The organism is Pseudoalteromonas sp. SR41-4 (assembly GCF_014163985.1).
Classification (GTDB): Bacteria; Pseudomonadota; Gammaproteobacteria; order Enterobacterales; family Alteromonadaceae; genus Pseudoalteromonas; species Pseudoalteromonas rhizosphaerae.
In genome coordinates this window covers 1-54,082 of record NZ_JACJEI010000031.1, presented here as the reverse complement: position 1 = coordinate 54,082, position 54,082 = coordinate 1, and the positions used below count along the sequence as shown (strand labels likewise).

General features: G+C 40.8%; 47 protein-coding genes and 8 tRNA genes. 37 read left to right on the top strand and 18 right to left on the bottom strand.

Features of this window, described 5'->3' with window-relative positions; genetic code table 11:
• Positions 1-145: 145 nt before the first annotated feature.
• Positions 146-2,092 (bottom strand): S9 family peptidase, encoded by a 1,947-nt coding sequence (locus H5180_RS19480; protein WP_182758887.1) that lies wholly within the window; start codon positions 2,090-2,092, stop codon positions 146-148.
• A 191-nt stretch (positions 2,093-2,283) separates the two neighbouring features.
• On the opposite strand from H5180_RS19480, the gene H5180_RS19475 reads away from it, so the two are divergent.
• On the top strand, positions 2,284-2,874 hold the full coding sequence (locus H5180_RS19475) for an ATP-binding cassette domain-containing protein (RefSeq protein WP_182758886.1): 591 nt from the start codon (positions 2,284-2,286) through the stop codon (positions 2,872-2,874).
• A complete protein-coding gene (locus H5180_RS19470; protein ID WP_182758885.1) occupies positions 2,871-3,986 on the top strand; it encodes a DUF6136 family protein in 1,116 nt (371 codons plus the stop codon). The genes H5180_RS19475 and H5180_RS19470 overlap by 4 nt, the downstream gene beginning before the upstream one ends.
• Positions 3,987-3,990: 4 nt before the next feature.
• On the opposite strand, the gene fadE is transcribed toward H5180_RS19470, so the two are convergent.
• Complete coding sequence (gene fadE / locus H5180_RS19465; RefSeq protein ID WP_149982939.1) at positions 3,991-6,447, bottom strand: acyl-CoA dehydrogenase FadE; 2,457 nt, start codon at positions 6,445-6,447, stop codon at positions 3,991-3,993.
• Between the two features lie 299 nt (positions 6,448-6,746).
• On the opposite strand from fadE, the gene H5180_RS19460 reads away from it, so the two are divergent.
• Positions 6,747-7,511 (top strand): class II glutamine amidotransferase, encoded by a 765-nt coding sequence (locus tag H5180_RS19460; protein WP_149982940.1) that lies wholly within the window; start codon positions 6,747-6,749, stop codon positions 7,509-7,511.
• 103 nt (positions 7,512-7,614) lie between these two features.
• Here H5180_RS19460 and H5180_RS19455 read toward each other — a convergent pair whose 3' ends face one another.
• The 5 genes from H5180_RS19455 to cmoA form a co-directional block, all read right to left on the bottom strand.
• Positions 7,615-8,412: a DUF3108 domain-containing protein gene (locus H5180_RS19455; protein WP_404936108.1), complete on the bottom strand. Its 798-nt coding sequence runs from the start codon at positions 8,410-8,412 to the stop codon at positions 7,615-7,617.
• Complete coding sequence (purN, locus tag H5180_RS19450; RefSeq protein WP_145242362.1) at positions 8,366-9,013, bottom strand: phosphoribosylglycinamide formyltransferase; 648 nt, start codon at positions 9,011-9,013, stop codon at positions 8,366-8,368. Before purN ends, H5180_RS19455 begins: the two co-directional genes overlap by 47 nt.
• The gene (purM, locus tag H5180_RS19445) at positions 9,013-10,065 is read right to left on the bottom strand and encodes a phosphoribosylformylglycinamidine cyclo-ligase (RefSeq protein ID WP_145242360.1); all 1,053 of its coding nucleotides are present in this window, start codon (positions 10,063-10,065) and stop codon (positions 9,013-9,015) included. The genes purN and purM overlap by 1 nt, the downstream gene beginning before the upstream one ends.
• Positions 10,066-10,265: 200 nt before the next feature.
• On the bottom strand, positions 10,266-11,234 hold the full coding sequence (cmoB, locus tag H5180_RS19440) for a tRNA 5-methoxyuridine(34)/uridine 5-oxyacetic acid(34) synthase CmoB (RefSeq protein WP_182717957.1): 969 nt from the start codon (positions 11,232-11,234) through the stop codon (positions 10,266-10,268).
• 20 nt (positions 11,235-11,254) lie between these two features.
• Positions 11,255-11,980, bottom strand: coding sequence for a carboxy-S-adenosyl-L-methionine synthase CmoA (cmoA, locus tag H5180_RS19435; RefSeq protein ID WP_145242356.1), 726 nt, complete (start codon positions 11,978-11,980; stop codon positions 11,255-11,257).
• Positions 11,981-12,095: 115 nt separating this feature from the next.
• Here cmoA and H5180_RS19430 point away from each other — a divergent pair, with 115 nt between their 5' ends.
• Positions 12,096-12,785, top strand: a complete 690-nt coding sequence (locus H5180_RS19430) for a DUF3334 family protein (protein ID WP_145242354.1) — start codon at positions 12,096-12,098, stop codon at positions 12,783-12,785.
• Positions 12,786-12,918: 133 nt separating this feature from the next.
• Here H5180_RS19430 and H5180_RS19425 read toward each other — a convergent pair whose 3' ends face one another.
• On the bottom strand, positions 12,919-14,175 hold the full coding sequence (locus tag H5180_RS19425; RefSeq protein WP_182758884.1) for an adenylosuccinate synthase: 1,257 nt from the start codon (positions 14,173-14,175) through the stop codon (positions 12,919-12,921).
• 122 nt (positions 14,176-14,297) lie between these two features.
• Between H5180_RS19425 and H5180_RS19420 the strand changes: the two genes are divergently transcribed.
• Positions 14,298-15,191 carry a LysR family transcriptional regulator gene (locus tag H5180_RS19420; protein WP_145242350.1) on the top strand — a complete coding sequence of 298 codons (894 nt, stop codon included), beginning with the start codon at positions 14,298-14,300 and terminating at the stop codon, positions 15,189-15,191.
• A 48-nt stretch (positions 15,192-15,239) separates the two neighbouring features.
• On the opposite strand, the gene H5180_RS19415 is transcribed toward H5180_RS19420, so the two are convergent.
• Both H5180_RS19415 and H5180_RS19410 read right to left on the bottom strand, forming a co-directional pair.
• Positions 15,240-15,737, bottom strand: a complete 498-nt coding sequence (locus H5180_RS19415) for a M48 family metallopeptidase (RefSeq protein ID WP_182758883.1) — start codon at positions 15,735-15,737, stop codon at positions 15,240-15,242.
• A 38-nt stretch (positions 15,738-15,775) separates the two neighbouring features.
• Positions 15,776-16,624, bottom strand: coding sequence for a DUF72 domain-containing protein (locus tag H5180_RS19410; RefSeq protein ID WP_149982947.1), 849 nt, complete (start codon positions 16,622-16,624; stop codon positions 15,776-15,778).
• A gap of 202 nt (positions 16,625-16,826) precedes the next feature.
• Here H5180_RS19410 and aspS point away from each other — a divergent pair, with 202 nt between their 5' ends.
• Together aspS and H5180_RS19400 are read left to right on the top strand one after the other, a co-directional pair.
• Positions 16,827-18,605 (top strand): aspartate--tRNA ligase, encoded by a 1,779-nt coding sequence (gene aspS, locus H5180_RS19405; RefSeq protein WP_145242380.1) that lies wholly within the window; start codon positions 16,827-16,829, stop codon positions 18,603-18,605.
• A gap of 91 nt (positions 18,606-18,696) precedes the next feature.
• The gene (locus H5180_RS19400; protein WP_145242344.1) at positions 18,697-19,302 is read left to right on the top strand and encodes a pentapeptide repeat-containing protein; all 606 of its coding nucleotides are present in this window, start codon (positions 18,697-18,699) and stop codon (positions 19,300-19,302) included.
• Positions 19,303-19,332: 30 nt separating this feature from the next.
• Here H5180_RS19400 and H5180_RS19395 read toward each other — a convergent pair whose 3' ends face one another.
• Positions 19,333-19,656 carry a hypothetical protein gene (locus H5180_RS19395; RefSeq protein WP_182732238.1) on the bottom strand — a complete coding sequence of 108 codons (324 nt, stop codon included), beginning with the start codon at positions 19,654-19,656 and terminating at the stop codon, positions 19,333-19,335.
• A gap of 176 nt (positions 19,657-19,832) precedes the next feature.
• On the opposite strand from H5180_RS19395, the gene H5180_RS19390 reads away from it, so the two are divergent.
• Both H5180_RS19390 and H5180_RS19385 read left to right on the top strand, forming a co-directional pair.
• Positions 19,833-20,567, top strand: coding sequence for an alpha/beta hydrolase (locus H5180_RS19390; protein WP_182758882.1), 735 nt, complete (start codon positions 19,833-19,835; stop codon positions 20,565-20,567).
• Positions 20,568-20,674: 107 nt separating this feature from the next.
• Complete coding sequence (locus H5180_RS19385; RefSeq protein ID WP_182758881.1) at positions 20,675-22,504, top strand: ATP-dependent endonuclease; 1,830 nt, start codon at positions 20,675-20,677, stop codon at positions 22,502-22,504.
• 32 nt (positions 22,505-22,536) lie between these two features.
• Here the strand turns inward: H5180_RS19385 and H5180_RS19380 are convergent, their stop codons facing one another.
• Positions 22,537-23,739 (bottom strand): bifunctional alpha/beta hydrolase/OsmC family protein, encoded by a 1,203-nt coding sequence (locus H5180_RS19380; protein WP_182758880.1) that lies wholly within the window; start codon positions 23,737-23,739, stop codon positions 22,537-22,539.
• A gap of 254 nt (positions 23,740-23,993) precedes the next feature.
• On the opposite strand from H5180_RS19380, the gene H5180_RS19375 reads away from it, so the two are divergent.
• Positions 23,994-24,833: an isopenicillin N synthase family oxygenase gene (locus H5180_RS19375; protein WP_145242335.1), complete on the top strand. Its 840-nt coding sequence runs from the start codon at positions 23,994-23,996 to the stop codon at positions 24,831-24,833.
• A gap of 209 nt (positions 24,834-25,042) precedes the next feature.
• On the top strand, positions 25,043-26,446 hold the full coding sequence (locus H5180_RS19370) for a DEAD/DEAH box helicase (protein WP_182732235.1): 1,404 nt from the start codon (positions 25,043-25,045) through the stop codon (positions 26,444-26,446).
• A gap of 56 nt (positions 26,447-26,502) precedes the next feature.
• Here H5180_RS19370 and H5180_RS19365 read toward each other — a convergent pair whose 3' ends face one another.
• Both H5180_RS19365 and H5180_RS19360 read right to left on the bottom strand, forming a co-directional pair.
• Positions 26,503-27,249 (bottom strand): DUF3307 domain-containing protein, encoded by a 747-nt coding sequence (locus tag H5180_RS19365; protein ID WP_149982955.1) that lies wholly within the window; start codon positions 27,247-27,249, stop codon positions 26,503-26,505.
• On the bottom strand, positions 27,246-27,875 hold the full coding sequence (locus H5180_RS19360) for a hypothetical protein (protein ID WP_145242329.1): 630 nt from the start codon (positions 27,873-27,875) through the stop codon (positions 27,246-27,248). Before H5180_RS19360 ends, H5180_RS19365 begins: the two co-directional genes overlap by 4 nt.
• A 154-nt stretch (positions 27,876-28,029) precedes the next feature.
• Here H5180_RS19360 and H5180_RS19355 point away from each other — a divergent pair, with 154 nt between their 5' ends.
• The 13 genes from H5180_RS19355 (at position 28,030) to H5180_RS19295 (ending at position 39,444) form a co-directional block, all read left to right on the top strand.
• Positions 28,030-28,536 (top strand): NYN domain-containing protein, encoded by a 507-nt coding sequence (locus tag H5180_RS19355; protein WP_179959226.1) that lies wholly within the window; start codon positions 28,030-28,032, stop codon positions 28,534-28,536.
• Positions 28,537-28,655: 119 nt separating this feature from the next.
• The gene (locus H5180_RS19350) at positions 28,656-29,084 is read left to right on the top strand and encodes a hypothetical protein (RefSeq protein ID WP_182732233.1); all 429 of its coding nucleotides are present in this window, start codon (positions 28,656-28,658) and stop codon (positions 29,082-29,084) included.
• Position 29,085: 1 nt separating this feature from the next.
• A complete protein-coding gene (locus tag H5180_RS19345) occupies positions 29,086-29,298 on the top strand; it encodes a helix-turn-helix transcriptional regulator (protein WP_149982957.1) in 213 nt (70 codons plus the stop codon).
• Between the two features lie 377 nt (positions 29,299-29,675).
• Entirely contained in the window at positions 29,676-30,590 is a 915-nt protein-coding gene (nagK, locus tag H5180_RS19340) for an N-acetylglucosamine kinase (RefSeq protein ID WP_149982958.1), read from the top strand.
• Entirely contained in the window at positions 30,590-31,708 is a 1,119-nt protein-coding gene (nagA, locus tag H5180_RS19335) for an N-acetylglucosamine-6-phosphate deacetylase (protein WP_145242321.1), read from the top strand. The genes nagK and nagA overlap by 1 nt, the downstream gene beginning before the upstream one ends.
• A 60-nt stretch (positions 31,709-31,768) precedes the next feature.
• Complete coding sequence (nagX, locus tag H5180_RS19330) at positions 31,769-32,911, top strand: transmembrane glucosamine N-acetyltransferase NagX (protein WP_145242319.1); 1,143 nt, start codon at positions 31,769-31,771, stop codon at positions 32,909-32,911.
• A 216-nt stretch (positions 32,912-33,127) separates the two neighbouring features.
• Positions 33,128-33,922, top strand: a complete 795-nt coding sequence (nagB, locus tag H5180_RS19325) for a glucosamine-6-phosphate deaminase (protein WP_145242317.1) — start codon at positions 33,128-33,130, stop codon at positions 33,920-33,922.
• 133 nt (positions 33,923-34,055) lie between these two features.
• A complete protein-coding gene (gene nudC, locus H5180_RS19320) occupies positions 34,056-34,979 on the top strand; it encodes an NAD(+) diphosphatase (RefSeq protein ID WP_145242315.1) in 924 nt (307 codons plus the stop codon).
• 45 nt (positions 34,980-35,024) lie between these two features.
• The gene (locus H5180_RS19315; RefSeq protein WP_145242376.1) at positions 35,025-36,206 is read left to right on the top strand and encodes a cystathionine beta-lyase; all 1,182 of its coding nucleotides are present in this window, start codon (positions 35,025-35,027) and stop codon (positions 36,204-36,206) included.
• A 123-nt stretch (positions 36,207-36,329) separates the two neighbouring features.
• Positions 36,330-37,148, top strand: a complete 819-nt coding sequence (locus tag H5180_RS19310; RefSeq protein WP_145242314.1) for an ABC transporter permease subunit — start codon at positions 36,330-36,332, stop codon at positions 37,146-37,148.
• Positions 37,145-38,059, top strand: coding sequence for an ABC transporter ATP-binding protein (locus tag H5180_RS19305; protein ID WP_145242312.1), 915 nt, complete (start codon positions 37,145-37,147; stop codon positions 38,057-38,059). Before H5180_RS19310 ends, H5180_RS19305 begins: the two co-directional genes overlap by 4 nt.
• On the top strand, positions 38,059-38,433 hold the full coding sequence (locus H5180_RS19300) for a PH domain-containing protein (protein ID WP_145242310.1): 375 nt from the start codon (positions 38,059-38,061) through the stop codon (positions 38,431-38,433). The genes H5180_RS19305 and H5180_RS19300 overlap by 1 nt, the downstream gene beginning before the upstream one ends.
• Before the next feature lie 216 nt (positions 38,434-38,649).
• Positions 38,650-39,444 (top strand): putative porin, encoded by a 795-nt coding sequence (locus H5180_RS19295; RefSeq protein ID WP_145242308.1) that lies wholly within the window; start codon positions 38,650-38,652, stop codon positions 39,442-39,444.
• Positions 39,445-39,530: 86 nt separating this feature from the next.
• Here H5180_RS19295 and H5180_RS19290 read toward each other — a convergent pair whose 3' ends face one another.
• A complete protein-coding gene (locus H5180_RS19290; protein ID WP_182758879.1) occupies positions 39,531-41,375 on the bottom strand; it encodes a M2 family metallopeptidase in 1,845 nt (614 codons plus the stop codon).
• Positions 41,376-41,555: 180 nt separating this feature from the next.
• Between H5180_RS19290 and H5180_RS19285 the strand changes: the two genes are divergently transcribed.
• Complete coding sequence (locus H5180_RS19285; RefSeq protein ID WP_182758878.1) at positions 41,556-43,832, top strand: acyl-CoA dehydrogenase; 2,277 nt, start codon at positions 41,556-41,558, stop codon at positions 43,830-43,832.
• A gap of 68 nt (positions 43,833-43,900) precedes the next feature.
• Here H5180_RS19285 and H5180_RS19280 read toward each other — a convergent pair whose 3' ends face one another.
• Positions 43,901-44,296, bottom strand: a complete 396-nt coding sequence (locus tag H5180_RS19280; RefSeq protein WP_392352533.1) for a hypothetical protein — start codon at positions 44,294-44,296, stop codon at positions 43,901-43,903.
• A gap of 187 nt (positions 44,297-44,483) precedes the next feature.
• Complete coding sequence (gene cysK, locus H5180_RS19275) at positions 44,484-45,452, bottom strand: cysteine synthase A (RefSeq protein WP_145242300.1); 969 nt, start codon at positions 45,450-45,452, stop codon at positions 44,484-44,486.
• Between the two features lie 423 nt (positions 45,453-45,875).
• Here cysK and H5180_RS19270 point away from each other — a divergent pair, with 423 nt between their 5' ends.
• From H5180_RS19270 to H5180_RS19215, 12 genes are all read left to right on the top strand, one after another.
• Complete coding sequence (locus tag H5180_RS19270; RefSeq protein ID WP_182758877.1) at positions 45,876-47,027, top strand: dicarboxylate/amino acid:cation symporter; 1,152 nt, start codon at positions 45,876-45,878, stop codon at positions 47,025-47,027.
• A gap of 108 nt (positions 47,028-47,135) precedes the next feature.
• Positions 47,136-47,786, top strand: coding sequence for a UvrY/SirA/GacA family response regulator transcription factor (gene uvrY, locus H5180_RS19265; RefSeq protein ID WP_016707677.1), 651 nt, complete (start codon positions 47,136-47,138; stop codon positions 47,784-47,786).
• Positions 47,787-47,795: 9 nt separating this feature from the next.
• Complete coding sequence (gene uvrC, locus H5180_RS19260; RefSeq protein WP_182735608.1) at positions 47,796-49,619, top strand: excinuclease ABC subunit UvrC; 1,824 nt, start codon at positions 47,796-47,798, stop codon at positions 49,617-49,619.
• A gap of 42 nt (positions 49,620-49,661) precedes the next feature.
• Complete coding sequence (gene pgsA / locus H5180_RS19255; protein WP_145242294.1) at positions 49,662-50,207, top strand: CDP-diacylglycerol--glycerol-3-phosphate 3-phosphatidyltransferase; 546 nt, start codon at positions 49,662-49,664, stop codon at positions 50,205-50,207.
• A gap of 216 nt (positions 50,208-50,423) precedes the next feature.
• Positions 50,424-50,499 (top strand) — tRNA-Gly (locus H5180_RS19250).
• A 26-nt stretch (positions 50,500-50,525) separates the two neighbouring features.
• A tRNA-Cys gene (locus H5180_RS19245) sits at positions 50,526-50,599 on the top strand.
• Between the two features lie 36 nt (positions 50,600-50,635).
• Positions 50,636-50,722: transfer RNA gene (locus tag H5180_RS19240), tRNA-Leu, on the top strand.
• A 66-nt stretch (positions 50,723-50,788) separates the two neighbouring features.
• Positions 50,789-50,864 (top strand) — tRNA-Gly (locus H5180_RS19235).
• Positions 50,865-50,903: 39 nt separating this feature from the next.
• Positions 50,904-50,990 (top strand) — tRNA-Leu (locus H5180_RS19230).
• A gap of 150 nt (positions 50,991-51,140) precedes the next feature.
• A tRNA-Gly gene (locus tag H5180_RS19225) sits at positions 51,141-51,216 on the top strand.
• Positions 51,217-51,234: 18 nt separating this feature from the next.
• Positions 51,235-51,308: transfer RNA gene (locus H5180_RS19220), tRNA-Cys, on the top strand.
• Positions 51,309-51,345: 37 nt separating this feature from the next.
• Positions 51,346-51,432: transfer RNA gene (locus H5180_RS19215), tRNA-Leu, on the top strand.
• Positions 51,433-52,365: 933 nt separating this feature from the next.
• Here the strand turns inward: H5180_RS19215 and H5180_RS19210 are convergent.
• Positions 52,366-53,787 carry a sodium:alanine symporter family protein gene (locus H5180_RS19210; RefSeq protein WP_182758876.1) on the bottom strand — a complete coding sequence of 474 codons (1,422 nt, stop codon included), beginning with the start codon at positions 53,785-53,787 and terminating at the stop codon, positions 52,366-52,368.
• Positions 53,788-54,082 lie beyond the last annotated feature (295 nt).

Genomic DNA, 54,082 nt, shown 5'->3' with positions numbered 1-54,082 from the left:
GCTATCAGCTATCAGCTATCAGCTATCAGCTATCAGCTATCAGCTATCAGTTATCTTATCTGAACTTGACAAAGAACATAATAAAACCTGCAATCTTGATCAGAATTACAGGCTTATAATTAAACTTCTAGTCAGCTTTAATATATTAGCCTTGTGGGCCAAAGCGTTCTTTTAAGTAGGTATCTAAAAAGTTTAGATACGCGTTGGAGGCACTGATACGATTTTCTTTTTTGCTAAAACCATGACCTTCATCGTCAAATAATACATATTCGACCGGTACGCCATTGGCTTTCACTGCGGCAACTAACTCATCACTTTCTATCTGTAATACGCGCGGATCGTTGGCGCCTTGAATAACCATTAATGGTTTGGTGATATTCTTAGCATGGAATAGCGGTGAGATTGCACGATGACGCTCGCCATCAGTCGCAGGGTCGCCCATTTCATCATACAAGGCTTTTTTAAAGCTTTCCCACCAAGGCGGGATGGAGTTAAGTGTTCTTACCCAGTTGGTGACGCCAAAAATATTAATGCCAACTTTGAACTCTTCTGGCTCAAACGCCAGCGCTGCTGCAGTCATAAAGCCACCGTAACTGCCACCTATAATGCCGATTTTATCCGCATCAACCCAGTCTAAAGTTTGTAAGTGCTTTTTGCCGTAAACGATATCTTGTAAATCATCGGTGCCATGTTTTTTGTCATCCAGATGGAAGAACGTTTTACCATAGCCTGAGCTACCTCGGTTATTTACTGCAAAAATGGCGTAACCATGATTAACTAAATGCTGTTGCATCGCGCTATAACCTGTGCGACTTTGCCCACCTGGCCCACCATGCACCCATATTAATGCCGGCACTTTATTTGTGCTACTAGCTTGCTTTGGTATGTATAAAACACCTGGGATCTCTAAACCGTCAAAACTTTTAAAGCGTACGATAGTACTTTCAACTAAATCATTTTGGTCAATTTCTTTACTTAATGTATTCGTTAATCGCTGTGCTTTATTACTTCCTACTTGCCATACAAATAAGTTACTTGGTGACGTGTCTGAGTTTAGGTAAAACGCCATACTTTTTTCATCTGCAGAGAAGTTAACACCACGCAAGTTACCCGCTGGTAATTGCGGCATCGCAATTTCTTTGCCTGTTTGTGTGTCTATCACTGTTACTTTGGTGCTGGCATCGGCATTGACGCCACTGACTTGATAGCGCCCCGATTTAGAAAAATAAATAAAACTAACATCCCAGTCATCTTTGAGTGCTGGACTATGTTCCCCTGAGGCTAAGTCATAGCGCCAAACTTGTGAAAACTCACCTTTTGCGTCTGTAGAGTAATATAGCGATTTGCTATCGGCTGAGAAGGTTTCAGGGCCATATTGAGCGGGTGTGTCGTGTTTGGAAATTAATTGTGGTTTGAGGGTCTTTTTATAAGTATCAAGAATAAACGTGTCGCTGTCTTTATTAGTGTTACTTTTAGATAGTGCAATATAGCGACCATCAGGGCTGATTGCACCGACATCTAAACCTAGGGTGTTTTGATAAACAGGGGTCATTTTATAGGTTTTACTATCAACGCGATATAAGTCCATAAATTTAGCATCGCGCTGGTTACTGGTAATAAAAAACTGACTGCCGTCTTTAGTAAACCCTGCAAAGCTTGCACGGGTTTCTTCCCCTGGAGTTAAATCTTTTACAGATCCGTCAAGTTCACGCACGTAGACATGAAAACGTTCATTACCCCCTGAATCTTTGGTAAATAGTACCCGTTCATCATTTGGAAAATAACGTACAGGGTAGGTACTATCCTGAAAATTTGTTAAGCGGGTTTTATCCCCTGTTTTTGCATCTACTTCATACAAGCTGTAAATGCCACTTTCATCGGAACTTACCAGTACTTTCTCGCCACTGGGTGAAAAGCTACTGCCCATAATTGAAGTAGTATCAAAAAAGGTTTTTGCGTTATATGTTTTAACTTGCTGAGTTTGTTGTGACTGTGCGGTAGTGGTGGTAGTCGTTGAGGTTGATTGACTACAACCGCTCAAGGCAAGACTAATTGCACAGGCAAGTGCAGCAAATTTTAATTTGTTATTCATCGGACATTCCTTGGTTTATTGTTATCTAATCATATTTTTACCGATTTTAGTGTTGCCCGAACATTATTTAAACGCAAGTTTTTAGCTTATTTTATCTGCAACAAAGTGTTACAAAGCGTGTATCGCTAAAAGTACAGCCCACGTTATAATGCCCACTTATATACGAAGGGATTTTCATTTAAAGGAAAGTGATGATTGAAGTTAGTGGTTTACATAAACAATTTGCACAGAATATTCTCTATAAAGATTACCGCATCAGCTTTACAACACCGAGAGTGTGTATTGAAGCGCCGAACGGGCAAGGTAAAACCACGCTATTGATGATGCTTGCTGGACTTGAAAAACCACAAAGCGGGCAGTTTCTGTTTGCAGGTAAAGTGCTGTCTGAGCCTTATAAACAGGTGGCTATTGCTAGTGATCGCATCGCGCTGCCAGATTTCTTAACTGCGAAACAAATTATTAATTTAACGGTTAGCAGTTTAGGCTGCAATTGGCCAGCTGAGCTCATTAGCGGTTTTAACTTTACCGAATTTTTAAATACTCGTTTTGATGCATTGTCATCCGGTAATCAAAAAAAGTGCCAGTTAATTTTAGCTTTAATGCGCGGTGCGCCGTATTTATTACTCGATGAACCCAGTGCTGCGCTTGATCAAGCCAGCATTAAATATTTACTTGGTTTGCTTGATGATTACTTAGCCGATAAAGCACATGGGCAAATCATTATCACTTGCCATGAGCCGGCGCCGTTTATCGAGCATGGCTTTGAGTGTGTCCCCTTATGAGCAAGCTAGGTATTAAGCTTGAGATTGCACAATATCGCTCATTTATGCAGTATCGTTATCAGGCCTATAAAATTGAGCTGGCACAACTACTACAGCAACTTAAAAACTTCGGCTTATTATTTTTAGTGGTACTTGGCTCAGCCATGCTTGGAATGATTTTGCTGTTATTTTTAGGACTAGGTAAAATTATCGACAGCAGTGCTGCGCCGCAATATGGAGCCCAAATGGCATGGCTGTATCTATTACTGCAAAGTGTGATGCTCAGTGCGATGAAATCAGCGATTAAAAATAGTCAGCAGCGGCTCTTCCAACGCACGATTGTAAGGTCAAACTGGCTTAAGTTTGTGGATATCAAACTCTTATTTTTAAGTAATGGTTGGTTGTTAGCTAGTGCCGTTATTGCACTGGATTTAACTTTATCACAATGGCTAAGAGCACCGCATTTTGTGCTGTTTATGTTACTGCAGTTTGGCCTCGGTGTACTGTGTTTGTACAAGCCAAGAGCATTAATATATGGCTTAGTATTCACTGCCATTTTAGTCTTGCTACCGATTAATATAGCGCCGTTAGCTTATCACTGTGGCTTTATTATATTATTTGCGCTGAGCATGTTGTTGCCAGCATTTTCGCTGAGCGGCCGATTATCAGTCAATTCATTGTTTACTTTTTGGCTAAGCTTTTTTATTCAACATAGCTGGGTATTGATATGGCGAGTGGCTTTATTGCTGTGTGTGTTTATGGCAATCACTACTTTACTGCATGAGCGTGCTGATTTAGCGGCTATATTTAGTGTGATAGCCACCGCTTTTATGGTGTTGTTTACCAGCTCACTGCAATTTGATTGTGGTAAGTTACATGATAAGTATCAGTTGTTTTTTCAAGCAAATTATCAACAACGGGTGTTTTTTATCAGCCAATTTATGCCAAGTTGCTTGTTCTTTTTGATAACACTGAGCAGCTATCTGCTGTTTGTTGAACAAATAGAATGGTTATTACTGAGCCTGAGTGTTGGCTGGTGTATATTACAATTATATATAGCACAAAAAAAACCAGCGCATTTTGCGCTGGTTTGGATGATTACAACAGGCGGGCTGTTGGCTGTGTTAACTTAATATGTTAAGCAGCATTCGCCTTTTTTGCCGTGTTATTACGTGCGGCTTTGCCTGCTAATAAATCTGCAGGGTCAAAGTCGTCAACGTTAATAACATCTAAACGTGCTTTTTCAACGCTTGCCAGCTGATCAGCCTCTGCTTGCGTTAAAATACCCGCTTCAAGTCCCATCTGAGCAACTTTATCAAGCTGGAAGAAAGGCAGTTTAACGCCTTTTTCACGACATACCTTATCAAATAAAGGTTCAACAGCTAGCACGTCTTTAAGCGTTTGCTCTTGACGACCAACTAAGTTAAGTGGTTCATTTGTTAAGTATACGTAGCTTGCTAAACGGTTACGTGTTTCGCTAGGTACTTGTAAAATTTGTGCTAATTTATGCTCAAGTTTATCAGTCGGTTTACGAACTGGACGACCGAACGGGAACAACATCAACTTAAGTGCTGCACGAAGCGGAGCTGATGGCATATTGTTAATTAAATCAGCAAGTGCACGTTGACAGTGGTAAAGGTGATCTTGACAGCTCCATTGTACAAGCGGTAAATCTTCTTTTTTACGGCCTTCATCGTTATAACGTTTCAGCGTTGCAGACACTAAATAAAGGTAACTAAGCAAATCACCTAAACGAGCGGAAATACGCTCTTTACGTTTTAGTGAGCCACCAAATACAGCCATGCTAATGTCAGACATCAATGCAAGTGACGCGCTAAAGCGTGACGCAGTACGGTAAAACTCAGCTGTTTCGTCTTTAAATGGTGTAGTTGCAAAACGGGCTCCGGTAAAGCTCATCCACTTAGTACGTACAAGGTTAGACATAGTAAAGCCGATGTGGCCCATTAACGCTTTATCAAATACCGCTAGCGCTTCTTCACGATCTTCGATTGCGCAGGCACCCAATTCAGTCAGTACAAATGGATGGCAGCGAATGGCACCTTGACCGTAAATAATCATATTACGGGTCAAGATATTTGCACCTTCAACAGTGATGGCAATTGGTGCACCTTGATAGCCACGACCTAAATAGTTATTTGGCCCAAGCATAATACCTTTACCGCCGTGAACATCCATTGCATGGTTGGTTGAATCACGCATTTGCTCGGTTAAATGGTATTTAATGATTGCCGAAACAACCGATGGCTTTTCGCCTAAATCAACCGCACCAGTTGACATGCTAACAGCCGCATCTGAGCTGTACGCATAACCTGCTAGTTTTGCTAGCGACTCTTCAACACCTTCCATTTGGCCAATAGGTAAACGGAATTGACGACGAATACGGCTGTATGCACCACTTGCAAGTGCAATTGTTTTAATACCACCCGTTGAGTTTGACGGCAATGTAATAGCACGACCAACCGATAAACATTCAACCAGCATGCGCCAGCCTTGGCCGGCCATTTCTGGTCCACCAATAATGTAATCAAGCGGTACGAAAATGTCTTTACCACGAGTAGGACCATTCTGAAATGGTACATTTAGCGGGAAATGACGACGACCAATTTCAACACCTGGCATGTCTGTAGGAATAAGTGCACAAGTAATACCTGGCTCTTTAACATCGCTTAGTAGACCATCTGGGTCTTGTAGTTTAAACGCCAGACCTAATACTGTCGCAACAGGCGCTAGCGTAATATAACGTTTGTTCCATGTTAGGCTAAGACCAATGACTTCTTCGCCTTCCCACATACCTTTACATACCACACCATAATCTGGAATGGCGCTGGCATCAGAGCCTGCTTCTGGTGAAGTTAAGGCAAAGCATGGGATCTCTTGACCACTAGCAAGGCGAGGTAAGTAATGATCTTTTTGTTCTTTAGTACCATAGTGCTGTAACAATTCGCCCGGACCTAATGAATTAGGAACGCCTACAATTGATGAAAGCAGGGTAGATTTACTGGTTAACTTTTGCAGTACACACGATTGTGCAAAGGCAGAAAATTGCAGGCCGCCATATTCTTTTTTAATGATCATGGCAAAGAATTTATTATCTTTTAGGTATTGCCAAACATCTTGTGGTAAATCGGTTAACTCATGAGTTGCTTCCCAGTCGTCCAACATACTACATACCACCTCAACTGGACCATCGATAAAGGCTTGCTCTTCGATTGTCAATTTAGGCATTGGGTATTGGTGTAATTTGTTCCAATCAGGACGGCCGCAAAAAAGATCGGCTTCCCACCATGTTGTACCCGCATCAATGGCTGATTTTTCAGTTTCAGACATAGTTGGAGTAACTTTTTTAAACATGGCAAAAATAGGTTTAATAATATATTGCTGACGAATGCCAGTAACAGACAATGGCACTGCAATGATCAAGAAGATCAACCAGCTAATTGCGCCAAATGCACCTGCAAAGGTACCAATGACAAGTGTTGCGATGGAAACGCCAAGGGCAGTATTCCAGCTCGCTCTGTGGTAACTCGCGATGCTGAGCAGCACGATTAAACCAAGTGTAAATATGAGTGTCATGTATTCAATCCTTAATAGAGGTCAGACCACCTTTAGTTAGAGTAGCGCTAGAGTGAATAATTATCAAGTAGCTTAGTGAAAATATCAGTGACTGTTATTTTGTAATCTGTGCACATCAGCATACGGATAAATGTGTGATTCGTCAGTATGATTTATTTGAGAAAAAATTAAGCTGTTTTCTTGCTTGCCTTGCCCTTGCTTATGTTTAACAATGCCGCTAAGGCCTAAGTTACGGGTTTACGCTTTTTAAAAAGCAGTATTTTAAAAGTATAAAAATTTTTGAAAGGTTAATTTATTTTATGTGTGAGTTGCTTGGCATGTCGGCGAATGTGCCTACAGATATTTGTTTTAGTTTTTCAGGGCTGTTAGAGCGCGGTGGTAACACAGGTCCGCATAAAGATGGCTGGGGCATTACTTTTTATGAAGGGAAGGGGTGTCGTACTTTTAAAGATCCTGAGCCTAGCTGTCAGTCTGAAATTGCCAAGTTAGTAAAGGCCTATCCCATTAAAAGTGTCTCGGTGATTAGCCATATTCGCCAAGGTAATCGTGGCCGTGTCTGTCTTGAAAATACGCATCCTTTTACCCGTGAGTTGTGGGGCAGGGAGCTGACCTACGCGCATAATGGTCAGCTTTCGAATTATCATGATTTAAAACCTGAATATTATCGGCCAGTGGGTAATACCGACAGTGAACTGGCGTTTTGTTGGTTACTCGATCAAATTCGTGAAAAATACCCTAAACGTCCAGCTAATATGGCGTCAGTGTTTCGTTATGCGGCAAAGCTTGCACACACTTTACGTGAAAAAGGTGTGTTTAATATGTTGCTGACTGATGGTGTGTATGTGTTAGCGTATTGTACTAATAATTTGCATTGGATCACCCGCCGTGCGCCGTTCGGTAAGGCTACGTTAATTGATGCAGATATGGTGGTAGATTTTCAACAAGAAACTACGCCAAATGATGTCGTAACGGTGATCGCTACTCGGCCACTGACCAACGATGAGCGTTGGCAAAAAATGGAACCAGGTGAATTTGCGTTGTTTAAAATGGGTGAGTTAATTTAGCCGTCAGTTTTAACGTTTGAACTTAATTAATGTGGTTATAAGCTGAAAAGCCCAAGTTATGATCGTCACACTTGAGCCTTTCGTCTTGCATCTTGAAAGCAATTTATTCTGGTGTTATTTCGTTTTTAACTTCTTCAGGTAATGCAACTGGGCTGGTTACCGTGAACGAGTTAAGTTGCACTTCAAATTGTTCTACGCCTTTTTCGCCTTTCCACATCCTGACTAGCATGTAATCCATTTCAGGGGCGAACCATGCAAGCGCTTGGCGTTTATCATTATCATATAAGCGTTTTACTTTGATCGCTTCGATATTACCGATTGGTAGGGAAATAGTCTCTTTACCAACGACCTCAAAGTTATACTCACGGCAGTTGCCTTTTTTATCAACTAACGGATACGAAAAGCTGGTTTTACCCATTTTTAATTCTTCGCGCACTTGTACTTGGTATGAAATTGAGTCTTGAAATTGCTCAGACCACTCACACTCAATAGGGTATTTACTTTCACTGCTGTTTACGAGTTTTTTAGTGTGGTCAAATTGCAGTGTATATTCTTTATCCGGGCCTGTGCCTGTGCGGATCATGCTATAACTTTCAGGCGTGATTTTTTTGTCGCTGAAAGTAAAATTTGATGTTTCTTTGCGTGAATCTGAGAATATCATCCACTCGATGTCACTGTGGTAGCTAACTTGGTAACTGTTATCTGCTAGTTTTTTTAATGTGCGGACGCCTTGACCATGGTTTTCGCCTTTGCGCAAAATATCATAGTTAGCTTCAAATTGAGTAAGTTCACCAGCAATTAAACTAGTAGGAAGTAATAAAGTGCCCGCACACAATAGCAAGGCACTTAGTTTTTTATTCTGGGTAGTGCGCGCCGTGTGCAGGAAGTTGTTTTTTGTCAAGAACTGCATAATCTGCTTCCATAGTAAGTCGTTGTTCACTGAACCACTTGACCACCAAAGGGTAAATTATATGCTCTTGTGCATGCACGCGTTTTGCTAATGTGTCAGCAGTATCATCTGCCAGCACGGGTACTTTGGCTTGAAGAATGACAGGACCACCGTCTAACTCTTCAGTAACAAAGTGCACACTTACGCCATGAATGTCATCTTTTGCATCAATTGCTCTTTGGTGGGTATTCAGCCCCTGGTACTTAGGCAACAAAGAAGGATGAATGTTCAACATTTTTCCTTTAAATTTTTGCACTAAGTTAGGAGTAAGAATACGCATAAACCCAGCTAATACAACTAGATTTGGTGCAAAAGAATCAATAACGTTCATTAATTGCGCATCGTAGGCTTCGCGCGAGTCAAAATCTTTATGGCTGAGCACTGCTGTTGCAATGCCCGCTTGCTTTGCTCGCTCAAGGCCATAAGCGTCTGCTTTATTACTAATAACAGCCGCTATGTTTGCATTTATCTCGCCGTTATTACAGGCGTCAATGATGGCTTGTAAATTAGAGCCACTACCTGAAATTAAGACTACTAGACGAGCAGGGGCCATTAATCACGGCCGCCTAGGATTTCTACTTGCTCTTCGCCAGCTTTAGCATCATGGATCTCACCAAGGTGCCAAGCATTTTCGCCAAGCTCTTTTAAGATGCTTAAGCTTTGCTCAAGTTTGTCAGCAGGCACAACCAATACCATACCTACACCACAGTTAAATGTGCGGTACATTTCGTGGGTGGTGATGTTACCGTTTTCTTGTAACCAATTGAAAATACCAGGCCACTGCCAGCTATCACCTTTAACAACTGCTTTTGCAGACTCTGGTAATACGCGTGGGATATTTTCCCAAAAGCCGCCGCCAGTAATATGCGAAAGAGCATGAACATCTACCTGCTTGAACAGCTCAAGTAATGGTTTAACGTAAATACGTGTTGGTTCAAGCAGAGTTTCGCCTAATGTTTTACCTTCAAATTCAGCACTTGTATCAGCATTTGATACTTCAAGTACTTTACGAATTAATGAGAAGCCATTTGAATGCGGGCCGCTTGATGCAAGCGCGATCAGTTGATCACCAGCAGCTACTTTTGTGCCATCGATGATATTTGCTTTTTCAACTACGCCAGTACAAAAACCAGCCATGTCGTAATCTTCGCCTTCGTACATACCTGGCATTTCAGCAGTTTCGCCACCAATTAATGCACAGCCAGAGATCTCACAGCCTTTACCAATGCCTGTTACTACGTCTGCGGCAGTATCAACATCAAGTTTGCCTGTTGCATAATAATCTAGGAAAAATAATGGCTCAGCACCTTGAACGATAAGGTCATTTACACACATAGCAACTAAATCGATACCTACAGTATCGTGTTTTTTAAGGTCGATAGCTAAGCGTAACTTAGTACCAACACCATCAGTGCCTGCAACAAGTACTGGTTGCTTATAACCAGCTGGGATTTCGCAAAGTGCGCCAAAGCCACCAATTCCGCCCATAACTTCAGGACGACGGGTTTTTTTAACTACGCCTTTAATACGCTCAACAAGTGCGTTACCGGCATCGATATCTACGCCCGCGTCTTTATAACTTAGAGACTGTTTTTGTTCGCTCACAGGATTTCCTCAAAAAAGTTGCATGGTTTTGCATGTGTATGCTTAGAAACGCGCGTATTTTACAACAATTGCAAGGGCGCGGCTAGTTCAAATATGAGTTTACTATTATTGACAAGGACACTTGTCCGTATAATGACACAATAGATTTAGGTAGCAGGTGCTAGGTAGTTCCTAGCACCTAAAACCGAGTTCCTTTAGTATTAAGCCTTTGCAGTCAAAATTGCACGCAACGGCGCTGGGTAACCTTCAATGGTTTTACTAGTATCGTTTGGATCTAAAAAGTCGATCAGGGACTCGTTTTCCATCCAATCTGATTTACGTTGTTCTTCAAGCGTTGTAATAGCGCAGTCTTTCACTTGCACATCTTTAAAACCAACACGTTCCATCCAGAGTTTTAGCGCTGCCGTGCTCGGAATAAACCACACGTTACGCATCTTCGCATAGCGGTCAGTGGGCACGAGTACTGTGTTTTCATCGCCTTCAATGACTAAGGTTTCAAGCACTAATTCACCACCTGGGCGAAGCTGCGCTTTTAATTGTGCTAAAAAGTCGATAGGGGAACGACGATGATAAAGCACACCCATCGAAAACACCGTATCAAAGGCTTTTAACTCAGGCAGGGCTTCAACACCTAGCGGTAATAAATGCACGTTTTCATCTGGGTTAAAGTGTTTGATGGCTTGAAACTGACATAAAAATAAATCAGACGGATCAATGCCAACCACAAACTCAGCGCCTTCACCGCGCATCCGCCATAAGTGATAGCCAGAGCCACAGCCGATGTCTAAAACCGTGCGGCCTTTTAGCGGCTCAATGTGCGGTAATAAACGGTCCCACTTCCAATCGCTGCGCCATTCAGTATCAATTTCAATACCGTGTAGGCTGAAAGGGCCTTTACGCCATGGCATCATTCGTTTTAATAAGTGTGTAACTTGTTTTTGTTCGCCGTCGGTCATTTCGCCTGGGGCACCAATTTCAACTTTGTCGATAATATTGACGTGTTTGGTCGCCACTTCAGGCAAGTTTTTTAACACTTTCTGCCATTTTGGTAAATCACCGTGACTTGCCTCTAATTGCCAGTGTTTTAATTGGCTAGGTAGCGTTTCCAGCCAGTGACTTAGCGGGCTTTGTGCGATTGCGGCGTAAAATTGGTTAAACCATTGAGACATTGAATTACTCTTTATATTTGTTACTTGATTGCTACCAGTGAGCAAAAATTAAAACATTGATACCACACTTGGGTTTGGCTAAAGCCAATATCGGTAAGTCGAGAAAGGTGAGCATTTAAAGTATCTGGGCGCATTACATTCTCAATGGCGGTACGTTTTTGGCTAATTTCTAATTCAGAATAACCATTGTGGCGTTTAAAATCGTGGTGCAAGTCAATCAGCAAGTTATCGCATTGCTCGTTCTCGCCTTTGATTTTTTCGCTTAACAGCAATACACCACCGGGTTTTAAATTCGCGTATATTTTTTCAAGCACGGCTTGGCGCTGTGCGGGTGGAATAAACTGTAAAGTAAAGTTCATGGCGACCACTGACGCGTTTTCAATATTTAGCTCATTAATATCACCAAGCGTCACTGTAACAGGCACTTCTGAGCGAAAGCCGTGCAAATGTAATTTACAGCGCTCAACCATGGCTTGTGAATTATCAACGGCAATAATATGGCAATTATCAGTGCGGATATTACGGCGCATGCTTAATGTTACTGCCCCAAGGGAACAGCCCAAATCATAAAGGTTTGAATTGCTTTGCGCATATTCACCGGCCAATTTACCCATCGTACTAACAATGGTTGCATAACCCGGAACTGAGCGCTGGATCATATCTGGGAAAACTTCTACTACATGTTGGTCAAAGCTAAAGTCTTTAACCGCTTGCTCAGTGGCATAAATGCTGTCTTTTATGTTCACACAAACAGTCTCTTGAAAAATAATAGGGCTATTTTAGCATTTTATGCTGGATAGTCAGTGATAATTTCAGTAGCTTGGCTAGAATAATGAATAACAAGTAGAAAAAGAGAAGTTTATGAGCAAAAGTAAAGTGATCAGCACAGATGATATATTGGCAACCCTTTGCCATTCTGTAACGAGTGTATTGTCGTCGGCAAGTGGTAATAGCATTAGCTACTCAGCAATGGTACAAAAAATAACCCGCACCTGTATGCGTCCTGATATCGGTTGTTTTGTATTATTTGATGGCGGATTTACAGGACTGGTAATTACTAATTTCACCTCGCAAGCGGCGATGGAGATTTATCATGATTACATGCGTAATATGGGGATGCCTGAAGAAGAACTAGCTCATAGCCACTTATCGGACGACGTATCAAATGTACTCGGTGAATTGATGAACCAAATCGTTGGTGATTTTACTTCAAAGGTACGCGAGCAGTTACATACTTCAATTACCCAAAATCAACCGAAGATGATGGCCATCAATAAGCAAGTACAGATTTCGGTCGATACTACGATGGATAGACCGCAAGCACGGCGCGTGACATTTACCACCAGTAAACAAAATATCTTTTATTTAGAATTAGCAATGGATAAAACTGAGTTTATCAAATTACACGATTTTGATATTGCTGAAGCTATTGACCCAGATGACATCATTGAAAACGAAGCAAAGCATAAAGCAGAAAAACAAAAAGCTGCTGATGATGCTGCTAAAGCAAGTGATTTAGATGACGACTTTATGGCAGAACTTGGACTTTAAATAACACCTTGCAAGGACATTAAATCGCAGGTCAAAGCATTTAGTTATTAATACAGTGCATAATATTGGGTTTCGTAATGAAACCCAATATTATTGTGCTCAATTGAATGATAAAAAACGCTATGCTATAAATCTAGCGGATAATCATTTGCTCACGTTCAGGGCCCACAGACACCATACTTACAGGTACTCCCATCAGTACTTCGATGCGTTCTACGTAATGCTGCGCTGCAGCAGGCAGACTGTCGAAGGTACGACAATCGGTAATATCTTCATCCCACGCTGGCATGCTTTCATAGATTGGCGTTAAAGCCGCTGTTTGTGGCCAAATAGGGTTTTCGCTGTGATCGCCTGCATAACCAACGCAGATTTTTAAATCTTTCATGCCAGATAGGCAATCAATTTTGGTTAAAGCGATTTCAGTAGCTGCTTGTAATTCAACACCGTTACGGGTGGCAACTGCATCAAAATAACCCATATCACGTGGGCGGCCAGTCACTGCGCCATATTCGTTCGCGCTTTCACGAAAATTGTCTTGCTCTGCCATGGCGGTAACGAGTGTACCTGTACCAACAGATGAGCTAAATGATTTAGCCACAGCGATAACACGCTCAGGGCGCAAAGCTGGCAGTCCGCTGCCAATTCCTGCATAGGCAGCAGTAACGTTTGATGATGTAGTATACGGGTATTCGCCGTAAACTAAATCGCGGCCTGCGCCTAGCTGCGCTTCAAACAACAAGTTAGCATCTTGCTTTTGCAGTGCTTTTAAAGGCTCTGTTACATTACAAATAAATTCGCGCCAAGGAGCGCTGACAGCTAATAACCACTCAGTCATTTGTTCAGCTGTTTGTGAAAAATCACAGCTTGGGTAAAGGGCTTTTAGCTGTGGCATTTTCCAATCCAGCATAAATTGAATACGCTCTAATAAAACGTCTGGCTGATTTAACCAGCCAACTAAAATGCCTTTTTTCATTACTCGGTCGCCGTATGCAGGTGCAATTCCTTGACGAGTAGAGCCGTAAGCGGCATCGCCTAAGCGCACTTCTTCGAGGGTATCTTCAAGGGCGTGTAATGGTAAGCATAACGTTGCACGATCAGAAATACATAATTTTACATCAACACCGGCGGCGTTAACTTCGGCTATTTCTTCGCTTAATGCCGCAGGGCTTATCACCATGCCTGGGCCTAGTACTGCAATACAATCAGGATTAAAAATACCGCTTGGTAATTGGTGTAGTTTAAACGTACCAAAGTCATTCACAACGGTATGTCCGGCGTTGTTACCACCTTGAAAGCGAATGCTCGCAGATGCGTTCTCAGCTAGAAAATCGACGATACGGCCTTTGCCTTCATCACCCCAGTTTGCACCTACAACAACAATTGACGGCATAATTTAATCTCCAAATTGATTGAACGAATATGGTATGCGCTCTATTAAAATAAGAGAAATTAATTATAATTATTATCTTGATAAGAATTTCATATCGATTTCACACCATTAAGGTCATAAAGATGCTAGATATTCACTGGTTAAAAACTTTTGTCACATTGGCTGAGTTAAAGCACTTTGGTAAAACAGCCAATGCGCTGCATATGACACAGCCAAATGTTAGCTTGCATATTAAGCAGTTAGAAAAAACGACACGGGTTAAACTGATAGAACGTAATCCCTTTAGTTTGACCCAAGCAGGTTTACGGCTATTAGAGTCTGGACAAAAAACCTTATGGGAATTACAGGTTTGCCAATCTGACTTAAATGCGATTAATGATCTCAGCCAAGGCACACTGACAATTGCCGCCAGTGATATAATTTCTCGTTTATTGTTGATTGAGCCTTTTCAGCTTTTTAAGCGCCAGTTTCCTGGCATTGACTTTACTTTGCTCAATACAACGTCTTCTCAAGCGTCAGCATTGGTTAAAAGTGCTGAAGCTGATTTAGGGTTTGTGATTGCCCAAAAAGAAAGTGAGCCGCTGCATTTTACGCAATTACAGCAGATAAAATGGTGCGCATTAGGTAATCATTTAAAGTTATGGCAGCAAGCCAAAAACGATAACAATGTTACACTGACTGAGCCGCCAACATTAATCTTACTCGGCCATGATACGCGAACCCGAGACTTGCTCGATAGTGCCTTGCCATCTTTAAACTTACCAAATTACCGGGTGATGGAAGTGGGCAGTGTCGATGCGCAAATTGATTGGGCTGAAGCGGGGTTCGGCGTTGCCATCGTGCCAGAGTTTTCCCTGCGCAGTAAAGCAAATCTAACCACCACAGTGACCGCATTACCGCAATTTCCAACTACCAGTTTAGGTTATATAGTGAGGCAAAATCAGGTACTTTCAAAAGCGATAAAGCAATTACTACATTGGGTCAATGAAGAAATCTCCCGTACTCATCTTGCATAGTATTTATATGTTAACTGTACGGCTATGTACTTTGTGATTCAGTTATTTTTATGTGTATGGGTTTTTACCTTCAGCTACTAGCACACAAAAAACCCGTAAATCTAATTCGAGTTGATGGTAGTTTGGCTCCATGTGGCAGCACAGGGCGTAAAAGCTTTTGTTGTGGTCTTTTTCCTTAAAGTGGGCGAGCTCGTGTACTACTAAAGCTTTGAGTAATTCCTCTGGTGCACGCAGTAAATCACTGTTGATGGCTAAATCGTGCTTGCGGGTTTTACCTTGCATACGATACGTATGAGTACCTAGCGCATTAGTGACCATATCGCCTTGTTTTTTAAACGCGGCGCGGCCAAACGGTGGCGCATTTTTTAAATAGCGCTTTTTAAGCTCAGTGGCGTATGCGTATAACGACTTGTCACTGGTAATATTATGGGAGCTGGGGTATTTTTTAGTTAAATACGCGCCGTGTTTATCATTTTCAATAAGCTGCATTACTTGCGTTACAATTTGCTCTGGATAGCCGCTAAAATAGCGTTTAAAATCACTCATTCAATACTTCTTTGTAGTTAATTAATTTTCAAAGCGAGTCAAAAAAGGCTGGCTTGACTGGCTTCTTTTTCACCAGTGAAAGGGTTTAGCACGGGGTGCTGGTAACCTAAATCTTGGCAAAACTCGCGTGCTAATAATGGTGCTTGGCGGTTATCTGCAGTATGAAAAAATACATACGGGTGCTTACCCTCATCAAGCCATTGTTTTACTTTTTTAAGCCACGGTTGGTAATAGCTTTTATAGTCATGATCTAAATCGGCAATCACAAAGCGGGCCATAGGTTGATTGCCTGTTGCAATGGCATGCACGGGTAAATGGGGCTTTTTTTGTTGGGCATCGATGAGTGCTTCAGTGTTCGGCTTAACTGCAAATAATGCACGGGTGTCCATTGAGATACGGTTGACATTGTTTGCTATTAATAGCTGATTAAAGGCAATTTCGGCTGCGCCTTTCTTAAAAAATTCGGGGTGGCGAACTTCAACGCCGTAGTTTAAACCTGTCGGGAGCTTGGCAATAAACTGTGCTAATAACGGCAGTTGTTTGGGGCTAAAACTACTTGGTAGCTGCAACATGATCTGCCCAACATGAGACAATATTGGCTCGAATAAATTAAACCATGCAGTGAGTTCGTCATCGATATGAGTAAGCTGTAATTCATGACTAAAGCGTCGATGGAATTTAAAAGTAAATTTAAAGTCATTGCCGACAGCATCACGCCAGCGATTTAATGATTCAACACTAGGATCGGCATAAAAGCTGGTATTGCCTTCGACTGAATTAAACACCTGTGCGTATTCGTGCAACATATCGGCATTTTTGCAGTGACTTGATAATAAATTGCCTTTCCATGCGGTACTTGACCACTGCGGACACCCTAAATACAACATAAAACGGTTAACTGATTGTGTGTTTTGGTTAGTATATCAAATCTATAAATTGAAAGCATAGTAGCTGCTGCCGAGCTCGCATTTTCAAGTAACTTGGGTATAATGCTCCCCCTAAAATGATTTATAAATAGTGGCTATTCTCCCTCAAAAACAGCAATTCTTAGGGGAAGCGGCTATTCGTCTTTACACTGACAGGAAAACTATGCGCTCTATATACTGCGGACAGCTAAATAAAACTCACGTAGATCAAGAAGTTGAACTATGTGGTTGGATCAACAAACGACGTGACCTTGGTGGACTTATCTTTGTCGATTTACGCGATAGAGAAGGTTTAGTACAAGTTGTATTCGATCCTGAAGTTGAAGGCTTAATGGATACCGCGAATACATTACGTCAAGAATTTTGCGTACAATTAAAAGGTGTAGTTCGCGCACGTCCTGACAGCCAAATCAACAAAGATATGGCAACTGGTGAAGTTGAAATTTTAGGCACAGGCCTTACTATCATCAACCGTTCAGAGCCATTACCACTTGATTTTAATCAGGTAAACTCTGAAGAGCGTCGCTTAAAATACCGTTACTTAGACCTTCGTCGTTTAGAAATGAGTGACCGTATTAAACTACGCGCTAAAGCTAGCAGCTTTGTGCGTCGTTTCTTAGATGAAAATAATTTCTTAGATATCGAAACGCCAGTACTTACAAAAGCTACCCCAGAAGGAGCGCGCGATTATTTAGTACCGAGCCGTGTTCACAAAGGCAGTTTTTACGCATTACCGCAGTCTCCGCAGTTGTTCAAGCAATTGTTGATGATGTCGGGTTTTGACCGTTACTACCAAATTGTTAAATGTTTCCGTGATGAAGATTTACGTGCTGACCGTCAGCCTGAGTTTACTCAAATCGATATAGAGACCTCGTTCATGAGCTCTGCTCAGGTACGTGGTATCACAGAAAAAATGATCCGCGAAATGTGGCAGCAATTGCTAGACGTGGATTTAGGCGAGTTCCCAATCATGCCTTACGCTGAGGCAATGAGCTTGTATGGTTCTGATAAGCCTGATTTACGTAACCCAATGACATTAATTGACGTTGCCGATTTAGTAAAAGACGTCGAGTTTAAAGTTTTTTCTGGTCCTGCCAATGATGAAAAAGGCCGTGTTGCGGTATTAACAGTACCAGGCGGTGCATCACTTTCGCGTAAGCAACTAGATGACTACACTAAATTCATCGGCATTTACGGCGCGAAAGGGCTTGCGTGGATGAAAGTAAACGACCGCGGTGCAGGCGCTGAAGGCGTGCAATCGCCAATCGCTAAGTTCTTAAATGAAGAGGTGATCAACGAACTTCTTGCACGCACTAACGCACAAACTGGCGACATCATTTTATTCGGTGCTGATAAACGCAACACAGTAAACGAAGCTATGGGCGCGCTACGTATTAAGATTGGCCTTGATTTAGAGATCACTAATCTAAATAGCTGGGCTCCGCTTTGGGTTGTTGACTTCCCAATGTTTGAAGAAGACGACGAAGGTACATTGCATGCTGTTCATCACCCATTTACAGCACCAAAAGATGTAAATGCAAGCGAACTTGAAGCAAACCCAGCAGCGGCTATTTCAGATGCATACGATATGGTACTAAATGGCTACGAAGTAGGTGGTGGTTCGGTACGTATTCATAATACAGATATGCAAGAAGCAGCGTTTAGAATCCTAGGTATTGATGCACAAGAGCAGCAAGACAAGTTTGGTTTCTTACTTGAAGCGTTAAAATACGGTACGCCACCACATGCTGGTTTAGCGTTCGGTTTAGACCGTTTAGCAATGCTACTGTGTGGTACTGATAACATTCGTGACGTGATTGCTTTCCCTAAAACAACCCAAGCGTCGTGTTTGTTAACTAACGCACCAAGTAAAGCAAATGCAGATTCGCTTACAGAGCTTGCTATTAGTGTTGTTGAAAAAGCTGAAAAATCAGCAGAATAAGCAATCCGATAAGTGATTTGTTGAAAACCCTTAGGCTCATACCTAGGGGTTTTTTCATTTAGATGTGTAGATAATTTTATTAGAGGATTTTATGGCTGTGAGTTATCAATTTTCACAAACAGACTACTACGACCAGCATTTTTCAAACTGCATGGCTAATACGCAGCGCTTTAGTGACATTGAGTTTGAACAGTGCCAGTTTATTGAATGTGATTTTAGTCATAGTCAATTTAGTAATTGTCGTTTTATTGAGTGCGAATTTATTAACTGTAATTTAAGCGATTTAAATTGGGGCTATAGTTCGTTAGAAGAAGTCTGCTTTGTTGATTGTAAGCTCAACAGTATTCAATGGGCGCAGGTAAATTGGCCACAATTGGCACTTACGTCATCGGTGAGTTTTAAAAATTGCCAACTTAGTCATAGCTCGTTTTATGAGTTACAGTTAAAAGGCTTGATCATGATTGACTGTTTTGCCAAAGATGTTGATTTTAGACAGGCTAATTTAGCTACCAGTGATTTTAGTAACACTGACTTTAGAGATAGTCTATTTCTGCAAACAAACTTGAGTAAAGTAAACTTTGTCGGGGCGATGCATTTTAATATTGATATTAAAAATAATAATGTTAGCCGGGCTAAGTTTGAGCGCTTTGCAGCGTTAAACTTACTCAGCGGACTAGATATCGAGCTGGTGGATTAGCCGTTATGACACGGCTAATCTAATGCTTAATTAGCAGGCAGGACCATTTTTATTTCGTGCGCTGGCAAGTGCGCGGGCAATTTCAAGTAATGCAGGGGAAATATCACTGGCGCCATCTTTGATGAGTTTTGATACATCACCTGATGAATACAAACTATCGCGTGGTGATTTAATGCCTAATTCACGCACAAAATCTTTAGTCTTGCCAGTGCTGCCTGTTTCGATGAATTTAAAAATAATACGCTCGTTATTATTTTTTGGCTCTGTTTCTAGCGTTTCGATTTCATCTTGATACGCTTCAATTCTGCTTTGTAAAATATCGATACGTTCTTCGATGCTGTTGTATGATTTCATGGATAGGTTCTTTTCTAAATAGACGTTAGGACAATACGACTATTATCGCATAAATTTATAATAATTATTTTTTTCTTTAAAACTCTTCTGCTGTTTTAGGTACCTCGTTTTATTGCAATTAATATTCAAAAGCTTAAAGTACTTTATAATTTAAATAAAATAAGTCGAGCAAATTAATGCCACTACCTTTTAAGTACCTTGTGAGCTTCTTTTTTCTCATAGTCAGTGCCGTCTCCAGTTCCGCAACAAACAGCGAAATGATTGTTGATAAAGCGCGTGACCGCGCGATCCCGATCAGTATTTCATTACCAGCATATAACGAGCATTGTAGCCAACAAACAAAATGCCCTGTGGTATTTATTAATGCCGGATATGGTATTGCGCATACTGACTATCAGTTTGCGGCTGATATATTTACAGCTAAGGGCTATTTAACCATTGCTGTAGCCCATGAATTAGACAGCGATCCTGCGCTCAACCGCACGCCACCTTATATGGCCACTCGTATGGAAAACTGGCATCGTGGTGTGGTCACTCTAAAATTTTTAGTGACCGAGTTGAGCTCTCGCTACCCAGAGTATGATTTTACGCGGTTAACGTTATTTGGTCATTCTAATGGCGGTGACATAGCTGCGCTTTACGCGGCGATTTATCCCAAGCAAGTGAGTCAAATTATTACGCTTGATCATCGGCGTATGTTGTTACCTCGCAATAAAAACATTCGAGTTTTAACGCTTCGTGGCAGTGATTACCCTGCGGATAATCAGGTATTACTCAATGAAGATGAATTAGCACAGTATCCGGTTACGCAGATTTCGATAGAGAACTCACGCCATAATGATATGTATGACGGCGGGCCTAATTGGTTAGTAAAGTGGATGAGAAAAGAAATTGAATTATTCTTAGATTAGATAAAGTAACACCTGTTTTACAAATAAAAGTACCAATTTACATGAGGTTAAGGTACATTGAAAATATAGTCCGAGCATTATAAACCTAATGAAATAGTAAGACAGATATGATTCGTCAAATAACAATAACTAATTTTAGATCAGTAAATAAACAAAGTTTTTATGCAGAAGAAATTACTACCTTTGTTGGTAAAAATGATGCAGGAAAATCAAATATATTAAGAGCATTGAATCTTTTTTTTAACAACCACACTGATTCACAAGAACCTTTTTCATTCAGCTCTGATTTTAATATTAACGCTAGAGTATATAAGCAAAGGGCAAAGGAAATAATGGTCGAGTTAGTTTTGAAGTTACCTCAAAGCTACAGAAAGGAAGGTTATCCAGATACTGTATATTGGAAGAAAGTTTGGAGAGAGAATGGCCTTCATCGACTTTCAGAAGTTCAGCAGTATTGTGTATTAAATAAAGGCAGAGTCACAAAAAAGCAAGAGTTCCCTCCTAGAAGTAAAATTCCAAATCTTCTCAGTAATATAAACTTTATGTATGTTCCAGCAATTAAAGATAAAGATTTTTTTAAAGAACTTCAAGGGCAGTTATATGATGTAATTGCGGCTACTACGGAACAAGGGTTGAGAGGTTCAGCCACAAGCTTTGAAGCCGAGATAAAAAGCCATGTTACAGAGCTTTTAACTGAGATTGATAAAACGTTTAGTGGTGATAATGAAATCCGAATGCCTCAAAACTTGAGAAATATCTTTGAAGCACTAGAGTTTAACTCTAATAATATTCCTTTGGGCCGAAGAGGTGATGGAATAAAAATAAGACATATTCCTATGATGTTATCTTTTATTGGCGCGAAACATCAAAATAGTGGAAAAAGACTAGCAATAAAACCATTAATCTGGGGTTTTGAAGAGCCGGAAAATAATGTCGAGTTTGCAACATGTTTCGAATTAAATAAACAGTTTATCGATGCTGTTAGAAAGCATACTCAAGTATTTATAACTACCCACTCACCTGCTATTTACTCACTAAATAACTCAGATACGTTACCAGAAAATATTAAAACGAGAACTTATTATGTTAGTAAGATAATAAATGAAAATAACACATCGGAGACCAAAATAGATGCTACTGATGAAGAAGAGCTGCACGGCAATATAGGCTTTCTTCAACTTTTGAGTCCTATAATTGAGAAGAAAAGGGATGAATGGTTGAAGAGAAATGAAGAGTACGAGTCTGTAGCTAATGAATTGCTTAAGCAGTTAGAAAATGATATTAAGCCAAGACTTTTTTTGGAAGGTCAAAGTGACAAAGTAGTAATTAATAGATTATTAGAATTTTTCAATTTATCAGAAAACGTTTTTATCGATGTCCCTAGTGAAGGTAATAATTGTGCAAACGCGGCTGTTGATAGAGGTGTTGCTTTTAACCTCATTCAAAAGCATAAAAATGAGAAAGTTAAAGGCTTAGTTTTATTAGATGCTGACTGCGCCGGTAGTAAAGCAAGGAAAATATTCAATGAAAGGGTTTCAGGCTCAAAGGCTGTTTATTGTGAATTAATAAAGCCTACAAAAGTAATAATTTACTTAAAGAGTAAAGGTTACAATGTCAGTGCTGATTTAGAAACATTATTTCCATCTGAGATATGGGAGCTTGCACTTAAAGAAGGTTGGTTAGAGAAAATAGAAAATGAATCAGAGAAATTAACCGATTATAAATTAAAAGATTTAATTAATAATAACCAGCTAGCGAATGAATACAAAAGTGGTTTGACAGATACAGAATGTATGTATGTTGATTATAAGTTTGATCACAAAGGTAAACAAAAAGTCAGTAACTATATAATGCGTATGCAAGACCAAGAAATTATAGACAGTGGACTCGATAGAACATTTTCAGCAGTTATTAAAACTATCGAAAAGATAATATAGCGATACGAATGACGCTATATTATTTCGCCTAGTTACTCCATTAACTCACTTACAATCAGTGGGTTGTTATGCAGGGTTTTATGCACAGGGCATTTGTCGGCAATTTCTAATAGGCGCTGGCGCTGAGCGTCACTCAAATCGCCTAATAAGGTGATTTTACGGGTGATGGCTTCGAGTTTGTCGGTTTGCTCGCAGTTATCACAATCGGCGTGATAATCACGGCTGTGGTCCAGTTCTACCTTTATGTGTTCAAGCGGTAAATTCTTACGACTAGCGTACATGCGCAGCGTCATCGCGGTGCATGCACCAAGTCCTGCCAGTAAATGGTGATAAGGGTCTGGGCCTAGATTATTACCGCCAATACTTAGTGGTTCATCGGCAAGCCAAGTATGATCTTTGGTACTTACATGCTGAGTAAAGACATGATCTTTTTCTTCAACTAATACATTGCCGCTGCTAAGTTTGGCACTGTACTGGTTTTTATCAAAATCCACATAACGTTTTGCCCATGATGCTATAACGTCTGCTGCGTAGTCTGCATCGTCTTTGTTAGTGAGTAAGTGGTCGGCGTTATCCAGGCTAATAAAGCTTTTTGGATGTTTAGCAGCGGCGTAAATTTTTTCAGCTTCGTTAATGCTTACCGTGGCATCAATAGGGGAGTGCATTACTAACAATGCTCGCTTTAATTTACTGATATGGCTGCGGTCGTAATTGGCAATGTCGTCCACAAACTGTTTTTTAATGGTAAATTCTCGCCCTGCTAAATTTACCTTGGCTTCGCCCTTGCTATTAATTTCATCAAGATGAGCGGCAAAGTTATGCGCTACATGTTGCGCATCTGATGGTGCGCCTATGGTGGTAATGGCTTGTACTTCAGCAATGTGTTCAGCAGCTGCAAGTACCGCTGCGCCCCCTAAACTATGACCAATTAATAATTGTGGCGCTTTAAAGTGTTCACGTAAGTGATCTGCCGCGGCAATTAAATCTTGGATATTTGATGAGAAATTACTGTTGGCAAAATCACCGTCGCTATTACCAAGGCCAGTAAAATCAAAGCGTAATACCGCAATGCCTTGTTGAGTGAGTGTTCGGCTAATTCGACTTGCTGCGGCTATATCTTTACCACAGGTAAAACAATGGGCAAACAAGGCATAAAATTTAATATCACTGGCGGGTGTTTCAAGCTGACCGGCGAGTGTTAAATCACCACTTTTGAACGAAATTTTTTGGCGCATAGGTTACCTTTGCTTAATGAAAGAGGTTAGTGAAGAATAGACCATTAAAGTGCGTTTATAATTACAGTTGTTTTGGCGTTTTATCCACAATAGCAACATTTTGATTTGCATCAAGTAATAAACGCTTACCCAGCTAAAGAGGACATAAGTCCTTATGTTTTTTTGCCCGTTTTATTATGCTCGCGAAGCGCTACAATGGAGCAACTGCTATGATTAGCAAAGGCTTTTAACAACTTAATTCATTGGATACGAACATGCAATTACCTACCGTTGATTATAAAGCGAGCGATGCGGCCGCTCAATTTGTTGAGTCTCTTAGAAATACGGGCTTTGGTGTATTAAAAAACCACCCAATTCCACAGTCTCTTGTTGAATCAATTTATAAAAATTGGCAGGATTTTTTTAATTCTGAACAAAAACATGAATTCTTATTCTCTAAAGACACTCAAGATGGCTACTTTCCGCCTTCGGTATCAGAAGTTGCAAAAGGCTTTACAGTTAAAGACATTAAAGAATACTTTCATGTTTATCCAAAAGGCCGTGTACCAGCGCAGTTAGAAGCAGATATTCGCGAATATTATCGTTTAGCCAATGAGTTTGCTGCGACATTGTTAAGCTGGGTGCAAGCTGAAGCACCAGCGGATGTGCGTGCTAAGTTTTCAATCGATTTAAAAGATATGATTGCTGATTCAGAGCAAACATTATTACGTATATTACATTACCCGCCGATGACAGGTGATGAAGAACCTGGCGCTATTCGTGCTGCTGCACATGGTGATATTAATTTATTAACGGTATTACCTGCTTCAAATGAGCCAGGCTTGCAAGTACAAAAAACAGATGGTGGTTGGTTAGATGTTCCATGCGATTTTGGCAGTTTAATTATTAACATTGGCGACATGTTGCAAGAAGCGTCAGGTGGTTATTTTCCGTCGACTATTCACCGTGTTATTAACCCTACTGGCAAAGCGTCATCTAAGTCACGTATTTCGTTGCCGTTATTTTTGCACCCGCGTCCAGATGTGGTGTTATCAGCGCGTTATACTGCTGACAGTTACTTACAAGAGCGTCTGCGTGAGTTAGGTGTTAAATAGCATCACTCAAGTGATGATAGCTTTTCAACAGCGGCCACAGTGCCGCTTTTTTGTTTTTTAAGGTTGTGTTTTTTTAGTGAGTTATAGTGTGATGTGGCTAGTTAAATTTGGCTGACGCTATTTCAAACGTGAATATACCATGCATTATTGCGTACGATCGGTATAATGCGCCATTGGCCGATTGGGCCTTAAAATTATTGAGAGAAAATATGAGTTTTGATGGGTTAGGTTTATCACAGTCTTTAGTTAATGCGGTTTTAGAAAAGGGCTATGAAACGCCAACACCAATTCAGGCTCAAGCCATTCCAGCGATCATTGAAGGTCGTGATGTTATGGCTGCAGCGCAAACTGGTACAGGTAAAACAGCGGGTTTCACTTTACCGTTAATTGAGCGCTTATCAACAGGCCAAAAAGCCAAGGTTAACCAAGTTCGTGCTTTAATTTTAACCCCAACCCGTGAGCTGGCATTACAAGTAAGCGAGAACGTTGAAGAGTATGCTAAGCATTCTAATATCAGTTCTTTTGTTGTGTACGGTGGTGTTAAAATTAATCCGCAAATGATGCGTTTACGCAAAGGCGTAGATATTTTAGTTGCCACTCCGGGTCGTTTAATGGATTTGCATAACCAAAATGCCTTGAAGTTCGATAACCTCGAAGTGTTGGTGCTTGATGAAGCTGACCGTATGCTTGATATGGGCTTTATTCATGACATTAAACGTATCATCAGCAAGTTACCGGCTAAACGTCAAAACTTGATGTTCTCAGCGACGTTCTCAGACGATATTAGAGCGCTTGCGAAAGGGCTTATTAATGATCCGGTCGAAATTTCAGTCGCTGCAAAAAATACCACGGCAAAAAGTGTTACCCAATGCGTTTATGCGGTAGATAAAGCACGTAAAACCGCCTTGTTAAGTCATTTAATTCGTACTAATGATTGGCAACAAGTGTTGGTATTTAGCCGCACTAAACATGGTGCAAACCGTTTAGTAAAGCAGTTAGAGCGCGATGATATTGTTGGCGCTGCAATTCATGGTAATAAATCTCAAGGCGCGCGTGTTAAAGCACTTGAAGGCTTTAAAAGTGGCGAAGTACGCGTACTTGTGGCAACGGATATTGTTGCCCGTGGTTTAGACATTGTTGAACTGCCACATGTAGTTAACTATGATTTGCCTAATGTGTATGAAGATTATGTGCATCGTATTGGTCGTACCGGCCGTGCGGGTGCATCTGGCGACGCAATTTCATTTGTAACACCGGAAGATGCTGATGACTTATACGGTATTGAACGTTTTATCGGTGAATTGATCCCACGTGCAAAAGAAGCTGGTTTTGAGCCAACAAAAGGAGTGCCTGAAAGAGAGCTTGATGCACGACCTATCAAACCTAAAAAGCCTAAAAAAGCGGGTCAGCCTTTTTCTAAACCTAAGTCTGATAGCAAAAAGCCAAATAATAACGGCGGTAATGGCACCGGCCCACGCCGTGGTGGCTCAGGTAAAAAACCTGCTGCTAAAGCCGCTGGTGAGCAAACACAAAACCCATGGGCTAAGCGTCAATCTGTTGGTGGCAGTGGTCAACGTCGTCGCTCTGGTAATGATGGCGTGAGTAACACGTAATAATATTTTGATAAAAAACGCGCCTAAGCTGGCGCGTTTTTTTATGCTTTTTATTTCTATAATGCTTTAAGATAATTAACTGCTAAGCCAATAAATAAGGTGACGGTGACACTTAAAAGTGTACCGAGCATAACATATTCGGTGAGTTTTTTATCTTTACTGGCACGTAAGTCGCCAAAGCGAAATACCGATTTTGCTGCTAATAAAAAGCCAACGCCAGCCAACTGATCTAGCAAAATAAATGTAAGCATTAATACTCGCTCAAGCATGCCAATACTTTGCCCCGCTGCTGGTAAACTTCCTGTGGAGCTAAACCCGGTAGTGAGACGCTCTAACATCATACGAATGAACACAGCACTGGGACTCAATACCAGTAAATAGCCACATAGCACCCATAATGTAGTGGGGGTTATCAGCCATTGCCAAATGCTGGTAATAAATTCACTGTTGTCGCTCAACCACACAGTCAGTAGTAGTATCACGACAAGATGAGCAAGTTGATCAATGATAAATGGCACAACTCCTTTGTTTGAATATGATTTTGCTAAATCAATTAAGTAGTGGGTCACGATAACAATAGCTGTGGCAATACCGATACGCGAGAGCTCTTGCCAGCCAAAACTAAACTCCCACCAGCTGACAATTGCTGCCGTAGTTAGACCGTGCACTAGCACATGCAAGTACAGTTTTTTAGCACGAAAGTGACGTGTATTACGGTTATTAACCCAACTCATTGGCTGCCAATAAAAATCAGCTAAAATATGACCGATAAATAATGCAACTAATAACAACATAAAACTCATTTTTTTACTCCTATCACGGCATTAGCAATGGCCTGCTCTGCATAGTCTAAAAAACGCTCGATCAACTGATAATGTGCAAGATTAAGTAACTTGGTCACATTCTCACGACTGGTTTTTAATTGTTTAGCAAGTTCACTATGTTGATTGTTTTCTGCGGTTAAATAGACATATAAGGCATTCGCTTGTTTGTGTGTCATTTTGCTCAGGAGCACGTCAATAAAAGCTAGATTAAGGGTTAAGCCATCATTTTTGAGTTCATCAATACTGCTAAGAGTAAAGCGTTGGTTATGGATTTCGTCAAGACCGCGCCCCGATAATGTAAATGCAGAGCCTGTTGCTGTTTTAATATCGGCTCTAGCATTATCTATTTCACCAATGGCAAGGCTTTGGCGAATTTCATAGCCGGTGGCTTTAAGATGTAAGTAAAGCAGCACTGCGACACGGCATACTTGGGGTGGTTGATTTATTTGCACCTGAAAAGCATCGCCTCGATAAATAATACTTTGTCCTAGATGGCGTTGAGTAATTGCTCGCAAACTTTGGTCGAGCTGGTAGAGCATCGCATCGTAGTCGTGCTTTGGAATATGTTGTGATTTGATCACATCACCGCTGATCACCGCAATCATAAATGTCCTTGATTTAAGTTACATAAAGAAAAGTAACCAATTTTGGTTACATGCTTCAATGTAACTAATTTAGGTTACTTGAAAGCTAAATGCAAGGGCTTGAAATTAATCAGGGTATGCTACAGTAGCGTGATTAATTTAAAAGGGATAACGCATGAGTCAAGAAATACATAGTACAACGGCGAAAAAGCCGAGAGTGGGGATTTTTGTCGATGTCCAAAATATTTATTACACCTGTCGAGAGAGCTACCGAAAAAACTTTGATTACAATGCCTTTTGGGCAAAAATCAGTGATGACTATGATATAGACTGCGCGATTGCATATGCAATTTATCGCGGGGACGAAAAGCAATCTCAATTTCAAAATATTCTTCGTGCGATTGGTTTTGAGGTAAAGCTAAAACCATTTATTCAGCGTAAAGATGGCAGCGCAAAAGGCGATTGGGACGTCGGCATCACCATCGACATGCTAGAACAAGGTAAAAACCTCGACAAAGTTATTTTACTCTCCGGCGACGGGGATTTTGCCTTATTACTGGGTCATTTACAGCATCATTATAATGTACCGTGTGACGTCTATGGCGCTGATAGACTGACGGCTGATGCATTAAAACAAAGTGCGGCACAGTTTTTTTGCATTGATGATTCCCTGTTACTTTGAAACTAATGTATTAAAAACATAACATCATGTTAAAAATATTTGACATGATGTGAGCCCACTCTTATAGTCATTAATGTTAAGTATACTTAACATCAAATTTATTATTATAAGGGGGTGATATGAGTTATACACAAAAATCGCGGTTACTTGAGATGTGCATAACGATGGTTGTGTTGTTTAATTACTTGCAGTCAGTATTATCAATGACGCCAGAAGCTCAGATGGATCCGTTATTAGCAAGTGGCTTGTTGATATCACTTACGATACAAACCGTTGTAATGCTTATTGTGATGCACATTATCTTAGCGATATTTAATACTAAATATGCGAATCAAGCGAAAGATGAACGCGAACAGGCTATTGCCTTAAAAGCAAAAAGTGTTGCACTACTTATTTTACAATTAGGCGTTGTGAACGCGGTGTTTGCAATGCTGATTGACCCACATTTTGGGTTTGCAATTAGTCCGGTTCACCAGTTAGTAATCGCAGCGTTGGTGAGCGAGATAATCGGCGCTGGGGCCGAAGCTTGGCTATTATATAGAGGTTAGAATGGCAAAGTTAGCGATTACTAACACGATCCGTGCATTACGGTTTCAGCATAATGAAATGACGCAGCAGCAATTAGCTGAAGTCGTTGGGGTGACGCGTCAAACAATTGCCGCAATTGAAGCGGCAAGGTATTCACCGTCGCTGGAGGTCGCTTTTAAGATCGCGATTGTTTTTAATCTACCACTAGAAAAAATATTCCAATATCGACAGTGAATCTTTACTAAATTATTATTTTTGGTAAACTGGATGCATATTCTGCATTTTTATTTATGTTTTTTGGCCATTTAAGTTATGAAAATAGTGTTATAAATCACCATTTTTGTTGTTTTTTTAGGTAATAATGTCATTTTTAAACCTTATTATTACGTTAAAAGATAGTCGACACTAATTTAATTGATATTAATTATTTATTTAATTCAGTTAATTAGAGATAAATGTGGGATATGTGAGATTTTTTATAAAAAACTTAATGACAACGCTGTCATTTGTTGTGTAACATTAATTCAACATGGGTTGAGGGTGAATCGCATTAAGATAATAAAAAAACATGCGATTAATACAAATATAAAACGAAGGTTAGAGGTCGTTAAATGATGGCTAAGAGTGCGAATGAGGACCAATTGTATATTGGTATCGACGGTGGCGGAACTAAGTGCCGTGCAACTATATACTCTGTGCAAAACGGGGTATTAGGAACAGGTTTAGGTGGCCCTGCGAATCCATTACATGGGTTGGAGCGCACATTAGAGTCAATAATGGTATCTACACAATTGGCGATGCGCGATGCAGGTTTGCCATTAGAGTCTATTCATCAAGTGTATGCCGGTTTAGGATTGGCGGGTGTTAATTTACCGAACTTATATGAAAAAATAACAGAGTGGGAGCACCCATTTAAACAAATGTTTTTAACTACTGACTTACATACGGCGTGTATCGGGGCTCATGAAGGCGGTGATGGTGCTGTGATAATCACGGGTACTGGTTCATGTGGTTTTTCATATGTAAAAGGGCAGTCGGTGAATTACGGCGGTCATGGTTTTGCACTTGGCGATAAAGGCAGTGGCGCATGGATGGGCTTAGAGGCAATTAAAGCGGTGTTAATGGAGCTAGATGGTTTAGGTCCTCACACGATAATGACGCCAGTGGTTAAAGAGCATTTTAATGTCACCACAGCAATGGGCATTGCAGAGCAAATGGCCGGACAACCGTCAAGTAGCTATGCAAAACTTGCTCGCTATGTATTTGATGCAGCACACCAAGGCGATCAAATCGCTTTAGCCATTGTAAAAGACGGAGCGCAATACGTGAGTCAGTTAGCGCATCGTTTATTAGAGAACAATCCTCCGCGTTTATCTATGATCGGTGGTCTTGCAGAGCCTTTAAATCAATGGCTTGACCCAGCAATTGCAAAACTCGTTGAAGTACCAAAGCAACCGCCTGAAATGGGCGCAATTTATTTTGCACAGCAATCAGTATTAGAGCAAGACCAAAAGGTAGCACTGTAATGAAAACCTTCTATCGCGCGACACGTTTATTCACGGCTGAAAAATTTCTAGATAATGCATTATTCAGCGTTGAAAATGGCGTTTTTCATCTTGAAACTTCCACCACAGGCAGTGTTATTGAGCTAGATGGTTTAGTTGCGCCAGGCTTTATCGATGTACAAGTTAATGGCGGTGGCGGGGCATTTTTTAATGCTGAGCAAAGCACACAATGCTTAGATCGTATCGCAAAAGCGCATGGTCAATTTGGTACAACGGCACTGATGCCAACACTTATCACCGATAAAGTTGAAACCATGCAAGCAGCTGCTGATGCAACAGCAAAAGCAATATGCGAAGGGGTCGCGGGTGTATTAGGTATTCACTTTGAAGGTCCGCATTTGTCTTTTCCAAAAAAAGGCACACACAGTGAGCAGTTTATTCGCCCAATTAGCGAACAAGAATTTGCCATTTATGCGCGTCAAGATTTAGGTATCAAAATGGTTACCTTAGCGCCAGAAAATGTCAGCATTGCTGATATTGAGCGCTTAGTGGCGTGTGGTGTAAAAGTATCACTAGGTCACACTAATGCTGACTATACAACGACAATGGCGGCACTCAATGCTGGCGCCGATGGGTTTACACATTTATATAACGCGATGTCGCCGTTTACATCGCGTGAACCAGGCGTGGTTGGCGCTGCGCTTTGGCATGATAACAGCTGGTGTGGCTTAATTGTTGATGGGCATCATGTACATCCATTGTCTGCACAATTAGCTATTCGCACCAAACAGCGCGGCAAAATTATGTTAGTCACTGACGCAATGCCACCAGTGGGTACCGATGATATGGAATTTGATTTTTTTGACGGGCGCAAAGTAATTCGTACTGGGGATAGATTAAACTCAAGTACGGGCGAATTAGCAGGCAGTGTATTAGACATGGCCAGTGCAGTGCGTAATACCATTAATACATTGGATGTAAGCCTCAGTGAAAGTTTACGCATGGCTGCACTGTATCCAGCAGAATATTTAAACCTCAAGAAAAAGGGACGTTTACTTGATGGCTTTGATGCAGACTTTGTGGTGCTCGATGAACATCAGTTTGTAAAAGCCACTTATATTGCAGGTAATGCAGTGTAACGTTTCCCTGTAAAAACCCCGCAGTTGTATCGCGGGGCTTTTTATTTAAGAGTAAAAATAATGACAACAGCACATACAGACACAAAGCCGAGTAAAAAGCGCTTAGCATCTCTTGATGCTTTACGTGGCATGGATATGTTTTGGATTTTAGGTGGGCAATCTATTTTTGCCGCTTTATTTGTTTTAACCGGTTGGACTGGTTGGCAGGTATTTGAAGCGCATACGCTACACAGTGCATGGCATGGATTTACATTTTACGATTTGATTTTTCCGTTATTTATCTTTTTATCAGGTGTGGCGATGGGCTTAGCACCAAAACGCATCGATCACCTGCCATGGCAAGAGCGAAAAGTTTTTTATGCTAAAGCATTAAAGCGGTTATTGCTATTGTGCGGGTTAGGGGTGATGTATAACCATGGTTGGGGCACAGGTATTCCGCTTGCCTTCGATGAAATACGCTATGCGAGTGTACTTGGTCGAATAGCGATTGCATGGTTTTTCTGTGCAATGCTAGTGTGGCATACCAGTATTCGCACACAGCTCTTTACAGCAATCGCTCTGCTGCTAGGGTATTGGATCTTGATGTGTTTTATTCCTGTACCAGGTGGTAACGCTGGTGATTTAAGTGCACAGGGGAGTTGGAATGCATGGTTTGATTCGCATTTTTTACCCGGTATTAGTTATCAAAATAGAGCCGTCGACCCCGAGGGCGTGTTATCGAGTCTACCAGCTATTGTGAATGCCATGTTTGGGGTATTTGCAGGACAACTAATCGCCAGAGCAAGTAAGGTTGGCGAGTGGCAAACAGCAGGCATATTATTTGTTGCAGGTGTTGTGAGTGTTTGCTTAGGTTGGCTTTGGGATTTACAGTTTCCAGTTAATAAAGAATTATGGACCAGTTCATTTGTTTTAGTCACAGTCGGGTGGAGCGCAATATTACTGGCTGTGTTTTATGCAGTGGTTGATATTCTCAATGGCCAAAAATTAGCTTATCCGTTTGTGATTATTGGTGCTAACTCAATCATTATTTATTTGGCATCAAGCTTAGTGAATTGGGAGTTTATAAGCCATAGCGTGTTTGGTGGCTTTATTGCAGCAGCAGCTACCGATTGGCAGCCACTGATTGGCGTGGTTGCGCTTTTGCTGGTGCAAATGCTTTTATTACATTGGATGTATAAGCGCAAAATATTTGTCAGTGTTTAGCTGGCTAATGTACAGCACAGTAAAAAAGGTAAATTTTTATTCACTTTTACTTTACAAACTAAAATTGAATGGTAATAATGACAGCGTTGTCATAATGGTATTGACCAAATAGTGTATCCCTGTTTGGTTTGATCTAAGGCCCAATCCGATTGCACATGGGGTTGGGACTTAGATCCCATTTTTTCATCAACTAATTTAATAACTGAGCAAATTAATATGCAAATAGTAATTTTAAATGATGCAGCAGCCGTAGCAGCATATGGCGCAAATATTTTCGCAACACAATTACAAAAAAAACCAACGTCAGTGCTCGGTTTAGCAACGGGCTCTACGCCAGTTGCGTTATATCAAGAATTAATCGCTAAAAATAAAGCGGGTGAGATTTCATTTTCACAAGCAACAACGTTTAATTTAGATGAATACTTAGGTTTAACGGGCGATCATCCACAAAGTTACCGCCACTTTATGAATGAGCAATTGTTTAGCCATATTGATATAAACAAAGATAATACCTTTGTACCGCCAGGGGATGCCCTAAATCCAATTACAGCATGCAAAGAATACGAAGACAAAATAGTTGCAGCAGGCGGTGTTGATGTACAGTTATTAGGCATCGGACGTAATGGTCACATCGGCTTTAATGAGCCTTCATCAGGTCTGCGTTCACGTACTCGCGTAAAAACACTCACAAAAGCAACGGTAGATGATAATGCCCGTTTTTTTGCTGCTGATGAATATCAGCCACAGTTATCAATTACGATGGGAATTGGTACGATTTTAGAGGCGAAAAAAGTCGTATTACTTGCAACGGGTGAAAATAAAGCGGATGCGGTACGCGCTATGATTGAAGGGCCACTGATGGCTGCATGTCCAGCGTCGGCACTACAGCTTCATCAAGATGCAGTGATTGTAATTGATAAAGCGGCGGCAAGTAAATTAGCCGATTTAGAATTTTATCAGCATATTGAAGCTGAAAATCAAAAATTACAGGCTCATTTAGCTACATTGTAATTACGACAGAATTTATTGTGTGTTTAAAAAAGTCCGTAAGGGCTTTTTTTTTGCCTATTTGTCAGTGAGTAATAATTGGGTTTAAGTAAGTGTTATGGTAGTTTTAGCCATCTAAATAGTAAAAAGGATAAGCATGCTTAATTACAGCCAGATGCCTTTAAACCGTGCATCAAACCTACGTAAAGAGCAACAATGGGTGGCAGCACAAATAAATGAGCAAAGCCGTTGGTTATTGGTGAATAACAATCACACTTTATTTGATATAAATAATATTGCTGTGACTTTTTTAAGCTTTAGTGATGTGAGTCACTTAGCATTAAACGAAGCGATTTTTTTAGGTTTAGATGAGCAGCAAACCAGTCATTTCGCACTTGATGTAAGCAAGCTAGACGAAGCCGTCTTAAGTCAGCTGATAGGTGACGCTGAGTTTGTTGATATTCGCCGCTTTGGGGTGCAAGTGGAAATCGCGCAAGGCTCAATGGCTGCACTGGCACGAGGTTTGTGTTACTGGCATGCAACTCATCGTTTTTGTGGACGTTGTGGCAGCGAAAACGAGCTTGTTGAAGCTGGTCATTCACGTTTATGTAGTAATGATGGGTGTAAACACCAAACGTTTCCGCGAACTGATCCGGCCGTGATCATGGTGGTTACTCGTACATTTGCTGATGGTGTTGAACGCTGTTTGCTTGGTCGCCAAGCAATATGGGCACCAGGTATGTATTCGTCTTTAGCTGGTTTTGTTGATCCGGGCGAAAGCTTAGAGCAAGCGGTGGCGCGTGAAGTGATGGAAGAAGCGGGCATTGTGGTTGAAAATGTTAAGTATATTGCCTCGCAGCCGTGGCCATTTCCATCATCGATTATGCTGGGCTTTACCGCTGAAGCTGTTACAGAAAATATCCAGGTTGATAAGGACGAACTAGACGATGCGCAGTGGTTTAGCCGTGAAGAGCTCGCTCAATTTGGCAATTGGCACGAAAAGGGGGAGCATTTAAAGCTACCAAGAGCTGATTCTATTTCGCGCTATTTAATCGACTATTGGTGTAATTTGCAAGATTAAGCATAGTGCAGAGTATGTTCTAACGAAATATTTTAAGGATTAATGATGACGACAAAAAGCAATAAAAATACGCTGTTAGTAAGTACCGGACGTAAAAAAGCATATACTCATGGGGTGGTTAACCCCGTAGTGCAACGTGCATCGACAGTTGTTTTTGATTCAGTGGCAGAGCTTAAAGAAGCGGCAAAAAAACGTGGCGATAAAACACTTTTTTATGGTCGTCGTGGTACTACTACACATTTTGCATTACAAGAAGCGATCACTGAGCTTGAAGGTGGTGAGGGATGTGCGCTTTATCCATGTGGTGCAGCGGCCATTAGCAGCACACTATTGGCTTTTTTGAAAGCGGGCGATCATATCTTAATGGTAGATAATGCCTATGAACCAACGCGTGATTTTTGCGATAAAATTTTAGCTGGCTTTGGCGTTGAGACGACTTATTATCCACCAACAATTGGGGCAGATATTAAAGCGCTGATCAAAGACAACACCAAAGTGCTGTTTTTAGAGTCGCCAGGTTCTATCACCATGGAAATTCAAGATGTACCAGCCATGGTTGCAGTTGCCAATGAGCATGGGGTAATGACCATGCTTGATAACACCTATGGTAATGGCTTGCATTATCGCCCACTTGAACACGGGGTGGATATTAGTATTCAAGCGGCAACTAAATACATTGTGGGTCATTCGGACGTGATGATGGGGGTGGCAGTGGCCAATAAAAAATACTGGCCGACACTTCGAGAAAATTCATATTTACTTGGTCAATGTACGTCGGCTGATGACGCTTATTTAGCGTTAAGAGGCCTGCGCACTATGGCGGTACGTTTAAATCAGCATGAAAAAGCCGCGATCGAAGTCGCTACTTGGTTAGAGCAACATCCGTTAGTTGACCATATTCGTCACCCGGCATTTGCAACGTGTCCGGGTCATGAGTTTTTTAAGCGTGATTTTGATGGTAGTAATGGCTTGTTTTCTTTTGTTATGAAACAAGGTAACCAAAGCGCGATTGATGCTTTTTTAGATAGTTTAGAGCATTTTAAAATGGGCTTCTCGTGGGGCGGCTTCGAGAGTTTAGTGACTGCCAACTTAACTATGAAAGGTTTACGCTCAGCAACTGGTTGGACGCAAGGACCAGTGATCCGCTTACATATAGGCCTTGAAGATGTGGACGATTTGATTGCTGATTTAAGCCAAGCACTCGACATATACCAACAGAATTTGTAGCCTGCGGATCAATAAGACTACATTATTTGTTACAAAGCTCGTATTAATACGGGTTTTTTTTTGCTAGTAATTCAACACGTTTGCCCTTAGTGTAAGCTGTATATAGATTAATAAGGAATATCTGTGACGCAACTCCACCCTCAGCGATTATTAAAGATTGCCCAGTTTGAACTAGTGAGATTATTTTTGACCAAGCGCGGCTTACTTGCTGTTGCCGCATTTTCGATTTGTTGGTTATTGATTTTACGTTATCCGATAGGTCAAGCTGTCAGCTTAATTAGTTCGCCCCAAATAGCCGATTTAGCACAACAAGTGTTTGGCGCTATTGGGCTGAGTAAATTACTCGATTGGCCTGAAGCTGAATTAGCTATGTATTGGTTAATTGCATTGTATAGCTTTCCCAGCTTTTGCTTGTTTTTATGTAGCGACCAACTTGTTGGTGATAAACAACGAGGAACACTACGCTTTTTATCTCTTAGAGCTACCCGTAATGAAATGTTATTTGGCCGCTTTTTAGGACAGGTATTTATTTTAGCAGCATTACTACTTGTTACCTTGGTAGCTTCAGTTGCGGTTATGGTATTTAGAGATCCAGCATTATTAGTCAGTGGCATAAGTCGCAGCTTTATTTTGTTCTGTTATTTATTAATTGCTGTTTTGCCCTTTATAGCACTAATGACGTTGTTAAATACTTTTGCACGCTCAGCGCGTTTAACTGTAGTGCTTGCCGTATTATTTTTTGCTGGCGGAAATATTGTGGTCAGTATTTTAAGCTGGCAAATACCCGTTTTGGCAATGCTTGATTATGTTTTCCCTGGCGTACAACTTGATCAAATGGCAGGACAAAACGCAGGAATATTTAATAGCATTGGCATTCCGTTAATACAAACTACCGTGATGCTAGCGATTGCTCAGCGTATTTTTGCAAGGAGTTCTCTATGAGCACACTAATACACGCAACAGGTTTAACTAAGCAGTATGGTAATAAATTGGCCCTTGATCAGGTAAGTTTTGAGATACAGCAAGGCGCGCCAGTAGCACTGGTTGGGCCAAATGGTGCAGGCAAAACCACCTTGTTTAGTTTGTTATGCGGTTATATTTTACCAACAAAAGGCACGCTCAATATTATTGGACATAATCCAGGCAGTAGTGAATTGTTTGGCAAGCTCAGTGCGTTACCGCAAGATGCTCAACTTGATCCGCGCTTTAGTATCGCTCACCAACTGGCGTTTTATGGCCAGCTACAAGGGCTGTCAAATAAGCAAAGCCAAGCAGAAGCGATCCGCGTACTTGAGTTAGTCGGACTGGCTGACGTTGCTAAACAGCGTTCTGATGATTTATCACATGGAATGCGTAAACGTGTCACCATAGGTCAAGCGCTGATCGGGAAACCACAAATAGTCATGCTGGATGAAGCAACCGCTGGGCTTGATCCTATTCATGCTCGCGAAGTACGCGAAGTGGTTGCGAATCTTAGCAGTGAGGCTACCTTTATTTTAAGTTCGCATGATTTAACTGAACTAGAACGCTTATGTTCACATGTACTGCACCTTGATAAAGGTAAGCTCACAGAGCATCCAACGCACAGTGATAATAGCGAACTAGAGTCTGGATTTATTACATTGTTATTGAGCGAGCATTACCCGGATGTTGAAGAGAAAATACAAGCTTTAGCAGAAGTGTCTAAAGTGTATATGAGCCAAGCTAAAGAATATGTTATCGAGTACCAAAAAACGGCGACACCATTTGATATCACCATACTGCAACATTGTTATCAGCAAGGTTGGCGGTATCGCCAATTGGTAAACGGCCATACATTAGAAAATCAAATATTTAAACAGGAGCAAATATAATGGGTTTATTAAGTGGTTTAATGGGTAATGCCAGTGAAATTGATGACAATGATTTAGAAAAAGTATTGGCAAATACACTGATTGAAGGTGAACAAGTTGAAAAGGCCTATAAAGTGGTACGTGACATGTTTATTTTTACTAACAAACGTTTAATTTTGTTGGATAAGCAGGGGGTCACTGGCTCAAAAATAGAGATGATCAGTATTGCTTATTCAAAAATTACTAAGTTTAGTAAAGAAAGTGCAGGTCATTTTGATTTAGATGCTGAATTAAAAATTTGGGTTGGCTCTGATCCAACACCGATCAGCAAAGATTTTAAATCGGGTGATAATATCAATGATGTGTACCGGATAATCAGCCAGTACGCGCTTTGATCATAATTGAGCTTTTAAAACGGTAGCGATTAACATTCCTATTCGCTACCTTTTTTTTACACTTCCTTACATCCACTTACATTTTTATAATAAAATACAAGCACTTAGTTAAGTTTCAATTCAGTTTACTCGCGTTAGGATGTGCCCCGTCTTAACCAACCGGTTAAACGTTAAACCTTGTAGCAATAAAACAATGTAAAATAGGGAAATCTTTTTATGAAAAAATTAGCAGTTATTATTTCGAGTATTCTTCTTTCTAGTGCCGCGACTGCTGCGGATAACTATCAGTCAATCAGCCATTTAGGATATATGGATACCGATGGCAACGACACAGTTAGTGTTGATTCAAAATATTACTTCTCACCAAAAGCAACATTAGGTCCTTACGATCAATTTGAGTATATTAACAAGCAAACCAACGTATATGGTTCATACATTGATAATGACTTTAGCGATGTAACAACTATCGGTGGTGAGTACTTTGTTGAAAATTTTGTGGTAGGTGCTCAATATAGCAACCTTGATGTTGATTCTGTTTCAAGCAAAGACGTATTTAATGTATCAGCAGGTTACTTTTTTAATCCAAATTTATTATTAAAAGCGACATTCATTGACGTTGAAGATGGCGAAAATTCAGTAATATTTGATCTTGCTTATGATCATAAACTTAATAGCACAGATTACATCGGTTTCACTGTAACATCTGATGACGAGTTTGATTACCGCGCTGTGAACGCTAAATACTTCATGGATCTTAAGCAAGGTAACTACCTAACAGTTGAAGGTACTATTTCAGATACTGACGACAGTGGTAGTTCATGGGAATTAGGTTCTAATTACTACTTCACTAAAGCGACATCAGCGTTTGTTACATTTAATAAAAACGATGATTACACTTTTGGTGCTCAACATTTCTTCAACAAAAATGTTGGTTTAAAAGCGGGTTACGGTAATAACTGGGATGATTCTGGTTATGACGCTTACTTTGCAAATGTAAGCTTACAGTTCTAATCAAACTGTAAATTTAGTACTGCAATACTAAAAAAGCCCGCTCAATTGAGCGGGCTTTTGCATTTTTGCTATTTAACTAAGTTAACTTACCAACCACATTGACGGCCTTTATTTTGCTCATCAAGATATTTTTGCAGTGGCGCAAAGTAATCAAGTAGGGCTGTTGCATCCATTTCAGGTTTACCTGTTACGGTGGCTAATGCTTCTTGCCAAGGGCGGCTTGAACCCATTTCTAGCATAGCATTGAGTTTTTCACCTGCTTCTTTAGAGTTGTATACTGAGCAGCGATGAATGGCTTCTTTGTTACCTGCTATTTCACATAAACTACGGTGGAAATCAAACTGTAAAATATGCGCTAAGAAGTAACGTGTATACGGTGTATTACCTGGCACATGATATTTTGCACCTGGATCAAAGTCAGCCTCGCTTCGTGCGATAGGTGCTTTTACACCTTGGTATTTTTCACGTAATTCCCACCATGCCTTATTGTAGTTTTCAGGGGTTACTGCACCTGAAAATACTTGCCAACGCCATTGGTCCACAAGTAAACCAAATGGAATAAAGGCAACTTTATCCAGCGCCATCTTCATTAATAAGCCAATGTCTTTCGATTCATCAGGCACTTGCTCTAATAAACCAATTTCTTTTAAGTAACCGGGTGTTACCGAAAGCGCAATGGTATCGCCAATGGCTTCGTGGAAACCGTCGTTAGCACTTTCTTGATAATAAAGCGGTTGGGTATTGTAAGCGCGTTGATAGAAGTTGTGACCTAACTCATGGTGAATAACTGAGAATTCTTCACCAGTACGTTGAATACACATTTTAATGCGTAAGTCGTCTTTACTATCTATATTCCACGCTGAAGCATGGCACTGTACATCACGATCGGCAGGTTTAGTGAATAACGAACGTTGGTAAAAGGTGTCAGGTAAAGGTGCAAATCCCATTGAGGTGAAAAATTTTTCAGCGCCGCGTACCATTTTAAGTTCATCGTAGTTATGCTCGGCTAATAATGCGGTTACATCATAACCAGGATCGGCATTTTCAGGTGCGACTACATCGTAAATGTTGCCCCACGATTGCGCCCACATATTACCTAATAAATGCGCTGGGATAGGTTGGTCTTGAGGTACTTTGTCTTCACCGTATTTTTCACCTAACTTGGCACGAACATGACAATGCAGCGAATCATATAATGGTTTTACTTGCCCCCAAATACGATCAAGTTCTTTGGCAAAATCATCTGCTGGCATATCATACTTACTACGCCACATTGCACCAGTGTCTGCATAACCAAGCTCTTTAGCGCCTTCATTGGTTAATACAACTTGTTGTTTATACAGTGGACGCATTGGTTTTGATACCTGGCGCCAACCTTGCCATAAATCAAGCAGTTCGTTGTAATCACGGCTGGTGGCCATTGTTGCAGTCATATCACCTAGGCTTAAACAGCTGCCATCGTCTTTACAATATTTACCTTTACCATATATACCGCCAAGTTCAGCCACAAGCTGTGATAGTTTTGCTGTTTTTTTTGCATCTTGTGGGGCAGGTAAAGTCAGTGCCAATTTTAATTTGTCGAGTTTACGACGTGCGTCATAATCAAGTTCGAGAGAGTCAAACTGTGCAGCTTCGTTAGCAAGGCGAACCACCGCTTCGGTCATTTTACGATTTACTTCAGCTGATAGGGCTGATGTATCATGCGTTATAAAGTTAGCGTATATCCATTCCGCGCGACTTGATTCTAGATATAAAGCACTGAGCTCTTGCTCTGTCGTATCTAAAAAGGCTTGCGCGTCTTTTGCAGTTACCGGCGCAGGGCTTGCAGCTTGAGTTACTGTGTTAGTGGCTTCTTGGTTACAGCCGCTTAATGCTAATGTGCTGGCAACCATTATTGCGCTCAAACTGAGCTTAAAATGTGGAGTAGTCATGTTAACCCTTATATTTGTTATTTATCGGGTAGGATGATAGCAGCGTCTATGTGTTAGGCAAAGTTTATCAATAACCGACTCTTTAGCTCAGGCAATGCGAGTTTACAGTGGCATTGTATTTATTAAAGGATCGGTCATAATTAAGTCAATCTGTTTTATTAATTAATAAGGATAGTTTCCATGTCAGTGTTTATTTTGTTACTGGTGTTGGTGATAGTTATTTTTGCGGTTAAAGATATCCGCTTAAATCTCGTCAGTCGCCCGACATTTAAAATGTTTAAAAAGGTATTACCGCCGCTTTCGCAAACTGAGCGTGAAGCGATGGAAGCGGGCGACGTGTGGTGGGATGGAGAACTATTTAGTGGCAATCCTGATTGGCAACTACTTCACAGCTACCCAAAGCCAGAGTTGAGCGAAAAAGAGCGAATATTTTTAGACAATGAAGTGGACACACTGTTGGCAATGCTTGATGACTATCACATTGTGCAAAAAGATAAAGACTTGCCAAAAGAAGTATGGGATTACCTAAAGACCCAAGGTTTCTTTGCGCTGATCATTCCCGAGAAATTTGGCGGACGCCAGTTTTCAGCAATTGCAAACTCAACCATCGTAGCTAAAATCGCCACTAAAAGTTTAACAGCTGCAGTCACCGTGATGGTGCCCAACAGTTTAGGCCCTGGTGAATTACTATTACATTATGGTACAAAAGAGCAGCAAGAGCGCTGGTTACCTTCACTTGCGAAAGGGGATGATGTGCCGTGTTTTGCTCTAACAGGCCCTGAAGCCGGCTCTGATGCTGGCAGTATTCCTGACTCTGGCGTAGTGTGTAAGGGTGAGTTTGAAGGCCAAGAAGTTGTAGGCTTACGATTAAATTGGTCAAAACGCTATATTACGCTTGCACCCGTAGCAACGGTTCTTGGACTTGCTTTTAAAATGTATGATCCAGATGGATTACTTGGTAAACATAAAGAGCTAGGTATAACCTGTGCGCTGATCCCAACAGATCACCCTGGTGTGGAAACGGGTGAGCGCCATTATCCATTGAATATGGCGTTTATGAATGGCACAACCTACGGTAAAGATGTATTTATTCCTCTTGATTGGATCATTGGCGGTCATAAAGGGGCAGGACGAGGTTGGCGGATGTTGGTTGAGTGCTTAAGTGCCGGGCGCGGTATTTCATTACCAGCATTGAGTAGTGCAACAGGGCATTTATGTGCCCGTATGACATCGGCCTATGCAATGGTACGTCAACAATTTGGTGTTTCTATCGGGCAGTTTGAAGGCGTGCAAGAGGCGCTGGCTCGCATTGGTGGACTAACCTATAGTCTTGAATCATGCCGCTTAATGACTGCCGGAGCCATTGATTTAAAATTAAGCCCATCAGTGGTGACTGCGATTGCCAAATATCATATGACAGAGATGGGCCGTACGGTAATGAATGATGCTATGGACATTCATTCAGGTAAGGGGATCCAAGTGGGGCCAAATAACTATTTAGCGCACGGTTATATGGGCATTCCAGTATCAATTACCGTTGAAGGGGCGAATATATTAACCCGTAATCTGATGATCTTCGGTCAAGGTGCAACTCGTTGCCACCCATTTGTACTCAAAGAAATGGAAGCCGCAGCAATGGAAGATGACGATCTCGCGTTAAAAGAATTTGATTCATTATTACTGCAGCATATTTTATTTGCCGCTACTAATGCGAGTATGGCTTTTATACATGGATTAACGCGAAGCTATTTTGCAAAATCGCCCGTTTGTGGTGAGACTGCTTCATATTATAAGCAATTAGGGCGTATGAGCCGAGGACTTGCCTTTAGCACTGATGTGGCAATGTTAGTACTTGGTGGTGAGCTTAAACGTAAAGAGATGATTTCAGCGCGTTTAGGGGATGTCTTAAGCCACTTATACTTAGCATCTTGTGTATTAAAACGTTTTGAAGACGAGGGGCGTCAACAAGCTGATCTTCCGTTCGTAAAATATGCGGTTGAATTGTCACTGTTTGAAATTGGCCAAGCATTTGACGGTTTTTTCAAAAACTTTTCAAACCCGGTTATTAACTTCATCCTAAAACGTATTGTATTTCCGCTTGGTAATCATTACCAGCGCCCAAGTGATGAACTTGCACAAACAATTTGTGAGCATATGACGCAACCAGGGGTATTTAGAAACCGCTTAACTCATTTATGTTATGTGGATGATAAAGCGGGTACTGGTGTGATGGAGAATGCATTTATAGCGATGCATGATACCAGCGCCGCCTTCAAACGATTGAAGAAATGGCAACGTGACGGAACACTTAACCGTAATGCTGATATAGCAACTGCAATCGACAGTGCGCTTGAAAAACAGTTAATAACTGATGAGCAAGGCGAAAAGCTACATGCTGCAAATAACCTACGCAAACAGGCTATTGCGGTAGATAATTATCAGCCAGGTGAACTGTAATAGCGAAAACTAACAAGCCTTGCTGCGAGCAAGGCTTGTTAAGTGGTCTAAATATTTAATATAAAGCGTTAGCGTGCAAATGGATCGGCATTGATTTTATCAACGTACCAATTGCCTTTTTTACGCACCATTTTTACGCTGCGCATATCATCAACTTTATTCCCATTGAAGTGGCCTGTGAAAATAAGGTTGATATTGGCTGTATCGCCATATTGTTCTCTTAAACTCATATTAGTCATATCAACTTCAATTACTACATCATCGTATTGCATGTTGACTAAATTGCGGGCAAATTGTTTTGAGGTGCCGTAAGAGTTCATGATCCGCGCCATTTTAGGTGTGGCCATAGTACTGGCTTTGCTTAGGTCGTTTTCGTTATAAAGCGTATCAAAAAATAGTGCAGCGCTATTTCCTGGAGTATTTTTTTCACCTTTTGGTGAATCTTCATTTCCACAGCCGCTCATTAGCAGTAAAAATGTAGCAGTGCAAAGAGTTATAAATGATTTCATTAGATAAATAGATTTATTAGTGATGATTTAGTGTGTGACGAAATGCGACAGATGTAAAGTTTACGGTAAGAATTAGTGATGTGAATGCAATAAATAATAAAAAAGGATGCAGTTTGCATCCTTTTTCAAAAGCTATTTAAACTTATTGAACCAGCTCTTGCTCTGAAAACTCTTCAGCAAAAAGTGGGCTTGATAAATAACGCTCAGTTGCACTAGGTAAAATTACTACGACATTTTTACCTGCATTTTCAGGTAACTCCGCAATGCGCTTTGCTGCAACAACCGCAGCGCCAGATGAAATACCAACTAATATACCTTCTTTTTTCATCAGCTCATGAGCCATTGCTATACATTCTTCATTAGACACTTGCTCTACACCATCGATCATTGATAGGTCTAAATTACCAGGAATAAAGCCTGCGCCAATACCTTGAATTTTATGTGGCCCAGGTTTAATTTCTTCACCCGCGAGTGTTTGGCTGATCACTGGCGAATTAGTTGGTTCAACAGCGATTGACTTTACATTAAGGCCTTTTTCAAGTTTCAAATAACGGCTGACACCAGTAATTGTACCTCCAGTACCCACACCAGCCACAAAGAAATCAACTTTTCCATCTAATGCATTAAAGATTTCTGGGCCTGTTGTTTCAAAGTGAATTTTAGGGTTTGCAGGGTTTTCGAATTGTTGTAATAAAATAAACTTTTCAGGGGCTGATGCTTGAATTTCCTTTGCCTTAGCGATCGCACCGTTCATACCTTTAGCACCATCTGTTAAGACTAAATTAGCACCTAATGCTTTTAGTAACTTACGACGTTCAAGACTCATGGTGTTTGGCATTGTAAGCGTAAGTTTGTATCCACGCGAGGCCGCAACAAACGCCAAAGCGATACCTGTGTTACCTGAAGTTGGTTCAATCAGCTCTTTATCTTTAGTCAGCTCACCTGATTTTTCAGCTTCCCAGATCATTGATGCACCAATACGGCATTTAATGCTAAAGCTAGGATTACGAGATTCTATTTTAGCAAAAACATTACCTGTCGTTACACGGTTTAGTTTTACTAACGGTGTGTTACCAATACTGAGTGAGTTATCTTCAAAAATAGTAGACATAATGTTCCCTTAGGTGCAATTTATTCAATCGTGATCGATTTTTATTGTAAATCGATCTGTAATAGTGACACTTTACTGCTGAATTAAAAAAACTAAAGTAAAGTTTGGCTATAAGATATATCTATTCGGCTTATAACTGGATGAAATAAAAACAGCGACAGCTTGTATGTATAGTTATTAAAACAAAAATACTATCAGGTATGCTGACATAGGATTATTAGGGATACAAATACTGACCAAAATTTATATGCGCTAGATCATAATGAATTGCCTAGTAGATATTATAATGAACAAATTAGACGGGCGTTTAACGCTAAAAGTGATTGTATTTTGTGCAAACAGGCTGTTGTTGAGCGGTTTTATGATACATATAATTAAAAACATGCTAAAACCTCACCCATCAAAATTTATGAAGTGATGACAATGACGTTAATCTTAAAATTAATCGCCGGTATATTGGCCGGTATTTTAGTGGGTTTATATGTTCCACTAACGGGAGTTGAACTCCTTTACACGGTAAAAGAAATAATTGGCCAACTGATCACTTTTACTATTCCACTAATTATTTTATTTTTTATAGCATCAGGTATTGCTGGTTTACCAAAAGGCTCAGGCCATCTGTTAGGTAAAACCGTTGGTTTCGCCTACGGTTCGACCATTATTGCAGGCACATTAGCAGTGATGGTTGTTAGTGCAATTATTCCGTTATTTGATGGCGGTTTAACCTTCGAAGCTGAAATAGCCACCGAAGTGGCAAGTTTTATTGATTTAGAGATCCCACCATTGATGGGTGTTATGACTGCGCTTGCGACAGCGTTTGTGTTTGGTATCGGTATGAGCCAATTAGAGCTAGAGACCTTGAAAAAAGTATCGGATCAGGGCCGCGATGTGATTGATGGTTTGCTAGCAAAAGTTATTATCCCAGCATTACCGTTTTATATTGCAGGTGTGTTTGCTGAGATGACAGTTGCAGGCACTGTTGTTGATACCTTACAAACGTTTGGTGTGGTGTTGATTGCTGCATTAATCATGCATTGGGTATGGTTGACTATTCTTTATATCGGTACGGGTATCTTATTAAAACGCAACCCAGTTGAATTAATTAAAAATATGCTCCCAGCTTACTTTACAGCCTTAGGCACTATGTCTAGTGCTGCGACTATTCCAGTGTCTTTACGCTCAAGCAAAGCAAATAATGTAAAAGAAGATGTTGCTAACTTTACTGTACCTTTGTGTGCGACTATTCATCTATCTGGCTCAACGATCACTATCGTAACTTGCGCGATGGCGGTGATGTTTTTATCACCAAACATGGATGTACCATCATTATTTGGGATGTTGCCGTTTATTATGATGCTAGGTTTGGTAATGATTGCCGCACCGGGTGCTCCGGGCGGAGCTGTCATGTCTGCGCTGGGGTTGTTAACCAGTATGCTCGGTTTCAATGAAGGTGCTGTGGCGTTAATGATAGCGCTTTATTTGGCTCAGGATAGTTTTGGTACAGCCTGTAATGTTACCGGTGATGGTGTAATTGCTTTGTGGGTTGACCGCTTCAGTGAAAAAACGCCATCTTAAATTAGTTATCTGAAACGATAATTGAGTTATCGTTTCAGATTTTCTGTGTTAGTGTGACCAATTAAATTGTCATATTGACGTGCTGTTAGGTTATATGAGGGTGTCCCATTGATTAATGTACTTTTAGTTGATGACCATGAGCTCGTACGAACGGGTATCAAACGTATTTTAGATGATGTTCGTGGGTTTAAAGTAATTGGTGAAGCTAAAACAGGTGAAGAAGCGGTACAATTTTGCCGTCAGCATTCTCCTGATATTGTGCTAATGGACATGAATATGCCAGGTATTGGCGGATTAGAAGCGACCAAGAAAATTTGTCGCTATTGCCCTGATGTGAAAATTATTGTACTAACAGTACATTGTGAAGACCCATTCCCAAGTAAAGTGATGCAAATTGGCGCTCATGGTTACTTAACCAAAGGGGCGGGCTCTGATGAAATGGTTAATGCAATTCGCGCAGTAAATGCAGGGCAACGCTATATTGCACCAGAAATAGCTCAACAAATTGCCCTTGCGCAAGTGACGGGTCGTACTGATGAAAGTCCATTTCAGAGTTTATCTGAACGTGAATTACAGATCATGTTAATGATCACTAAAGGTGAAAAAGTACAAGACATTGCCGAACGCCTTAATTTAAGTTCTAAAACAGTGAACAGCTATCGATATAGAATGTTTGAAAAGCTGAATGTGGGTGGTGATGTTGAATTAACTCATTTGGCTATTCGTCATAAGATGATCGACATCGACAGCGCCCACTAGTGTTGCCCCATGGCAGAATTTGATCACGCCCATTTCTTAAAAACACTATCAAGCGAACCCGGCGTTTATCGGATGCTTGATAGTGATGATAAAGTTATTTATGTTGGTAAAGCTAAAAACCTTAAAAAACGTGTTAGTAGCTATTTTCGTAGCAATGTCACGGATGGCAAGACTCGCGCTTTAGTCAGTAACATTAGTGATATTGACATCACTTTAACCAATACTGAAACCGAAGCTTTACTGCTTGAAAATAACTTAATAAAAAAATATCAGCCACGTTACAATATTTTACTGCGTGATGATAAATCCTATCCGTATATTTTATTAACTGCTCACAAACATCCAAGACTTGCATTTCATCGCGGTAGCCGCAAAGTAAAAGGCGAGTATTTTGGGCCATTTCCAAGCGCTGGGGCTGTCTCTGAAAGTTTGCGGTTAATGCAGAAAATATTTCCTGTTCGTCAATGTGAAGATGCGTATTATCGCGTTCGCAGCCGACCTTGTTTGCAATTTCAGCTAAAACGTTGTTCTGCACCCTGCGTGAATGAAGTGAGTGACGATGAATACAATCAGCAAGTTGATTTTGTACGTAAATTTTTGACTGGCAAATCTCATGAAGTCATCGCAGCGTTGATCTCTAAAATGGAAGCTGCGAGCCACGCTTTACAATTTGAACTAGCGGCTAAAGTACGCGATCAAATAATGCTACTGCGTAAAATGCAAGAGCAACAATCGATATCAGGTAATTATGCCGAAATGGATGTTGTGGGTTTTGCTCATTTAAATGGCCTCAATGGCATTCATTTGTTGATGATCCGCGATCATAAAGTACTCGGTAGCAAAACGTACTTTCCAAAAGTACCGAAAGATTCACAGCCACAAGAAATACTGGCTTCATTTCTTGGGCAATATTATTTAGCGCCAGGTGCAACAGGGCGAATTGCTAAAGAAGTTATTTTGCCATTTGCACTTGATGAAATTGATGTACTCAGTGAAGCATTAAGCCAAGTGAGTGAACGCAAAGTAACTTTAAAAACAGTTACACGCGGTGAGCGTGCGCAATACTTACAGCTCGCTAATAAGAATGCGCTTAATAGTATTACCGTGAAGCAAAGCACTCAGGATTCGATTAATAAGCGTTACGCACAACTTAAAGCGACGTTAGGGCTTGATGATATTAATCGTATGGAATGTTTTGATATCAGCCATACAATGGGAGAAAACACAGTTGCCAGTTGTGTGGTGTTTGATTCGCAAGGACCGAATAATAAAGAATATCGACGCTTTAATGTCACAGGGATCACTGGAGGTGATGATTATGCTGCAATGGAGTTTGCGTTAAACAAGCGTTACAACAAGTTGGTTGACGAAGATAAAATTCCTGATGTGATTTTTATCGACGGTGGTAAAGGACAACTTTCTCGTGCCGAGCAGTACTTTGCTAATTGGCCACATGCAAAAATGCCGCTGTTAGTCGGTGTGGCAAAAGGCACCAGTCGTAGGCCAGGCCTTGAAACACTATTAATTGATGGTGGCCGGAAAACAATCCCAATGGATTCAGACGCACCAGCGCTACATTTGATCCAACATATTCGCGATGAATCACATCGCTTTGCTATTGCAGGGCACCGTAACAAGCGGCAAAAACAACGCACTCAATCACTATTAGAAGAGATAGGTGGTATCGGCTCGGTACGACGCCAAACATTATTAAAATTTTTAGGGGGCATGCAGGGAGTAAAAGCTGCTAATATAGATCAATTAAAGCAAGTACCCGGGATCAGCTCTGACATGGCTGAGAAGATATTTAACCATTTGCATGACAAGGGCTAGCCCTTCGTGCGAATATAGAAAAAAAGACATCCCCAAGTAGTTATGTGGAATATTCCAAACACACTCACAACATTTAGACTTTTTCTTATCCCCATTTTTTTGGTGGTATTTTATCTGCCTTATTCATGGGCTTTCTTTGCTGCAGCTTTTATTTTCTGGCTTGCATCGATCACTGATATTCTTGATGGCTATCTAGCGCGCAAGCTTGAGCAGTCTACGCCATTTGGTGCATTCTTAGATCCTGTTGCTGATAAAGTGATGGTGTGTACAGCATTGGTTGCTTTAGCTAGTTATTATCAATCAATGTATATGACTATTCCTGCTTTAATCATAATAAGCAGAGAAATTGTTATCTCAGCACTTCGAGAATGGATGGCAGAGCAAGGCAAGCGTGGTAATGTAGCTGTATCAAATATGGGTAAGTTTAAAACTGCTGCGCAAATGTTAGCTATTATTGGACTCATTTGGCAATACGATAGTTGGATGATGTACTTAAGTTATGGCTTACTTTACATTGCGACCTTCTTAACGGTTACTTCTATGCTGCAATATTTGATAGCAGCGTGGTCTGAATTGACTAAAAATTGACTCTAAACGTATAATAACGCACCGTTTTAGATAAAAAATAATCAAACAGTTCAAAACTAGCATTTTTTGTATTGACGCGTTTAATAATCTCTGTAGAATGCGTCCGTGTTGAGAGGGCATAGCCCCCTAGATAAACAAAGTGACACTGATTAAGTTGCTAGAATGTTTTACCGCGACAAGGTTGCGATGAAACATATTAATACTTACATGCGTTATGCGGCACTAGCTCAGTTGGTAGAGCGCGACCTTGCCAAGGTCGAGGTCACGAGTTCGAGCCTCGTGTGCCGCTCCAGTTTATCAAAGGTTACCCAGTATTGAGGCGGAATGGCAGAGTGGCCATGCACCGGATTGCAAATCCGTTTACCCCGGTTCGACTCCGGGTTCCGCCTCCAATCAACACTCCACACGCTTTAATTAGCAAACTCGATGCCCGAGTGGTGGAATTGGTAGACACAAGGGATTTAAAATCCCTCGACTAACAAGTCGTGCCGGTTCAAGTCCGGCCTCGGGCACCACTTTGTGGTTTAGTTGCATATACCAAATGTAACTTTTAAAAATTTAGTAATTAGAATTAATATGATGCGGCACTAGCTCAGTTGGTAGAGCGCGACCTTGCCAAGGTCGAGGTCACGAGTTCGAGCCTCGTGTGCCGCTCCATATTAGTTTTATCCACTTGCTTTAAATAGCAAACTCGATGCCCGAGTGGTGGAATTGGTAGACACAAGGGATTTAAAATCCCTCGACTAACAAGTCGTGCCGGTTCAAGTCCGGCCTCGGGCACCACTTTAAATTACTCAACCAAGGTAATTTAAGGGCGATAAAAAATATTTCTTACAAAGAATTATATCTAATTATGCGGCACTAGCTCAGTTGCCAGAACGTTTACCGCGACATAGTCGCGCACCAACGTACAAATTACTGACAAAGTTTTATGCGGCACTAGCTCAGTTGGTAGAGCGCGACCTTGCCAAGGTCGAGGTCACGAGTTCGAGCCTCGTGTGCCGCTCCAAATTATTTGTTACATTTAGGCGGAATGGCAGAGTGGCCATGCACCGGATTGCAAATCCGTTTACCCCGGTTCGACTCCGGGTTCCGCCTCCAAATAATTACTCCACACGCTTTAATTAGCAAACTCGATGCCCGAGTGGTGGAATTGGTAGACACAAGGGATTTAAAATCCCTCGACTAACAAGTCGTGCCGGTTCAAGTCCGGCCTCGGGCACCACTTTATATTCACTATTACTTCATTTATACCTACAGCGTAAAAAAACACACCCAAAATTGCTTATCTATCTATCTATTAAATTAAACTTTCACCTTATAGCTTTTGTATGCGTTTAACTTTTATCCATAGCGCGTACGGACAATCTTAATACCAAAATATACGCAAATCACTTTGTTGATTGATGCCAGAGAAATTAGCTTAACTAACACTAATACCAATCTGCATAAAGATTAAGTAAATTTGATCCAATCTCTAGAGCATATAATTTTAACCGTATCAGGGACGGAGATGAATTTATTCCACGCTTGCGAAACCTGTTCGACTATTTCTTCATAACCACTAAATACACGATTAGATAGACAGTGTTGTCGTATCCAACTCAATTGTTAAGGTAGTTTGAAATCCATTTTTGACACTGCCGCGTGCTGTATTTGGCCGCTTAGCAATATTCGTTCTGTTTCCACCCTCAAAGAATAATGAAACAGCAAGCAGGCGTATGCGTTTTCTTGCATTAGGCTCTTTACGTGATAAAACTAAAAGTTGTTTGGATTCTTTTAAGTTCAATTCAGTAAAAGTAGATAAGTATCTGTGCGCTAATTAGATCACATAATTTGGCAGATTGGTATAAAAAGCAGCAGGCTTTACTTTTGTGGTGACGCTTGATAAATGGCCAATGCTGAGAACAGTAAAGCGTCACTATGCCAATTGCAGCCGCATGCATACCCAATAGATTCAGAGCCCCCCCTGTGTGGCACTTCGCTGAAGCATGGTTGAAGCTGTAGCCAGATTTATAAAGCACTCAATAAGGGCCGCGCTTTAGTGATGAATATATTAGACGCTTGTGATAGCAAATCTGAATAACTATTAAGGCATTATTATTTTGATCAAAAAAGGGAGCACATAGGCTCCCTCTTTGATTGTAAATAAGCTTATTTACTTTTTATGCCAAATCCCTTTCGGGATGGTGTGATCAAGCTGAGTATTTTTGGTTGGATCAAATGTTGGTAATTTGCCAGCTTTGCGCTGTGTGGTGTAGTCGTTCGCAAGCCAGATCACCACGCCTGATAACATAAACAGTGCAATAACATTCACGATTGCCATGAGGCCCATCGAAATATCAGCTAAGGTCCAGATCAACCCCAGTTCACTCACAGAGCCAAACATCACCATACCTAATACTACAAGCCTAAAGATCAACATACCATGCTCATGATTATGCTCTAAGAATAATAGATTAGTTTCTGCGTATGAATAGTTAGCAACAATTGAGGTAAAAGCAAAGAATAATATAGCAATCGCAACAAAAATTGTACCCCAGCTTCCAACATGTTCTTCAAGAGCAGCCTGAGTTAATGCAATACCAGTTACACCTGAGTCAGCTACTAATTGATCAGAGAGCAAAATCAGCGCGGCAGTTGCACTACATATAACAACCGTATCAATAAATACACCAAGCATTTGCACATAACCTTGTGAGGCAGGGTGGGGCGGATTTGGCGTCGCAGTCGCTGCCGCATTTGCTGCGCTACCCATACCTGCTTCATTTGAGAATAAGCCGCGCTTTATTCCTTGGATCATTGCTTGCATAACGCCATAACCAATCGCACCGGCACCCGCTTGCTCAATTCCAAAGGCACTATTAATAATACGCATAAATACAGTCGGTAATTGCTCTGCATTAATAGCGCACACATATAAAGCTACAAGTAAGTAAGCTAATGCCATAAATGGTACAACCAACTCTGCAAAGCGAGAAATAGTTTTCAGGCCACCAAATATAATAATGCCAGAGCCAACGACTAGTACTAAACCAACAACATAGTTTGGAATGTCAAAAGCGACTTTAAATGCAGCGGCTATAGAGTTAGATTGCACTGCATTGAATACTAGGCCAAATGCCAATATCAAACAGAGTGAGAAAACCACCCCCATCCAACGTTTACCCAAACCATATTCCATATAATAAGCAGGGCCTCCTCTGAAGTTACCATGTTCATCACGAATCTTATAAGCTTGAGCCAAAGTACTTTCTGCAAAACTCGTTGCCATACCTATTAAGGCAATTAGCCACATCCAGAAAATAGCCCCAGCACCACCTAAATACAGTGCAACAGCAACACCAGCCATATTTCCGGTACCAACACGTGCGGCTAAGGAAGTACAAAAAGCTTGAAAAGATGAAATACCGTTTTTATCACACTGACGAGAATTGAACATGACTTTAATCATGTGGGGGAATTGAACAAATTGAATGAACTTGAGTTTAATAGTAAAAAAGAGTCCTGCCGCTATTAATAGGTAGACGAGAATATGACCCCAAAGCAGCCCACTAATACTATTTATTATATCTATCATGTTATATGCCTAATGAACGAGTTTAAAAAACAGCGGGCAACTTACCATAAGCAAAGCAGATAGTTTAGTGAAACGATGAAAAAAACGAGGTTATCCACAGGTTTCTGTGGGTAAGGTGTCAGTTTCTTTTGGGTATCTTGAGGGTGTAAAATAAATGCGAATTTAATGATAAAAACGCTTGCGTAAAATTCGCCGCGCCCTATAATGCGACCCCACTGAGACGGCAGACAGCAACGCTTAGCGAGGCAAGAGTTAATCAGTTAGTCGAGTAAAACTTGAGTTTAGATTTTTAATA

Bases quoted from the DNA above. Each gene is read 5' to 3' on its own strand.
- H5180_RS19480 (WP_182758887.1), bottom strand. From the start codon at position 2,092: ATGAATAACAAATTAAAATTTGCTGCACTTGCCTGTGCAATTAGTCTT.
- H5180_RS19475 (WP_182758886.1), top strand. From the start codon at position 2,284: ATGATTGAAGTTAGTGGTTTACATAAACAATTTGCACAGAATATTCTC.
- H5180_RS19470 (WP_182758885.1), top strand. From the start codon at position 2,871: ATGAGCAAGCTAGGTATTAAGCTTGAGATTGCACAATATCGCTCATTT.
- fadE (WP_149982939.1), bottom strand. From the start codon at position 6,447: ATGACACTCATATTTACACTTGGTTTAATCGTGCTGCTCAGCATCGCG.
- H5180_RS19460 (WP_149982940.1), top strand. From the start codon at position 6,747: ATGTGTGAGTTGCTTGGCATGTCGGCGAATGTGCCTACAGATATTTGT.
- purN (WP_145242362.1), bottom strand. From the start codon at position 9,013: ATGGCCCCTGCTCGTCTAGTAGTCTTAATTTCAGGTAGTGGCTCTAAT.
- cmoB (WP_182717957.1), bottom strand. From the start codon at position 11,234: ATGTCTCAATGGTTTAACCAATTTTACGCCGCAATCGCACAAAGCCCG.
- H5180_RS19430 (WP_145242354.1), top strand. From the start codon at position 12,096: ATGAGCAAAAGTAAAGTGATCAGCACAGATGATATATTGGCAACCCTT.
- H5180_RS19425 (WP_182758884.1), bottom strand. From the start codon at position 14,175: ATGCCGTCAATTGTTGTTGTAGGTGCAAACTGGGGTGATGAAGGCAAA.
- H5180_RS19420 (WP_145242350.1), top strand. From the start codon at position 14,298: ATGCTAGATATTCACTGGTTAAAAACTTTTGTCACATTGGCTGAGTTA.
- H5180_RS19415 (WP_182758883.1), bottom strand. From the start codon at position 15,737: ATGAGTGATTTTAAACGCTATTTTAGCGGCTATCCAGAGCAAATTGTA.
- H5180_RS19410 (WP_149982947.1), bottom strand. From the start codon at position 16,624: ATGTTGTATTTAGGGTGTCCGCAGTGGTCAAGTACCGCATGGAAAGGC.
- aspS (WP_145242380.1), top strand. From the start codon at position 16,827: ATGCGCTCTATATACTGCGGACAGCTAAATAAAACTCACGTAGATCAA.
- H5180_RS19400 (WP_145242344.1), top strand. From the start codon at position 18,697: ATGGCTGTGAGTTATCAATTTTCACAAACAGACTACTACGACCAGCAT.
- H5180_RS19395 (WP_182732238.1), bottom strand. From the start codon at position 19,656: ATGAAATCATACAACAGCATCGAAGAACGTATCGATATTTTACAAAGC.
- H5180_RS19390 (WP_182758882.1), top strand. From the start codon at position 19,833: ATGCCACTACCTTTTAAGTACCTTGTGAGCTTCTTTTTTCTCATAGTC.
- H5180_RS19385 (WP_182758881.1), top strand. From the start codon at position 20,675: ATGATTCGTCAAATAACAATAACTAATTTTAGATCAGTAAATAAACAA.
- H5180_RS19380 (WP_182758880.1), bottom strand. From the start codon at position 23,739: ATGCGCCAAAAAATTTCGTTCAAAAGTGGTGATTTAACACTCGCCGGT.
- H5180_RS19375 (WP_145242335.1), top strand. From the start codon at position 23,994: ATGCAATTACCTACCGTTGATTATAAAGCGAGCGATGCGGCCGCTCAA.
- H5180_RS19370 (WP_182732235.1), top strand. From the start codon at position 25,043: ATGAGTTTTGATGGGTTAGGTTTATCACAGTCTTTAGTTAATGCGGTT.
- H5180_RS19365 (WP_149982955.1), bottom strand. From the start codon at position 27,249: ATGAGTTTTATGTTGTTATTAGTTGCATTATTTATCGGTCATATTTTA.
- H5180_RS19360 (WP_145242329.1), bottom strand. From the start codon at position 27,875: ATGATTGCGGTGATCAGCGGTGATGTGATCAAATCACAACATATTCCA.
- H5180_RS19355 (WP_179959226.1), top strand. From the start codon at position 28,030: ATGAGTCAAGAAATACATAGTACAACGGCGAAAAAGCCGAGAGTGGGG.
- H5180_RS19350 (WP_182732233.1), top strand. From the start codon at position 28,656: ATGAGTTATACACAAAAATCGCGGTTACTTGAGATGTGCATAACGATG.
- H5180_RS19345 (WP_149982957.1), top strand. From the start codon at position 29,086: ATGGCAAAGTTAGCGATTACTAACACGATCCGTGCATTACGGTTTCAG.
- nagK (WP_149982958.1), top strand. From the start codon at position 29,676: ATGATGGCTAAGAGTGCGAATGAGGACCAATTGTATATTGGTATCGAC.
- nagA (WP_145242321.1), top strand. From the start codon at position 30,590: ATGAAAACCTTCTATCGCGCGACACGTTTATTCACGGCTGAAAAATTT.
- nagX (WP_145242319.1), top strand. From the start codon at position 31,769: ATGACAACAGCACATACAGACACAAAGCCGAGTAAAAAGCGCTTAGCA.
- nagB (WP_145242317.1), top strand. From the start codon at position 33,128: ATGCAAATAGTAATTTTAAATGATGCAGCAGCCGTAGCAGCATATGGC.
- nudC (WP_145242315.1), top strand. From the start codon at position 34,056: ATGCTTAATTACAGCCAGATGCCTTTAAACCGTGCATCAAACCTACGT.
- H5180_RS19315 (WP_145242376.1), top strand. From the start codon at position 35,025: ATGACGACAAAAAGCAATAAAAATACGCTGTTAGTAAGTACCGGACGT.
- H5180_RS19305 (WP_145242312.1), top strand. From the start codon at position 37,145: ATGAGCACACTAATACACGCAACAGGTTTAACTAAGCAGTATGGTAAT.
- H5180_RS19300 (WP_145242310.1), top strand. From the start codon at position 38,059: ATGGGTTTATTAAGTGGTTTAATGGGTAATGCCAGTGAAATTGATGAC.
- H5180_RS19295 (WP_145242308.1), top strand. From the start codon at position 38,650: ATGAAAAAATTAGCAGTTATTATTTCGAGTATTCTTCTTTCTAGTGCC.
- H5180_RS19290 (WP_182758879.1), bottom strand. From the start codon at position 41,375: ATGACTACTCCACATTTTAAGCTCAGTTTGAGCGCAATAATGGTTGCC.
- H5180_RS19285 (WP_182758878.1), top strand. From the start codon at position 41,556: ATGTCAGTGTTTATTTTGTTACTGGTGTTGGTGATAGTTATTTTTGCG.
- H5180_RS19280 (WP_392352533.1), bottom strand. From the start codon at position 44,296: ATGAGCGGCTGTGGAAATGAAGATTCACCAAAAGGTGAAAAAAATACT.
- cysK (WP_145242300.1), bottom strand. From the start codon at position 45,452: ATGTCTACTATTTTTGAAGATAACTCACTCAGTATTGGTAACACACCG.
- H5180_RS19270 (WP_182758877.1), top strand. From the start codon at position 45,876: ATGACGTTAATCTTAAAATTAATCGCCGGTATATTGGCCGGTATTTTA.
- uvrC (WP_182735608.1), top strand. From the start codon at position 47,796: ATGGCAGAATTTGATCACGCCCATTTCTTAAAAACACTATCAAGCGAA.
- pgsA (WP_145242294.1), top strand. From the start codon at position 49,662: ATGTGGAATATTCCAAACACACTCACAACATTTAGACTTTTTCTTATC.
- H5180_RS19210 (WP_182758876.1), bottom strand. From the start codon at position 53,787: ATGATAGATATAATAAATAGTATTAGTGGGCTGCTTTGGGGTCATATT.